Here is a 57671-nt window from a genome sequence, read left to right on the forward strand (position 1 = left end):
CTAGAGATGATTCATATTGCTCAAGACGCCGATGTAAGCCCAACTAGAGTTAGCTTTACAGCGGCAATAAACTTAATAGATACCCAGTTACGTTGGTTGGCACTTAGTCCTGATGGAACTCTACCGAGCAAACTCAAGCAAATGAGGGAAAGCATAAGTCACTTCATTTTACCGGATAAAAGAAAGGACCGAACGTATCCACGTTCAGTCCTTTTTGTCCCTACAAAATATCCATTTAGATATAAGCATTAATGCTTATCCGAACGGCATTACAGCGATTTGCTGGGCTTTTTTGAGAACTGGTCGGCGGCTGGTTAAGCTGCCTTAGCGAACTTTGCTAAAAAAGCGTCTTTGCGTTCGTGGAAGCGTTGAACTAAATCGTCTACCGCCTCTTGGTCGTATGGCTTAAGGCCACTAGCTACCATGCGCTTAATGCCTTTACCAACAACTTCACCATCTTCTTTGAAAGCGAAGTTTAGCGTCACTAAGCCTCGTTTGCCTTCAACGTCAAACGTTGCACCCGTAAAGTCCACTTCTGGATGAGTTAGGTCCAGACGGCTGAATTCCACTTCCATACTCTCGTAGATTACTAGAGGTCGTTGGCAGTTGATCATCATTTGTTTCTCTTCCATTAGAGGAACCATGATGTGAGGGAAGTTCATGCCAGAGAATTGAACGTAGTTTGTTACGACATGCTCAATGAACGCAGGGTTGTGGTTAGTTTCACCTTCACGCGACATGTGCAGGTATTCTTTGCCCGCATCATCGACTACCGCACTCTCTTTTTCACACTTATTTTCAATGTGAAGTGCAACACCATCATTTACCATTCCGGAGAAATCGAAACGCATCTTTTGGCTTACGCCTTCTTTGCTCAGCAAAACAGCAAAAAGCAGATCGCCAGGCACACAAAAGCGTTTGTTGTCTTCATCATGGATAGGGTTGTAATCACCAGCTACGCGTTTTGCGAAGTGACTTGCTTGCTCACGAGTGAACTGAAATTGGTGATTAGTATTTGAAAAATAAGGTGTTAGAAACATAATTTTTACGTAGTAACCAAAACTGTCAGGGATTATATGCGAATATCTGCGTAGCAATGGTCCATCCAGTGAAAACTTCACTGTATCTTAACAATGAAACGATAACTCAGCGGAATAAAGCACCAAAAATGGCGCTTTTGTATTGCACTATTCAGTATGGCTATAAATCAGTAATTTACCATATCATTGAAGGACGCGATGCGTATAAATACAATAAAGGCTCCACGAAGGAGCCTTTAGGTCATCAGCAATAATGATTAATGCACGCTAGGGAGCAAGCTCTCTGGCATCAATGCGTTATGAAGAGCAAGCTTGAGTAGTGCGTTGGCTTGCTCAATATCTGGTGCGAAGTAGCGGTCTTTGTCGTAGAACGACACTTTTTCACGCAGCATTTGTTTTGCAATCTCGATACGTTCAGAAGATTTGTTTGGCGCGCGGAAATCCAACCCTTGCGCTGCTGACAAGTATTCAACCGCCAAAATACCACGCGTGTTTTCACCCATCTCTTTCAGACGACGAGCTGCGAAGGTCGCCATTGATACGTGGTCTTCTTGGTTTGCGGATGTTGGCAAGCTATCGACAGAAGCTGGGTGAGCCAGTGTTTTGTTTTCACTCGCAAGCGCTGCTGACGTTACCTGCGCAATCATAAAGCCCGAGTTGACGCCGCCATTGTCGACCAAGAATGGAGGAAGTTTAGACAGAGCACTATCAATAAGCAGTGCCATGCGACGCTCTGACAAACTACCAATCTCTGCAATCGCAAGAGCAAGGTTATCCGCGGCCATAGCAACGGGCTCAGCATGGAAGTTACCACCAGAGATGACGTCGTCGTCTTCTGCGAACACAAGCGGGTTATCCGATACCGAGTTCGCCTCTACTTGCAGAGTGTCTGCCGCATTGCGAATTTGTTGTAAACAAGCACCCATAACTTGAGGCTGACAGCGCAGTGAATAAGGGTCTTGAACCTTTTCACAGTTGGTATGGGATTCACCAATCTCACTGGTTGCTTCTAACATATGTCGATACGCTAACGCCGCATCCATTTGGCTGCGATGGCCACGAACACGGTGGATACGTGGGTCGAACGGGCGACGGCTGCCCAGTGCTGCTTCTACTGACATCGCGCCACAAACGGTAGCAGATGAGAACAAATCTTCGGCAATGAACAAGCCTTCTAACGCAAACGCCGTTGATGCTTGAGTACCGTTAAGCAGTGCAAGGCCTTCTTTAGGTGCCAGTGTGATTGGTTCTAGACCAGCAATTTGCAGAGCTTCTAAGCCAGAAATGACTTTGCCATTGTGACGCGCTTGGCCTTCACCAAGAAGTACCGTACTCATGTGAGCCAGCGGCGCTAAGTCACCCGATGCGCCTACTGAGCCTTTTTGTGGCACGCATGGATAAACTTGTGCGTTCACCAAATCAATCAGCATGTTGATCACTTTCAAACGCAAGCCTGAGAAACCACGCGCAAGGCTGTTGATTTTCAGCACCATCATCAAACGAACGGTCTCGTCGGACATGAATTTACCGATACCAGCAGCGTGTGAAAGCACAATACTGCGTTGCAGCGTTTCTAGATCTTCCGGCGCAATACGAGTGTTTGCGAGTAGACCGAAACCCGTATTGATGCCATAAACGGTGCGATCTTCTGCAATCACTCGGTCGACAACTTGAGTGCTTTCCTCAATGGCCGGAATGGCTTCTTGGTCGAGAGTAAGGTTGACAGGTGAGCGGCTCACCTGACGCAATTCGTTTAAGCTAATATGGCCTGGCTTTAGCGTTAAATTGAGCATGTCTTTCATCCTTACTTCAGCTTTTTCAGTTCTTCATTAAGCATTGGCAAATCCAGTTTTTGCTCGGCTGCACATTGTTTTGCGATGTCATATCCCGCATCGGCATGACGCATAACGCCCGTCGCTGGGTCATTGTGAAGTACGCGAGCAATACGCTCAGACGCATCATCACTGCCGTCACAACAAACCACCATACCTGAGTGTTGAGAGAAGCCCATGCCAACGCCGCCACCATGGTGAAGTGATACCCAAGTTGCGCCGCCTGCGGTGTTCAATAGAGCATTAAGTAGTGGCCAATCCGATACCGCATCAGAGCCATCCATCATGCCTTCAGTTTCACGATTCGGGCTAGCTACCGAGCCAGAGTCTAAGTGGTCACGGCCAATAACAACCGGTGCTTTCAGTTCACCGTTTTTCACCATTTCATTAAAGGCTTGGCCAAGGCGCTCACGGTCTTTCAGACCTACCCAACAGATACGTGCAGGCAGACCTTGGAACTGAATGCGTTCACGTGCCATGTCTAGCCAGTTGTGTAGATGAGGGTTATCTGGGATCAGCTCTTTTACTTTTTGGTCGGTTTTGTAGATGTCCTCTGGATCGCCAGACAACGCTGCCCAACGGAATGGCCCAATACCTTCACAGAATAAAGGACGAATGTAAGCCGGTACGAAACCTGGGAAATCAAACGCATTTTCGACGCCTTCTTCCAACGCCATTTGACGGATATTGTTTCCGTAATCCAGTGTTGCAGCGCCGCGGTTTTGCAGTTCTAGCATGGCTTGAACTTGCACAGCCATTGATTGTTTTGCCGCTTTAACTACGCCAGCTTCGTCTTGTAAGCGCATTTCTGCTGCATGAGACATGCTCCAACCTTGAGGCAGGTAGCCGTTCAATGGGTCGTGCGCGGAGGTTTGGTCTGTTACTACGTCTGGCGTGATGTTACGTTCCACTAGCTCAGGGAAGATGTCTGCTGCGTTACCTAGTAGACCGACTGAAATAGGCGTGTCGGATTCTTTGATCATCGCTAGGGCTTCATCTAGCGATGTGGCTTTCTTGTCGACGTAGCCTGTGCGCAGACGGTAATCGATGCGTGACTCGTCACACTCAACAGCAATCATTGAGAAACCTGCCATTGTGCCAGCTAGAGGTTGAGCGCCCCCCCCATACCGCCAAGGCCGCCAGTTAAAATCCAACGACCTTTCGCGTCGCCGTTAAAGTGCTTTTTAGCTACTGAGACAAAGGTTTCGTAAGTGCCTTGAACAATGCCTTGTGAACCGATGTAAATCCAGCTACCTGCAGTCATCTGTCCGTACATCATCAAGCCTTGTTTATCGAGCTCATTGAAGTGCTCCCAGTTGGCCCAATGTGGTACTAGGTTTGAGTTCGCAATCAGAACGCGTGGCGCATTTTTATGAGTCGGGAAAACGCCAACTGGTTTGCCTGATTGGACGAGAAGAGTTTGGTCATCGTCGAGTCTTTCTAACACTTCAACAATCTTATCGAAGCATTCCCAATTTCGTGCTGCTCGACCAATACCACCGTATACAACAAGCGAGTGAGGGTGCTCGGCTACATCTGGATCAAGGTTGTTCATCAGCATACGAAGCGGGGCTTCCGTCAGCCAAGATTTGGCGCGCAGTTGTGTACCGTGTGGAGCACGAATTGTTCTGCTTGTATCAAGTCGTGGATCTTGTCCCTGGCGCTGTGTCATTTTAAGACTCCTTTAGTTTCACGTGTGTACCAAGTCTGTGCTTGGCTATTTCTACTCGAGTAAAGTGCTGTTCGAGTTGATTCTTATTGGGTTAGGTTATTTTGGTTTATGGTCTTTCTCTGCCATGGCATTGGCAATGTCCCAACATAGGCGGGCTGCCAATCGAGCGGTTTGGCTATCGACGTCATAAGTGGGGTTATACTCGGCAATGTCTGCCAGCATGAGCTTGTTTTTGTAATGTAGGATTCGGTCGAGAAACGGCGAAATGATGTCGTAGCTGACCCCTCTTGCCGCTGGAGCGCTTACACCCGGTGCTGTTGCCGCAGGGAACACGTCCAAATCAATCGTTAGATAGAGGTAGTCGCAGTCATCGATAAAGTGCTGTAGTTGCGTTAAATGGTAGCTGTGGTTCATGTAGCAAAGCTGTTTGTCTTCCACATACCAAACATTGAGTTCGTCCGCTTTGTGGAATAGCGCTTTGGTATTGCTGCTGCGACTGACGCCAATGCAAGCGTAATGAAACTTCCAATCATTGCGTTGGCAGAAGTGATGAATTTGATTAAATGGTGTGCCTGAGCTCGGTTTTACCTCTGCCAGAGAGCTTTCAAAAGCGCGCAGGTCGAAGTGTGCGTCGAAGTTGATAATGCCAATCTTCGGCTGCTTGTCTGGGTGATGGGTTTTGAAGTACTCGGCCAACCCGGAAAATGATGCCCAAGCGATCTCATGCCCGCCCCCTAATACTACGACAGGTGAATGGGGCAGCGCTTGAGCAACCGTAGCTGCGCATTGCGATTGGCTGCTCTCTAGTAGGTCGTCTTCGCAAACGACGGTGCCGAGATCGTAAAGTGGTGCATCTTGGTGCCAAGCGAGATTTGCTAGGGCACGACGGATTAAATCCGGTGACTTTTTCGCACCAATACGGCCTTTATTTCTGGCAACACCCGCGTCGGTCGCAAAACCAAGGATTGAGATACCTTCGCTTCTGCTCGGTAACTCTTCAACAGAAATATTTTTAATCACGTGGTGAACGCGCTTACCCAGTTCTCCATCTTCTGCATCGTGGCGACCTTGCCAGTGAAATGGAGCGGTATTTGGATCTGATTGAGCCATGTTACAGTCCTCCGTGAGAGACATATTCACCATTTACTATACGACCTACTAAACGTTTTGCGCCGACTTGGTAACTAAGGTCTGCTGGGTGTTCGATATCCCAAATTGAGAAATCCGCGTCATAACCGATTTCAATCACGCCACGAGACTTCCCATAACCCAGTGCTCTTGCTGCGTTTTGAGTGACGCCACGCAGTGCTTCTTGAGGGGTTAGGCGGAACAGAGTGCAAGCCATGTTCATCATCAGGGTTAAATCTGCGAACGGTGACGTGCCAGGGTTGATATCTGTCGCTATCGCCATTGGCACCTTGTGCGTTCTAAGTAATTCGATAGGTGGTAATTGGGTTTCACGTAAAAAGTAAAACGCACCAGGGAGCAAGGTTGCCACAGTCGGGGAATTGGCAAGCGCCCGCACACCAATTTCATCGAGATATTCAATATGATCGGCAGAAAGGCCATTGTATTTTGCTGTTAGCGTAGTGCCGCCTAAATCAGAAAGCTGTTCAGTATGGCCTTTGACATGCAAACCGTGTTTTTTTGCTGTCTCAAAGACACGCTCGGTTTGAGCTAAGTTAAAACCTATCGATTCACAAAACACATCGACGCTGGTGGCGAGCTTTTCCTCTGCCACGAGGGGAATGATGTCGTCACAAATATGCTGGATATAATCGTCAGCGCGGTCTTTAAATTCTGGTGGAAGTGCATGAGCGGCGAGTAGGGTTGTGGTGATTTTTACTTTGCGCTCTTGTTCTAAGGCTTTCGCTGCGCGCAGCATCTTGATTTCATCTCGCAGTGTCAGTCCGTAACCAGACTTAACTTCGACTGAGGTAACACCGCTTGCAAGCAATCCATCTAAACGTGGTAGAGCGAGTTCAATAAGTTGCTCTTCGCTTGCTTCGCGGGTTGCACGAACGGTAGAAAGAATACCGCCGCCTTGTTTGGCGATCTCTTCATAAGGCACACCGTTAAGGCGCATTTCAAACTCGTTGGCACGATTCCCGGCGTACACAAGATGAGTGTGGCAATCAATCAAACCTGGTAGCAACAGCTTGCTTTGAAGATCAATGGTTTGTTCGTAGTGGTCTGGATTCAGGATGGATTCGGTTTCTGCGCTGTCTTCGCCTCTTGCTGCGGTACTGAGTGCAACAATTTTTCCTGACCGAATGCCGACGCGAGCAAGGGGAGAGGGTAGGTAGCCTTGCTCTCCTTCTTGCATAGTGACGAGGCGTGCATTTTCAATCAGCAAATCCATTCTGATACTTCCCTTTGATTTGTACTTTTAAATGTATATACAAATAAATAGGAGAAAAAAGCATCACTGGCAAGGCTAATGTTGCTGAAATGTGATCAAAACGAAGAAGTAACGCCTAGTTTATAGCAGGATCTTAGAGCTTAATTTGTACTTATTGCCCGGATGGTAAAGTAGCGCAGTACTCACCAGTTTATCTTGACTCCACGTTCGGCGGTTGAGCAGTAAACAAGGCTCGTTAGCTTGCATTTTCAAGTCTTGTTTAACGCGTCCCTCTGGCACTATCGCCTCAACAGTGTGCTCTATTGCACTGAGAGGACAGTTATCAGAAAGGTACTGGTTTGGTGTCATGCAAGTAAAGTCTTGTCGTAGGTAACTAGGTGCGTACTGGCTGTTGACCCAACGCAGCTCAAGCTGGATTGGATTACCGTCTTCAAAGTGGATGATCTCGCTGTAAAACACTGTGGTACCTAGCATCACGCCAAGTTTTGTCGCAATACTGTCATCGGCTTTGATAGCGATTTGCTGTAGCACTTCACTGTGATGAGCGCGGCCCCGATTCGTTATTTCATCGGCAATGTTGCGTATGTCTAATAGGGGGGATTCAGACTTCTCAGCCGGATCACAAACAAAGGTACCGAGGCGAGGGCGGCGTTGCAGTTTGCCTTCATTGACTAAGTCTCGAATCGCTTTGTTAACGGTCATTCGGCTGACACCAAACTGTTCCGTCAATTCGATTTCAGTTGCGATACGATGTCCAACCATCCACTCACCCGAATCAATTTTATCGAGGATAAACTGTTTGATTTGCATGTAGAGGGGCGCAGACATAATGACTTCCTTTTAATTGACTATACAAATAGTGCGTAATCTATGCACAAATTGCAAACAGATAGAGTCATTTTGTGCGCTGATAAAAGGAATTACTCCGCATTCTTATCGTCTATTACTTGCAGGATTTTGATCAGTTGTGTAAACAGAGACTTATCAAAATAACGAAAACAGACAGTCACAAAGGAATCGTATGTTTAAGAAACTAAAAGCGTCACTTGGTATCGGCTCAGCAAAAGTGGATACGATTTTAGATGAAATGAGCGTATATCAAGGCGCAACTTTACGTGGTCACGTTCACATCAAAGGTGGTGATGTCGAACAACAAATTGATGCCATCACCATCAAACTGAACACGGAAATGAAAGTCGAAGCAGACGACAGCGTTAGTTACCAAACTTTCACTATTGATCAATTGAAGGCGGTTGAACCGTTTGTCATTCAGCCGAATGAAGAAAAGCAGGTGCCATTTGAGCTTAAGCTGCATGATGAAACGCCTATTACCGCGGTTAGTGCGCTAAAAAATCAGTGCCATGTGTGGGTAGAAACGACATTGGATATCGGTTTTGCGATTGACCCGCGCGACCGAGATTACATTGAAGTTAAGCCTTTACCAGTAGCCTCTCGCGTGATTCAAGCGATTGAACAAGCGGGCTTTACTATGGTGAAAGCAGATGTAGAGAAAGGTTTCTTACGTGGCAATACCTTCTCTTCTCGCTCTGGCATTTACCAAGAACTAGAGTTTCGGAATAACGGTTTTGTTTCTACTAAAGAGATTGAGCTTTCCTTTATCTTGGACGGTGGAACGATCCATTGCTTAGCGGAGATCGACCGCTCATTTAGCATGTCTGGCGACCAATACCGTTCTTTCTCGCTACCGATCGGAGCGTCTGATTCACAAGTTGCGGCAGCAGTCGCGCCAACGTTAAATCTGTAATACTCCTAACTCTCCGTTTCTGGAGAGAACAAGTACCGATATCCAAACGTAAAGGCGATATCGGTACTGTTGTCCATATTTCTCGCATTCTCAATCGCCATTATCTCAATAGCTGAGTTCTCCATTAAATAGCGATATCCAATCACAAACTCATTTGATGCATCGGCAAACTCGCTAGGTCCTTCTGTCGAACCTTGATACCAATGATATTCGAGAATGAAGTGATGGTTTTCTTTGAGTGCATACCGATAGCCGAAGGCAAATGCAGCGGTGTTGTGGCGGTAGGGGAAGTCTTTTAGAGCACGATCGCCAGAGCGGAATGTCATTCCAACCATCGAATAGAACACATTGGCTGAATTCAATTGGTAGGTGTAATTAATTTGTAGGCCTTGCTCAAAGCTTGTACCTTTGAAGGTACCGTGTGGCACATCGTTGTAATAGAGACTCCCGCCAATAGACAGACCATGATGCTCATTTTGTAATAGCTGATATTGAAGGTAGGTAGAGAGATTATTCGCTAGCGTTTCGCCTTCGAAATCTTCTATTAATATGTCGTATTCAGGCATCGACATATAGAAACGGTTCTTATCGACCTCATCACGTCCATTCTGTCCAATACCAAAAAAGTCGTGAAAGCTTTCGGTCAGTCCATCTAAATGGTTATCTGCTGCAAAAACCCAGCGATAGTTCAACTCCCATTGCCACTTTTCATTGATTTGCCACTTGCCGCCTAACTCGAGTTGGTTGTGGTAATAGTCGAGTGAATAGTCGCTGGTATGAGCCCAGACGCTAGCAATTGTGCCTGACGTATACGCTTCAACATAACCGGAGGGGAGGCTATATCCAGAGCGAAGGACATTGGTGTGGCTGACAACCTGGATAGGAGATTGAGCATATGAACGAAGCGGGCCGTAAAGGTCGCTAGTAGCATATGTAATAGAAGGATAAGCAGTGAGTAAGGAAATAAGACTTAGTCTCAATCTAAAATGCATAAGATGCTTTCTTAACTATATCTTTATCAATAAAATTAATTATAGTTTCATTGAATATCGAACGCTGTTCAATTTAATTAGTTCATCAATCCTCAGCTTCTGATGAATATGAAATAACTTAGCTCAATTTAATTCCACCTTTGCATTCTAAATGTGAGCTATGTACAATCCTCGTTCCGATGAAGGTCCGGTATTCGTGTTACTGAGCGACCGTCATCGACTCTCGAAATATCTTCTAATTTGAATAACATGTGTTGCTTGGTGTGCAACACCACTGTAAAGGACATAGCATGCCTATTATTACTCTTCCTGACGGCAGTCAGCGTCAATTTGACAACCCAGTTTCTACTATGGAAGTTGCGCAATCGATCGGTCCTGGTCTTGCAAAAGCAACTATCGCTGGTCGTGTAAACGGTAACCGCGTTGATGCGTACGATCTAATTGAAGAAGACGCAAGTCTTGAGATCATCACAGTAAAAGATGAAGTAGACGGTCTAGAAATCGTTCGCCACTCTTGTGCTCACCTTCTTGGTCACGCTCTTAAGCAGCTTTACCCTCAAGCTAAAATGGCGATCGGTCCAACCATCGACAACGGCTTCTACTACGACATCGACTTAGATGAGTCTCTAACGCAAGACGATCTTGAAAAGATTGAAAAGCGTATGAAAGAGCTAGCGAAAACCAAGTACGAAGTTGTTAAGAAAAAAGTTAGCTGGCAGGAAGCACGTGATACGTTTGAATCACGTGGCGAACCATACAAAGTGGAAATCCTAGACGAAAACGTATCTCGTGATGATCGTCCAGGTCTTTACCACCATGAAGAATACATCGACATGTGTCGTGGTCCTCACGTTCCTAACATGAGCTTCTGTCAACATTTCACTCTATTGAATGTTGCAGGTGCTTACTGGCGTGGTAACAGCGACAACAAAATGCTTCAACGTATCTACGGTACCGCTTTCCACGATAAGAAAGCATTGAAAGCGCACCTAACTCGTTTAGAAGAAGCAGCTAAGCGTGACCACCGTAAGATTGGTAAGCAACTAGACCTATTCCACATGCAGCAAGAAGCACCAGGCATGGTGTTCTGGCATCACAACGGTTGGTCTATCTTCCGTGATCTAGAAGTATTCATCCGCGCTAAGTTAGATGAGTACGGTTACCAAGAAGTAAAAGGTCCTCTAATGATGGACCGTGTTCTTTGGGAACGCTCTGGTCACTGGGACAAATACGCAGACGCGATGTTCACAACTTCTTCTGAGAACCGTGAATACGCGATCAAGCCAATGAACTGTCCAGGTCACGTACAGATCTTTAACCAAGGTCTAAAATCGTACCGCGACCTACCACTACGTATGGCTGAGTTCGGCTCATGTCACCGTAATGAACCATCTGGTGCACTACACGGTATTATGCGTGTACGTGGCTTCACTCAGGATGACGCTCACATTTTCTGTACTGAGAGCCAAATTCAAGAAGAAGTAACAAATTGTATCAAGATGGTGTACGATACGTACCAAACATTTGGTTTCGACAACATCGTAGTGAAACTGTCTACTCGTCCAGAAAAACGCGTAGGTTCAGATGAAATCTGGGATCAATCTGAAGAAGCATTGAAACAGTCTCTAGAATCAATGGAAATTCCATACGAGATTCAAGAAGGTGAGGGTGCATTCTACGGTCCTAAGATCGAATTCACACTATACGACTGTCTAGACCGTGCATGGCAGTGTGGTACTGTTCAGCTAGACTTCAACCTACCAGGTCGCCTAGGTGCAACTTATGTAGGTGAAAACAATGAACGTCTTGTTCCGGTGATGATTCACCGTGCGATTCTAGGTTCACTAGAGCGTTTCATTGGTATTCTTATCGAAGATTATGCAGGTTTCTTCCCAACTTGGTTGGCGCCGGAACAGGCAATTCTTATGAACATTACTGATAAACAGTCAGATTATGTTCAGGAAGTAGTACAAAAACTACAAAAAAGTGGAATTAGAGCTAAAGCGGACTTGAGAAATGAGAAGATTGGCTTTAAAATCCGCGAACACACTTTGAAGCGTGTACCGTATATGCTTGTTGTCGGTGACCAAGAGATGGAAGCTGGCGAAATCGCAGTACGTACTCGTAAAGGTAAAGATCTCGGCAAATTTAAAGTGGATGATTTCATTTCATACATCCAAGACGAGATTTCAAGCCGTAAGCTCAATCTGGAGGAATAAGCTATTAAAGGCGGAAGACGCGGCCAACAGCCGGTAAAACAAAACCCACACCGTATGAACGGTGAAATTCGTGGCGTTCGTGAAGTTCGACTAACAGGCGCTGACGGTGAATCAGTTGGTGTTGTATCGATTCAAGAAGCGATCGCAGCTGCTGAAGAAGCAGGCATGGATCTTGTGGAGATCAGTCCTAACGCTGAGCCGCCAGTATGTCGTGTTATGGACTACGGCAAATTCCTCTTTGAGAAGAGCAAATCTGCTAAAGAGCAGAAGAAAAAGCAAAAGCAGGTTCAGATTAAGGAAGTAAAATTCCGTCCTGGAACTGATATTGGAGACTATCAGGTAAAACTACGCAACCTGACGCGTTTCCTTGAAGAAGGCAACAAAGTGAAGGTAACAATTCGCTTCCGTGGCCGAGAAATGGCACACCAAGACATCGGTGTTGACGTTCTAAATCGCTTGAAAGAAGACACTGTAGACTTTGCTGTAGTGGAATCTTTCCCAAGTAAGATTGAAGGTCGTCAGATGATCATGGTTCTTGCCCCTAAAAAGAAGTAATTAACGGCTCATCAAGTAATTAAGACCTAGCCGCCTTTCCTTCTAATAAAAGGTATAGCGGCTGGGTTTTGTTCGCCCTAATTACGTTGTTTATTAAACCTACTCAATGCGGAGTTATTCATCATGCCTAAGATGAAAACCAACAAAGGTGCTGCTAAGCGTTTTAAGAAAACTGCTGGTGGTATTAAGTACAAGCACGCTACTAAACGTCACATCCTGACTAAGCGTACTACTAAGAACAAGCGTCAACTACGTCCAAATGCAATTCTTCCACGTTGTGAAGTTGCTGCAGTTGTTCGTATGATGCCATACGCTTAATTCTTTTTAGTTATCAATCGTTTAGTTTAGGAGAAGCATAATGCCTCGCGTAAAACGTGGTGTACAAGCTCGTGCACGTCATAAGAAAGTTCTAAAACAAGCTAAAGGTTACTACGGTGCACGTTCACGTGTTTACCGCGTAGCTTTCCAAGCAGTTACTAAAGCTGGTCAATACGCTTACCGTGACCGTCGCGCTAAGAAACGTCAATTCCGTCAACTATGGATTGCACGTATCAACGCAGCATCTCGTCAAAATGGTCTATCTTACAGCCGTTTCATCAACGGTCTTAAGAAAGCATCTATCGAGATCGACCGTAAGATCCTAGCGGACATCGCAGTATTCGACAAAGCAGCATTTGCTGTTCTAGTTGAAAAAGCGAAAGCTGCTCTTTAATTAGCAGTTTAGGATTAAGAGAAGGAGAGCATTAGCTCTCCTTTTTTATTGCCTTCAGCTTTCGCTGGCGTAAACTTTCCCGTTTCCCGTTTCCCGTTTCCCGTTTCCCGTTTCCCGTTTCCCGTTTCCCTGCTTACATCCCAACTCTGACCAAATCAGTTGCTCTGATGACTGGATTTGTTATTTTGCCCCGACTCATCACATCATGGATAAGGAGTATCTGTGTTACCGAGCTATTGGGAATCAAAGAACTTAATTTTTTCTACTTTCGACACCACGCAGGCCGAATTGGCTAAGTCTCTATTCGCCTCTAATCATCCAAAAGTGGCTCAAGACCATACCTTTCGTGACTGGCCGATTTGCGAGTATGAAGCGCTAATTTCAAAGAGTGCTTTGCTGAAAAGGCCGGAAGATCTAGAAGCCTTCTACCTCAGGAAAATCTTGACAAAAGAGGGGGATGCTATAGGTCATATCCAACTCGAACTAAATTTTCCTGAGAAAGAATGCTTATGGATACCAATGTTGTGCTTGACTCCTAAGTATCAAGGCAGAGGTTTAGGAAAGGAAATCGTTGATAGCACACTGGCAGTTGCTCTTGAGTATGCGCCTTTCGATAAAGCTATGCTGAACGTGTACGTTGAGAATATCGACGCTTTTCGTTTTTGGTTTAAGCAAGGCTTCAATCAGATAGAGCAATTTGATGATACTGAGCATGAGTTAGGGCGCGACTATCACTGCATTGTTTTAAGCAAAGGAATATCACGTTAAATCATTCTGTTATCTACTTATGGTAGGGTGGATTCGGACAACAAGCAAAAGGACTAGGAATGAAAATCCGTGAACTGCAAGCGCATATAAAAGAGTTTGATCACGACCCGGAACAGAAGCACCATTACTTTCTCAAACTGATTGAAGAAGTAGGTGAACTGTCTGAATCGATTAGGAAAGGCGCTACAGGTCAGCCGACAGAGGACACAATTAAAGGAACAATCGCGGAAGAGCTCTATGACGCACTCTATTATATTTGTGCGCTGGCCAATGTTTATGAGATAGATTTAGAAAAAACGCACCAAGTGAAAGAGATACTGAACAAACGAAAATACAACCGCTAGGGAAGGGGAAGTCAAAATGGTTCAACGAATCAGTTACGAATTTTTGCCGCAAATTTCTGGTCCTTATGTTCATGCGACAAGACATAGCGAGACCTTGTATGTGTCAGGGCTGACAGCTATGGGTTCACCAAGCCAAAGTGGAAGTCTAATCGAGCAAACAAAAACGATTCTGTCTTACTTGTCGCAAATACTCGCCGAAGAACAAAGAGAGAAACGCGATTTGGTCAAGCTGACCATATTTGTAACCGACATGAACCAATTGCCAGAGATTCGTTCGGTGTTATTCGACTTCTATGAAGGTTATTTGCCAGCTTGTTCATTAGTCGAGGTGAGCCGTTTGATTCACCCCGACTTATCTATTGAGATTGAGGCAGTCATCTCATCTGAAGCATTGTAGAGAGGCTTTAATGAAAATAAATCGCTTGGATCACCTTGTACTGACTGTTAAAGACATTCAAACCACACTGGAGTTCTATACACAAGTTCTAGGTATGGAAAGTGTTACTTTTGGGGAAGGTCGTGTTGCTTTGGTATATGGGCGGCAGAAGATAAATCTTCATCAGCTTGGCAATGAATTTGAACCTAAGGCGAGTCAGGTGGCCTCTGGGAGTGCCGACTTGTGTTTTGTATGTGATACGCCAATTGCAAACGTGCTTTCCCATTTAAACTTCCATTCTATCGAGGTTATTGATGGCCCCGTCCAACGGACAGGTGCAATTGGTAACATCCTATCGGTTTACATCAGAGACCCAGATGGTAACTTAATTGAGTTATCTAACTATCTTACTGAGGTATAACATGATTTATTCAACAACCGAGACGATTCCTGGGCGAGAGATTGCCGAGATAAAAGGTGTCGTGACGGGCAATGTGGTTCAGTCAAAGCACATTGGGCGTGACTTCATGGCCGGTTTAAAAAGCATTGTTGGCGGAGAGATTCGAGGCTATACCGAAATGATGACTGAAGCCCGTAATATTGCTATTCAAAGAATGGTTGAAGATGCAGCGAACCTAGGAGCAGATGCCGTCGTCGGCATCCGTTTTACCACCAGTTCGATAGTGGATGGCTCTTCGGAAATTCTTGCATTTGGTACCGCAGTAAAGCTCGTTTAGAAATAGATAGCACTGTACGGTGTGTTGCAAAGTCATGATTAATAAGATGGATTTGTAAACTTTCCCTCGACTAACCCTCTTAAGCAAAATGCAGATGGTCGATTGTGATTCATAATCCGCCCCCTGAAAAGGGAGGTGTATTTATGCGTGATACGGTGTTGAACAATACGATTGTGACTTTCTGCGTTTGCTTGCTCGTTGCGACGTTAGCAGCTAAAGGTAATCTACTTGCCACCATGTTGTCTTTTCCTATCGACTTCTTGGGTTTGCTTGCTTTATTACTATTGTCTTGGCTTGTTTCCATTGTGGCTATTCTTCACTTGGAGAGAGGGCAGTGGAAAGAATCTATCTTGATGTATCTAATGTTGTATTATCTTGCTTTTGGTATTTTTGCTGATGGCAATATCAAAGGAATTGAGCATTCGGTTGGAGCAATTGAAAAGCTCAAAATGACTTTGGTTCACATCGCGGTATCAGTGCCGAGCATCTACATTCCTATCATTATTTTTGGAATCTCTGTTATACACTTACTGTTTTTACGTGCTCACTTGGTTGATGTCGATCGTAGTGTTTGCAAAAAAGCAATTCACCGAAAATAAACATTACGATTTTGCATAAAGATGCAATTTTGCCAATATGCTTTTTAGGGTGAATATTCTAAATTAGGGTTGTGCTTTGAGTAGGAAACACTCAAATTTCCGCTTAAAAATAGCATTAAATGCGACGAATGGCATGTTGTTTACAGTGTTTATAATCTAAATGATTTGTAATTTATAATGAAACTGAATGCATTACGTGGGCAGGTATCGGGTTGATAAATGTGATCAATGATATATTAATTCACGTTTTTCTTATAAAAATATGAACTTATGTCTTGCTACTTGGTTCTAAATTGTTACAAATATAATATAAACGTAACAGAGAACTAGGAACTTTTAATGAGAGAACTCACTCCCGAGTACTTGTTGGCAGCGTTAAGGCAGGCGATAAAAACAAAAGGGCTAACGTATCGAGAGCTATCAGAAAAAATGGGGATGCCGCTGTCAACCTTCAAGCGCCATCTTACTAGTACGAACCTAGCTTTAGATAAACTACTAGAGTACTGCCGAGCAGTAGATTGCACATTAGATGAGTTACAAAAGCTGGCTAACCAACTTCAAGCTGAGGATCAGGACTACTTTAGCCACACGCAAGACGAAGTCTTTTTCCAATTTCCCCACCTTTACGATTTCTACCGTGAACTACGTATGCTACGAGGAAAAGACGGCTATACCATTCTCATGAAAAAGTATGATCTTTCAAAACAAAGCATGTCAGATTATCTGGGAGCGCTTGAACTGCTCGATCTGGTTTATGTCGACGAGGAAAACAACATCACGTTGCATGGTCCTCTCTATTATAGTTATGCCGACAACTCAAAGCTTAATGACAAATATACAGAGATCATAAAGGAACAAACAACGAAACAGGAAAAGTGTGTTCGTGTTGCATTATCGAGAATGAAAATAACAGAGGAGCAACTACTCGTACTTGAAGAGAAAGTTGCTAAAATCGTGTTAGATTTTCATTCAAAGAACGTGGTGGCAGAGAACTTTAATGTATCAGATTTTACCAACGTACTTTTGATTGCCGGACCTCATGAACCCGTTACCTTTTCAGACGGTATAATCGAGACTCAGCAGCATTTTATTGATGACATTCGCTATGCAATAGCATCGGCAGGTGATAAACCTAGCTTATCTATATAGGAGTTTTCCGGAGTGTTAGGGAGAGTTTGAATGCTAAGTTTTTAACTCAACCATACACAGTTGGCGTTGACACTTAGCTTTTCGTGAAGGAAATGCTTATCGGCTTCTAGCATCTTGTTCATGGAGGGGAGTTTATTTAGCTCTATTCAATACGACTTTAGATTAAATTTGAGGGTTAAGTCAAAAGTCGTACGGTATGGAGATCTACGTCATTATTTTGACTGACTATTAAAGCAATTACTGATATATATCGTTACTATTCCTTATATTAATTGTGGTATTGGTTGCTGCACATAAGCAACTGAATATGCCAGTTCGTTGGTTAGGAGTTGTAACGGTGAATTCATTTCGTTGGGATAAGTATTTTGAAACTGGAATAGAGCTAGTCGATGAGCAGCACCAGTATCTCGTGGAATTCATCAATAAATATGGTGAACTCCTAGCGAACAACAATATATCACTTCAAGACATTCAATTGGCTTTATTCGAGTTGTCTCGTTATGCAGAGTTCCACTTCAAGGAAGAAGAAAATCTAATGCGTGAAGTTGGGGTGCATTACGATCATATCCAAAAGCACATACAAGTTCATCGCTCTTTCATGACAGACATTGTTAGCATGCAAAGCTTTATTAGCGAAGAGAATAAAAAAGCAGCAGAACAGCTTCTTGATTTTCTAATTCACTGGTTGGCTTACCATATTCTAGGTATTGATCAAAATATGGCTCGTCAAGTTGAAGCTATTAAAAATGGTAGCTCGCCCTTGGACGCCTATGAAACCGAAGAGCGCAAAGCAGACAACTCCACCGAGCCTTTGCTTGAGGCATTAAGCGCACTTTTTCTTCAAGTATCAGAGCGGAATCGTGAGTTATTGAAGCTTAACTTGGTTCTAGAGGAAAAAGTCGCAGAGCGAACGAAACAGCTATCTCAAGCAAATAAGCAACTTGAAGAGCTGTCACTCACTGACTCTCTGACAGGATTACCCAACCGCCGTAGTGCAATTCGCACTTTAAAAAACTGTTGGCAAGAACAGGACATGCAGCTCGAGCCTTTAGTTTGTATCATGATTGATGCTGACTACTTTAAACAGGTTAACGACACTTGTGGTCATGACGCTGGAGATGTTGTACTCAGCGAGTTGGCCAAGGCGTTAAGACATTATTTCAGAAGTGATGATATTGTCTGCCGTCTAGGTGGGGATGAATTCTTGGTAATTTGTCCAGAGACTCAACTTAAAGGCGGTTTACATGTCGCTGAAGCGGTAAGAAAGCAAATTTCTCATATCCTCATACCAACAGGTCTAGAGCCTTGGCGAGGCAGTATAAGTGTCGGTGTCGCTGAACGTCGCAACGAGATGAAAACGTATACTGATCTCATCAAAGCTGCCGATGAATCTGTCTATTTAGCCAAACAAAACGGTAAAAACACAGTGTGTTCGGTCCAAGCGCCATCGCTGTGATTAAGTAAGTAAAAACACAATCATAGTGCATCCAAATCGCACTTGAGCTGATTGAGTGCGGTTGAACGTTTGTATGGTTAGTTGTTTTTTTTACGTTTTTGCCTTCTTTTTATTCAATAACCTCTTCTTTTCGTAATTCAATTTGGCATTGGTGGCTGGTTTGGCTACTATGTACAGCTATCAAAAAACCAATCACTCCTTTATGGACACTACCAATAGGTAGATGAGGAAACGATGCAACATCTAGAAGAGATCATTGCTAACGCGAGTGCAGCAATTGAAGCTGCAGAATCGCTAGTCGTACTTGATGAAGTGCGTGTTCAGTATCTAGGTAAAAAAGGTGAGCTAACTGCTCAACTTCAAAGCCTAGGTAAACTACCACCGGAAGAACGCCGTGAAGCTGGTCAAGAGATCAACAAAGCGAAAGGCGCAGTTCAGCAAGCTATCGCAGCTCGTAAAGACGCACTACAACGTGCAGAACTAGAAGCGAAGCTAGCAGCAGAAACGATCGACGTAACACTACCTGGTCGTCGTATTGAGAACGGTGGTCTACACCCAGTTACTCGTACTGTTGAGCGTATTGAGAAGTTCTTCGGCGAACTTGGCTTTAACACAGAGTCTGGTCCAGAAATCGAAGATGCATTCCACAACTTTGATGCACTAAACATCGCAGCTGATCACCCAGCGCGTACTGACCACGATACTTTCTTCTTCAACCCAGATTTGATGCTTCGTACTCACACGTCAGGCGTACAGATCCGTACGATGGAAAATGGTAAACCACCATTCCGTTTCATCGCACCAGGTCGTGTATACCGTAATGACTACGACCAAACGCACACGCCAATGTTCCACCAAGTGGAAGGCATGCTGGTTGATGAGAACGTAAACTTCGCACAGCTGAAAGGCATCCTGCACGACTTCCTATGTAACTTCTTCGAAGAGGAAGTAGAAGTACGTTTCCGTCCATCATACTTCCCGTTCACTGAGCCTTCAGCAGAAGTTGACGTGAAAGGCAAAAACGGTAAATGGCTAGAAGTACTAGGCTGCGGTATGGTTCACCCGAACGTACTACGTAGTGTAGGCATCGACCCTGAAAAATACTCTGGTTTCGCATTCGGTATGGGTGTTGAGCGTCTAACAATGCTTCGTTACGGCGTAAACGACCTACGTGCGTTCTTCGAGAACGATCTTCGTTTCCTAAAACAGTTCAAGTAATCCAGGGGATAAATCACTATGAAATTCAGCGAATCATGGCTTCGTGAGTGGGTTAGTCCTTCGATTACCACTGACGAACTAACTCACCAAATTACAATGGCGGGTCTAGAAGTTGATGACGTGCTACCTGTAGCAGGTACGTTCAACGGCGTTAAAGTTGGTCACGTTGTTGAATGTGGTCAACACCCAGATGCAGACAAACTGCGCGTGACAAAAGTTGACGTGGGTGAAGAAGAGCTTCTAGACATCGTTTGTGGCGCACCTAACTGTCGTCAAGGTCTGAAAGTAGCAGTAGCAACTGTTGGTGCTGTTCTTCCAGGCGATTTCAAAATCAAAAAAGCGAAACTACGTGGTCAACCATCTCACGGCATGCTTTGTTCATTCACTGAACTAGGTATAGACGTTGAGTCAGATGGCATCATGGAACTAGCAGAAGACGCAGTAATCGGTACCGATTTCCGTGAATTCCTAGGCCTAGACGACGTAACGGTAGACGTAGACCTAACAGCAAACCGCGCTGACTGTTTCAGCATTCGTGGTCTAGCTCGTGAAGTTGGCGTACTTAACCGTGCTGACGTGACTGAGCCATCAGTAGAAGCAGTAGCAGCTTCAATCGAAGACAAAGTGTCTATCGAAGTAAAAGCACCTGCTGCGTGTCCACGTTACCTAGGTCGTGTGGTTAAGAACGTAAACGTTCAAGCTGAAACACCACTATGGATGCAAGAGAAATTGCGCCGTTGTGGTATCCGCTCTATTGACCCAGTAGTAGACATCACTAACTACGTTCTTCTAGAGCAAGGCCAACCAATGCACGCGTTCGATCTAGCGAAGATCGAAGGTGGCATCGTAGTTCGTATGGCTGAGCAAGGTGAGAAGCTAACACTTCTTGACGGCAGCGAAGCAGAACTAAACGCAGATACATTAGTTGTAGCTGACCACAACAAAGCACTTGCAATCGCAGGTATCTTTGGTGGTGAAGAGTCTGGTGTAACAACTGAGACTAAAGACGTTCTACTAGAGTGTGCATTCTTTGCACCTGACCACATCCGCGGTCGCGCTCGTAGCTATGGTCTGCACACTGATTCTTCAATGCGTTTCGAGCGTGGTGTGGATTACGCACTACAAGTGAGCGCAATGGAGCGTGCAACTCAGCTTCTTGTTGAAATCTGTGGCGGTGAAGTAGCACCTGTTGTTGCAGTAGAGTCTGAAGCGGACCTACCTAAGCCAAACAAAGTTGCTCTACGTCGCACTAAACTAGACAACCTTCTAGGTCACCACATCGCTGATGCTGACGTAGTAGAAATCCTAGAGCGCCTAGGTTTGACTGTTGAAGCTTCTGAAGAAGGTTGGGTGGCAGTAGCGCCAACATGGCGTTTCGATATCGCTATCGAGCAAGACCTGATTGAAGAAGTTGGCCGTATCTACGGTTACGACAACATCCCTAACCAACATCCAGCAGCAGCACTTAAGATGCACAACCACGTTGAAGCGGATCTTCCACTGAAACGCGTTCGTGATCTTCTTGTTGACCGTGGTTACCACGAAGCAATCACATACAGCTTCGTTGAGCCTGAGCAACAAAAGCTAGTGGTACCTGGTGTTGAGCCTCTAGTGCTTCCAAACCCAATTTCTGCAGACATGTCAGCAATGCGTCTTGGTCTTATCCAAGGTCTGCTGAATACGGTTGTTCACAACCAGAAGCGTCAACAGCCACGCGTTCGTCTATTCGAATACGGCCTACGTTTCATCCCATGTGAATCTGCAGAAAACGGCATGCGCCAAGAGCCAATGCTTGCAGGTGTTATCGCTGGTACTCGCGGTGAAGAGCACTGGGATATCGAAACTAACACTGTTGATTTCTTCGACCTTAAGGGCGATCTAGAAGCAATTCTAGAGCTATCTGCGAACGAAAAAGCATACTCTTTCGCTGCAGCTAAGCACCCAGCACTTCACCCAGGTCAATCTGCGGCAATCATCGTAGATGGCAAAGAAGTGGGCGTGATCGGTACAGTTCACCCTGAGCTTGAGCGTAAGTTCGGTCTAAACGGTCGTACTATCGTATTCGAAATCGAATGGTCTGCAATCAACAGCAAAGTGATCCCAGAAGCGGTAGCACTTTCTAAGTTCCCTTCAAACCGTCGTGATATCGCGGTAGTCGTGGATGAAGCTGTCGCATCTGGTGACATCGTTAACGCTTGTCTAGAGCAAGGTGGCGAGTTCCTTAAAGATGCGAAACTGTTTGACGTTTACGTAGGTAAAGGCGTTGAAGAAGGTAAGAAGAGCCTAGCAATCGCTCTGACTCTACAGTCACTTGAGCGTACGCTTGAAGATGCAGATATCGCTGGTGCGGTTGACGCTATCGTTGCTCACGTTTCTGAGAAGTTTGGTGCGTCTCTACGTGACTAATCTCGCGTAACGTATCTTCTTAAGAAATGAAAACCCTGCCAAACTGGCAGGGTTTTTTTATATCTAGAGAATAGAGAATAGAGAATAGAGAATAGCTACAGCCAAATTGTTTCGACGGTAATTCCATCCTCCTCAAAGCAAAGCTTACTCACGCCAATCTTCTCACGTCGATTATATTCATTAATGTCGTGGTCAAACCCGTAGGCCGTCGCCGGTGCCATGTGTTGGGTGATGCCTTGCTGTGTGACCGTTAATGCATCATGACCATGCCCGCAAATTACATCTTGAACTTGATGCTTCGCCAGAAGCGCAAGTAAGCTTGCATCGTTTTCCAAACAAATGGCTTTCATCCATTCTGAACCGATGGGAATAATAGGGTGGTGGACTACAACAATCGGGTTGGTTGTATGGCGAAGCTGTTTATTCAAACGTGCTATTCCGCGGTTATCGATACGGCCAGAGCCTAAAGGATGGCGCTTATCTAAAGGTTTGGTGCTGGAATCTAAGAACAAGACTTCACGGTTGTGGATTCTCGCTCTATCTGTGACTTTGATACCACTGCCGCGCAGCTCTTGCTTCATCAACTTCGCATCATCGTGGTTGCCCGCAATCGCGAAGATCGACTTATCTTGGATGTGTTCTTCTACAACATTTAGTAGAGTACGATAGTCACCCGCTTTGGGGTTGCAACAAAGATCACCAGTAAGCAAAAGGGTATTGCAGGAAGCATCTTTTTGGGCAAGGAGCAGGGCTTTACGCAGGTTTTCAAAGCTGGGCTCATCACTTAAGTGGCAATCGCTGATCTGGATAATTGACTTCATAAGGTCTAGTCGCCCCGGGGGGGAGTGGGTATTTTTATGCCAGTCTAACATTCAACTCTCCGGTTTTAATAGTAAAGTTGATGGTAGAGAGTAATTAAGAAAGCGATAGGGTGAACATCAGCAATAGCGGTAATGTGAGTATACTGAAGAAGTTGCCAAACAAGACCATTGAAGCGACTGTCATTGGCTCAATGTTCAGCCGCTCAGCAAACAAGTAGTTCATCACGGCTGGTGGAAGCATAGTGAACAGTACCATCATTTGCAGTTGCATTGTCGGTAGTGGGATTAGCCAATAAATGAGTGCAAATGCAATTGCGCCTGTCCCAAGTGATTGTGCTGTACACACTAGGCCTACCTTTAAGCCATCCAACCTCAGATTTAACATCTGTGCGCCCAATGAAAGAAGCATAACTGGGACGGCAGCTTGACCAAGTAATGCCGTCGCCTCATACAGTGGATTCCAAATGCTAACCCCAGAAAGATTCATAGCCAATGCGAGTGAAGCGGATAAAAAAATCGGCATTTTGATGATTTGTTTAAGCGGGTTACCACTACTAAGAAGCATCACGCCTAAACTGATATGTAAACACGCGGAGACAACAAACAGCAGCACCGCAGAAGGGAGAGCGAGCTCTCCGAAAGTATAAGTGAACAGCGGGATCGCAAGGTTTCCGCTATTTCTGAACATATGCGGTGGCGCCCATGCTTTGAAGGATAGACCTGTCAACTTTGTAATTGGCACCATCACAATACCAGGTACGATTACCGCAATAATAGCGGCAAGCAAAAGAGGAGCTTGACCCATGTCGATCGGCATACTTACTAGAGACGAAAATACGAGTGCAGGCGTGAATGCATCCATATTGATGCGATTTATTGGGCGAAAGTCAGGCTTGATAAAGCGACCAACTAAATAACCAACAAAAACCAAAGCAAAGACTGGGAATAGAATGCTGACGACTTGGTGAAGCATATTGGTACTCTGATGGTGAGATGGAATATGAAAACAGTATCAACCTTTCCTTTCACCGTCATGATACAACGTGCAGAATTTTGCTTTTGTTCAAGGTTTCATTTTTCTACCAGATCAGTAGAAACTGAATAAAAACTCCAATGAATACAACTGGTCAGATCTATTTTCAGAGTGACTCAAACTACTGAAAAACTGAGAAGTTTTATGTCAATTGTTTGTAAAGTGACCAGTATCTGACATTTTTATTAAATAGTGAATAATCTTGTTTTGATGTTAAAAACCAGTAATTTGGTCTGGATAGCTTCCTAACTTTAGAAGGAATTAAAGTAAAATCTGGAAATGCTGGTGAGTAAAGTACTTCGGTGGTGAAATATTCGGTATATTAGCAAAGAAAAAAGTTGGCGAAAATCATAAGCTTGGCATACACTTCCTGATGTAACCCCGATATGTTGTTGAATTGGTAGGGTAAAACTGCTCTGGCGCTACACTAAGGTAGCATTGTTTAACATAGCTTTGAGGAAAGTTTTATGGCGCTCACAAAAGCCGAACTTGCAGAAAACCTGTTTGATAAATTGGGATTTAGTAAACGGGACGCCAAGGAAACGGTGGAAGTGTTTTTTGAAGAAATTCGTAAGGCACTCGAAAGTGGCGAACAGGTAAAACTGTCAGGTTTTGGTAATTTTGACCTTCGTGACAAAAACGAACGACCTGGTCGTAACCCGAAAACTGGTGAAGATATTCCAATTACTGCTCGACGAGTCGTTACGTTCCGCCCGGGTCAGAAGTTAAAAGCTCGCGTAGAGAACATAAAGATTGACCAGTAAGCCATGTGACATGGAATGAGACCACGCTTTGTCGTGGTCTTTTTGTTTGTGTTTTTCAGTAGTGGCTAAAGAACAAATAAAACCACCGCAATAGCGGTGGTTTTTAGTATTGGGTAGGTTAGCTTAGCTGTTTGTAAGACTTCTACTTTAAGCAGCTTCTAAGTGTGTTGTTAGGTATGGATGCCAAGCGCCCTGGTACAAGTTTTTCGATTGAGTGCGCATGCTTTTTATCGATGCCATTTCGATATCGTTTAGGTTACGGCCCTCTACTAGCGCTTGACGCTCTAGCTTCTGAATTTGTTCGTACAAATCGTGTTCAGGGCCGTTCTTTACATCAGCGATTGCTTTTAGGTGCAATTGAACTTCGGCAATAAGGTTAGTTTTAGGAAGGCGAACCAACAGGTTCAAGTCACGGTACCCAGATACAGTTGGCTTTTTGAAGCGGTTTTTGACTTTTACGATAGTTGTCTCACGCTCCAATGCTTCATACACAGATACTAGGCTCGCTACATCATCAGCGACGATGGTCGCACGTGCTAAGTCAGTAATACGCTCGACTTGGCCGTCAAGTTCGAGGGCAATCTTTTCTTCGGCACGATGTTGAGATTTAACGCCTGCGAAGTATGGCTGAGCGTCAGTTAGAAGGGCTGTACTCTTACAGATGGTTTCAAGCTCGAACTGTGCTTGGTGAGCTTTACTGTAAAGGACGTCGAAATCTGAATAAGGTTGAGTTGGTCTAGAGTCGATTGACTGAATGCCATATAGACCACTAAGGCTATGCTTGAACAATTTTGAGCAAACTTCGTTTTGGCTAGCAGAACGATCTTGCTCGTTACTCGGGACATTTGGAAGTGCGGCGAATGCCGGCGCACGGCTTAGTACTAAAAGCATCAATGCTGTAGTACGTAAAAATAAGCTCATTCACTCTCCTTAACTTGTTTGCACTTAGAAAATGGGTAACGAAAAGGTCACTAAGATTAACAAATCAGGTTCTACCTAATTAATGGGGCCTCTATGAACGATCCCAAGGTCGACTTTTATCCTTATAGTAGAATCGTGTTCTAGATCACCATTTTTCCTTCCTTTATTCTGACAACCAGAAAAAGCAAGGGTTCCTTCTTGAACGATAGTCATCCTACCATCGCAGTATTAACCAAAGATGAACGCCATAGACAAATTTGGAAAAATCATTAGTCTTAGTCCACAAAGTTGCGCTAAGCGCTCATTACAATTATCAGCCGACAAGTAGAAGTAAAATGAGAGATCAAGAATTTTGGCACACTAAGTGGGCCAGTAATCAAATTGGGTTTCACCTTGAAGATGTGAATCCACTGTTACCTGCATTTTGGCAGCACACGAACCCAAAACGTGAAGATACAGTGTTGGTTCCATTATGCGGCAAGTCAGAAGACCTAATCTGGCTTGCGACGAAACACAATGAAGTGCAGGGTGTGGAACTGAGCCAAATTGCCGTGCGTGCATTTTTTGCTGAGCATTTTTACACACCTACCGTAACACCGGTTAACGGTATGCATGAGCTGTATCAGTTCGATGAGCTATCCATTTATACTGGCGACTTTTTTACCGCCCCAGTTTCAAAAGCGGATATCATTTATGATCGTGCTGCACTCGTTGCATTGCCGCTAGAGATGCGAGAAGAATACGCCGCACGCGTTAAGCAGATACTAAACCCTGGTGGACGTATTTTATTAGTGACGCTCAACTATCCTCAGGATGAGATGTCAGGCCCTCCGTTCAGTGTGCCAGTCGAGGAGATCGAACAGTTGTTTGCGGGTTACAAAATTACTTGTTTGCACGTAGACAAGGCTGACGAGAACCATCCGAAAATCGCTAAGAAAGGGCTCAGCCGTTTCTCTGAAGAAGTGTATTTAATCGAGAGCAAGTAACGGTTTGTTCGAGTCTACACAAAGAAAAAGCGCAGCCAATTGAGCTGCGCTTTTGTTTTTCTTGTGTGGATTCGCGGAATTAGTAAACGATCTGTACTTTAGAAGCGTTGTTCACTGCATCTTCAATCGAATTTTCAATGGTCTTGCGACGGGTTAAAACGACACCCAAGCGGCGGCGGCCGTCGATTTCAGGCTTACCAAACAAACGAACTTGAGTTTGTGGCTGAGCCAGTGCTTTGGCAAGATTGTCAAAGCGGATATCAGTTGATGTACCTTGGCCTAAAACAACCGCGGATGCAGATGGCCCATACTGAACGATGCTGTTAATCGGCATGCCAGTAAACGCGCGTACGTGAAGCGCGAACTCAGACATATCTTGAGAAATCATCGTCACCATGCCGGTATCGTGCGGGCGAGGGGAGACTTCGTTGAAAATAACTTTGTCTCCTTTAACAAATAGCTCCACACCAAAGATACCGTAGCCACCTAGCGCATTAACAACTTTCTCAGCCGTGTATTCTGCTGCTTTGATTGCATTCTCTGACATGGCTTGTGGCTGCCATGACTCACGGTAGTCACCGTCTTCTTGTCGGTGTCCGATCGGTGCACAGAAATGTACACCATCGATTGCACGTACCGTTAGCAACGTGATTTCGTAATCGAAATCGATAAAGCCTTCTACAATGACACGGCCAGCACCAGTACGGCCACCTTCTTGTGCGTATTCCCAAGCGGTTTGAACGTCTTCTTCCGTTTTAATCACGCTCTGACCTTTGCCCGAAGAGCTCATCACTGGTTTAACAACACATGGGATACCTACATGTTCAACCGCCGCTTTAAAGTCTTCAAAGTTGTCTGCAAACTGGTAAGGAGAGGTGGTTAAGCCCAATTCTTCAGAAGCGAGCCTACGGATACCTTCTCGGTTCATTGTTAACTTGGTCGCTTTTGCAGTAGGAACAACGTTCAAGCCTTTTTCTTCTAACTCAACCAATTTGTCAGTCGCGATAGCTTCAATCTCAGGCACTACATACGCAGGCTGCTCTTTGCTGATGATTTCTTCTAGTGCTTGGCCGTCAAGCATATCGATGACGTAGCTGCGATGCGCCACTTGCATTGCTGGAGCATCGGCGTAACGGTCACATGCGATCACTTCCAAGCCAAGACGTTGGCATTCAATTGCCACTTCTTTACCAAGCTCGCCTGAGCCCAAAAGTAATACACGGGTAGCATGAGTGCTAGTAGCAGTACCGAACATAGTGTTCCCTTACAAAATAAAGTGATGAAACAGAAATTGCAGGGGATCATACTGAATTTTTAGTTCGAAGCAAACGTTTGCGTAGGTTTTTTGATAATAAAAAAGCCCTACACAGAGTAGAGCTTATTACTTGAGGCCTGAATGAGTTAAACGTTCACAAAACTCACTGGAATATCAGGGTTTAGTGCCTCTAGCGTCGATTGAGTATCAGCTAGGTGGCTGATCTTGCCTTGCGAGTTCTCGACTAGTGCCGCTGCTTTGATGTTTTCAAACTGCTCTCCTGCCATCAGGATTTGAATTAGTGCAACCTGAAGTGGAGGTAGGCTAGGGTTGAATGCAGCGTTTTCTGCATAAGCCCCTTGGAATACGCGACCACTGTTCATCTCAAGAGCAATACCACTGAGGTTGTTCGTGTAAGGCGCGTGGCTGATGTTCATTGCGTTAACAGCTTCTTGAATCAGAGTATCGTCTTCATCGTAAACAAACTCGTGTTTCACTTCCGCCATCAAACCTGACTCAATACCTAAGTCTGCAGGGCCAAACGCCTCAGGAAGGTAGTGATGCAGTGATTTTTCTTCGCGTTCTGGTAATTGGATCTTAAGCTCTTTCGCAGTGCTTAGCTCATTCATGAACTGTCGACAGTGTCCGCATGGGCTGTAGTTGATGGTGATGTCTTTTACACCACGTTCACCTTTCATCCATGCATGGCTAATTGCACATTGCTCTGCGTGAACGGTTTGCCCTAGCTGAACGCCAAAGAATTCCATGTTTGCACCGAAGTAAAGGCGACCAGAGAGGCCACGAACGATCGCGCCAACATAAAATTCAGAAATAGGAGCGTAAGAGAACGCTGCGGCAAAAGGAAGTAGAGCAACACGAAGCTCTTTATCAGAAAGATTGGTAGCGTTTAGCAGCTCATCAAACTGTTGCTCAGAAATAGTAGCATCAAAATCGTCTGCTTGGACGATAGGAGCAAGATGTTTTGAAAGTGCTTCAGGAGCGCTTGCTAGCGCCTGTTCAATGCGACTTTTCATGTTGAATCCTTGTTAGTGCATGGACAGTTATTCTATGTGAAGGATGAAAATGTTCCGTGCTTTAGATCACGTTAATTGATGTAATTGAACTTTACGTTACATAATTAGAGTGAGGTCACACATGTATTCGATTTCATCACGATTTAACGTTATCTCTGTCCCACTAATAACTATATCAACTGATATTCATACTGCGAGTTTTTTAGGAGAGGCTATGACCCGCTCGCTTTAGAGGAGAGTAAAGCAAGGCAGGTCATTGAGGTTCTTTATTGGTACAACCAAACAGCTAAAGCAAAGAAGCTAGGCGCAAGGATAGAAGTGATGATGCCGCAAAGCACTAATGCAAGGGACGAGAAGGCAGCATCGCCTGGTTGTTTTTCTGCACAGGTGGCAGTGCCCAAAGCATGCGATACCGTACCCATCGTTAAGCCGCGTGCAATAGGGTGTTTGATGCCAATGAGGTTAAAGATAGGGTACGCGAGAATGGCACCGAATAAGCCCACAATAAGCACTAGAATAGCGGCAACAGCAGCTTCACCACCCAGGTGGCTAGAAATCTCCATTGCGATAGGTGTCGTTACCGACTTGCCCACTAAGCTTGCAATCAAGCTGATGTCTGCTTTAAACGCTACCGCGATGAGCGTCGCTGTTAGCATTGACATTACACTACCTAACGTACAGGCCAGAGCGATAATGCGCCAGTTTGATTTGATCTGTGGCAGTTGCTCGTACAGCGGGTACGCCAGTGCAACAACGGCTGGTTGCAGCAAGAAGCTGATGTATTCGTTGTCTGCGTAGTACGTTTCAAATGGCACTTTTAAAAAGGTAAGTAACGGGATTAACACCGCGATGCTGATCAAAAGGGGGTTCGCAATAGGGTTATTTACCTTAATAGCAATTTGGCGTGCGGCAAGGAAAACCACAATAGTGACGAGTAACCACATATCAATGTTTCTCCTTTAATAAGTAGTCTAAGAACCACGCTAAGGTGACCAACACAATTAGAGAGCCACCAACTGCACTAGCAATAATAGGAAGCGCATTCGCTAGTAACATATCAAAGTGCTGCATTAGCCCAACACTGATAGGGACAAAGAGTAGAATCATGTAGCGAATGAAAAGTGTCGCGCCGGGCTTAACCCATTCGACTTTGACTAAGCCAAGAGTCATGGAGAAAAACAGCACAAGCATGCCTAGGACACTTCCAGGAACCGAAATGCCAGCGAACTTTTGAATGGTGTTGCCGATACCAAGTGCTCCCAAGATGAGTGCGAGGGAAATGAGCAAATGGATCAGCTGTAATAATCGATCTTTTATCATTTTGACAGCATATAAAACAACAAACACACCCGAAGGTGCGCTTGAACAAGGTAAGAAATTAGGAGGCTAGGCTCTCTACATAACGATAGACAGATTTTAGTATTGCTATCTTTTTTTCGTCACTTTCATGTTCGTGAACTAAGTTCTCTAAATTAAGCATATACTCTTCAATCTGGCTTTCAAAGACTTCACGACAGTGCTGTGCCCAGCGTCTTTGCTCTTGGTCATCTAGTGTGCTTGAGTAGTGACGAGCACGGTAACGAAACAGCAACGGTTTGATGCGCTTGTCATCAAATTCAATATCCAGTGCAGCTAGGTTAGTTGGGTCCGTTTCACGAATGATGTCCATCGCCGCGCGATCAGCTGGCGAGAAAAAACCATCGTAAAGTTGCGTATCTACATCATCACTCTTTTCGTACTCACGCTCAATAGAGAATAGGTTAATGAGTTTCTCACGAATTTCTGGGTGTTGACGTAACAAAGCGAGGTTAGTTAGACATTGCTGACGGTCAATACCAATAGATTCTGCATTCTCAGCAGTGAGTGTTTTCGCTGGCGCTAGAATAGGGCACTTGTTCAGGTGCACGAGCTTAACGGGTACAGGCGGCAGGTCGCCCAATTCGTCACGCTTGGTGTACAAACGTTCTTTCAACTCTTCTGCTGAAAGTTCTAAGATCGGCTGAGGATCCTTCGCCAAGTCAATCGTAATAACAGCGTTATTGTTGGTTGGGTGCCAAGCAACAGGCACAATCCAGCTGGTGTATTGGCATTCACGTCCCAACATTCCGGATACGTGCATCAATGGCGTCATGTTAACGATATCGACCAATTCGTTAAGCTTGCGCTTATTACGCATAGAGAAGAAGTAATCAAACAACTTAGGTTGAGCGGCTTTGATTTTTTTCGCCATCTCAATTGTTGCAATCACGTCTGCCATCGCATCGTGGGCGTTGCTGTGTTCGATGCCATTTGCCACAGATAAATGTTCAAGTTTGAAACTCGGGAAACCTTCATCATTTTCTGGCCATTCCACGCCTTCAGGACGGAGGGCGTGACACGCGCGCATGACGTCAAGTAAATCCCAACGTGAGTTGCCGTTTTGCCAGCTCCACGCATAAGGATCGATAAAGTTGCGGTAACAGGTGTAACGTGTGACTTCATCATCGAATCGAATACTGTTGTAGCCAAGGCTAGTAGTATTCGGTTTAGAAAGCTCTGCGTGGATCTTAGCGATAAATTCAGGTTCAGGTAGACCTTCTTGCATCGCTTTTTGTGGTGTAATGCCAGTGATCAAAGCTGCTTCGGGTGAAGGAAGATAATCAGCGGGTGGGCGACAGTACATCACCAAAGGTTCACCAATGATATTGAAGTTTTCATCAGTGCGGACGCCGGCGAATTGGCTTGGGCGATCTTTGGCTGGACTTGTTCCCCAAGTCTCGTAATCAAAAAAGAAAAAAGTGGGCTGATTATCTTGGTGCATTCTGCTTACCGTTTACGGAACCGATAGGAGTATTAGACCATTCAAAGCTTTGACTCGCAACGAAAGATGCAACGTGACGTTGTGAAAATGAAAAAGCCAAAGCTGAAGAATTCACTTGATTTGAGTTTGATTAGCCAAAGTGTTTAATTAAGTCCAACATTTCCCTTCTATGCAAATAGACAGTGGGCTCTTCTTGGTAGCTGAAAAGTTGATAAATCATCGCCTTAGCGACATCTCTAGCCTGAATCGGTACAAAGTCGGCGAGTTTTCCCCACATTAATGGTCGAGTGACCTTAGAAAGTGATTGAATGAGCCTCTCGTCGGTACGGGGTGTATCACGTTGGCCGACTAAGGGACCAGGTCTAGCAAAGACGACTTCTTCGAACCCCATTTTCTCAATGTTCTTTTCCATCTGCCCCTTACAGGCGAGATAATGAGAGAATGATGAAGCTTTCGCTCCCAAGCTTGAAACTATCGCGATTCGTTTCACTCCTATCATTTTCATTTGTTGGGCAACCTTACAGACCAGTTCTACGTCGACTTTTCGTAGCGCTTCCTTGCTGCCAGCTTGCTTAAGTGTCGTACCTAAGCAGATTACTCCGATACTAGGAGTTGGCTGTTGTTCATCCCAATTGTGAATGGAAAGCTCGGCATCAATAATAGGCACTATCTTGCTTTCAGTATCGGCAATGTCAGAAAGCGCTCTTCGAGAAAGAGAGTATACGGTTTCTATGCTGGGTTGTGACAGGAGGTTAGCGATGACTTCTTTGCCAACAAGCCCAGTTGCGCCTGCGATTATGACGCAGGTATTTGAATCATTGCTCATCATATCCTTCCTCTTAGAGAACAAGTGCTTAGGCTATTGTAGCTTATTTGTTCAACTAGGTTTTATGTGCAGTTCGAATGTTTGAAGCTTAACGAGCAAGCAAAAGTGAAGTCGATGACATAAATAAAAAGACCCGTAGGGCAAACGGGTCTTTTTCGTTAGGAGAATGATAGGGGTATTTTTCGTCGAGGTGGGCTTCCCGACTTCGCTTTTCCCCTCTGTTTAGGTCGGCGGCTCTGATTGGCAAACATGGCGCCTCGCTGCGTTTATTGGGACACGTTTACAATTGCATCAGTCATGCCAAAACCTGTCAGCGCTATAAAAAGAAAGCTTCTGGTATTGAAATCTAAAATCAAGAAAAACGGGATTTTCATTTAAAACAGTCAGTTAATTTGTTGTGGGCCTAGGTTCTATACAGCGATGATTTGATCCTCTCGCTTCTATATGAAGGGTTTATTCTGAAATTCGACCATTTCATTGATGAAATTAGGTTTCTGAAGCAATGGTTTTGTCAATATGGAAGTCAGATTGGTAAAAGTTGCTGTCAAAATGAGAAAACTAGGTGAAATTGCATGTGAGAGGGGTACACTGATTCTTTCAGAAAATTGAGCTGCTGGCTCATTTGAGATTTTCAAAGACCAAGGACGTCGTATGAACATAGATCTCAGTACACTTGCACCAACGCAGGTGTACCATTTGATGACTCAAACCGTCATTCCTCGCCCAATCGCTTGGGTGCTTACTGACTCAGGTGAGCAGAATTTCAACTTAGCGCCATTTTCCTATTTTACCGCGGTTTCCAGTCGTCCACCTTTATTGATGATTTCTGTGGGGAAAAAGCCCAATGGAGATATCAAAGACACCACGCGAAATGCATTAGAAACCGGTAAGTTGGTTATCCACATCGCACCGAGCGACCTAGCAGAGCAGGTCACCAAGTCTTCAGCAACGTTAGAGTATGGAGAATCCGAACTGGAAGTTACTCAACTCGAAACAACAGATTTTAAAGGGTTCGAATTACCACGCCTAGAGGGCGCGCCAATTGCATTCGGCTGTAAGTTACATGAAGTCATTGAGATGGGTGAGACGCCACAAAGTTTAATCTTTGCTGAAATTGAACACATTTATGTTGATGAACGGGTCATATCCATGGAAGGTGATCGTTTAAAAGTCGACGCTCTAGCAGTGGATCCATTAGCTCGCCTCGGTGGAAATGATTATTCCACGCTAGACAAAACGTTTTCTGTCGCTCGCCCAAAATAATTAATAAGGAACCATCATCATGGATCGCTCTTTTGCGCCAGAAATTCAAGCACGTATTGATAATAAAACGAAACCGCTTGGATCACTTGGCCTGCTAGAAAAAGTAGCATTAGAACTGGCGTTGATTCAAAGCCAAGATAAACCTCAAGCTGCGGAAACCATTGAAATTCGCAAACCGACCATGTTGGTATTTGCTGGTGACCATGGTATCGCTGAAGAAGGGGTTAGCATTGCACCAAGTGCAGTTACACAGCAAATGGTGGCTAATTTCCTTTCAGGAGGTGCGGCTATCAACTGTTTTTGTGAGACTAACCAAATCGATTTTAAAGTTATTGACTGCGGTATGTTGTCGCCAATCGATACATTAATCCCAAACTTCAAAGATCATCCCAACTTAATCGAAAAGCGTCTTGGTAACGGTACGGCCAATCTTTCAAAGCAATCTGCGATGTCATTAGAGCAAGTCGCATTGGGCTTGGAGTATGGTGCGAAAGTTGCCGAGCAAAGTATTTACGGCGGTTCTAACTTTCTAATGTTTGGCGAAATGGGCATTGGGAACACAAGCTCGGCGTCTGCGCTATTAACAGCACTTAGCCCGTTAGAGGTCGATCACTGTGTTGGTTTGGGGACGGGAATTACTCATGAGCAGTTTGGCCGTAAGATTAAACTCGTCGCACAAGGTGTTGGGCGTTGCTATGAACTCGATGTGAAAGGTGTTCTCGCGCAAGTCGGTGGGTTTGAAATCGTGCAAATGGTCGGTGCATTCCTAGAAGCAAAACGCCATAAAACGCCAGTTTTAGTAGATGGGTTTATCGTATCTGTTGCCGCTTACGTGGTGACTCTATTGGATGAAGAGACGCGAGATTACATGTTGTTCGCACATAACTCGGAAGAGAATGGGCACAAGTTCGTACTTGAATGCTTACAAGCTGAGCCTCTCTTGGATCTTGGGTTGCGTTTGGGTGAAGGTACTGGAGCAGCACTTGCCTTACCATTAGTGAAAGCGGCGGCTCAGTTTTACAACAACATGGCAAGTTTTGAGAGTGCAGGAGTAACGGTGTAGTGTCTGCGCTTGATAATACTATCCCTTCAGAGACTCGTTCTTTGCGCTATCAGAGCGAGCTTTTCTTGCTTGCAGTAAGCTTTTTTAGCCGTATACCTGTACCTGCTGATTTACCTTACAGTGAAACGCGCATGAACCAAGCGGGGCGGTACTTTGCTTTGGTCGGTGTGTTGCTTGGGTTGTTGTGCGCAGCTGTGTTTTCACTGGCAAGTTTGTTGTTCCCCAACTCAGTTTCCATCGTGTTAACCATGGCTTTCAGCCTACTGCTTACCGGTGCATTCCATGAAGACGGCTTGACCGATATGGCGGATGGCATTGGCGGTGGTATGACGTTAGAGCGCCGCTTAACCATCATGAAAGACAGCCGCATCGGGACGTACGGCGCGGCAACACTAATGATGGCGCTGCTGGCGAAGTTTGTATTTTGGATCGAGTTAGCTAATGGGTCTCAGTTTTGGCTGATGATCGTCGTGGCGTATACCGTGAGCCGAGCGTTGGCGGCCACTCTCATATATGACATGCCTTACGTTAGTGACGCGGATACCTCGAAAAGTAAACCGTTAGCGAATAAGCAATCGAGCTTAGAAGTCGCGATACTGCTCTTCACTGGTGGAGTCACAGCATTGTTACTAGGCGTGACTCAGGCAGTGGTTATCCTATTGGTATTGGCACTGTTTCGTGTTGGCTTCAAACGCTGGCTGACCAAACGTATCGGCGGATTTACTGGCGATTGCCTTGGTGCCGCGCAGCAGCTTTCAGAGTTGCTTGTTTATCTTACTTTTATCGCATTTAGTCATTCATCATGAAACAGCTTATTTTAGGTGGTGCGCGCTCAGGAAAATCGAGTTTAGCAGAGTGCAGGGCGCAACAGTGGGCACAAAATAAAAACGGAACGCTTCACTATGTGGCGACGGCATTGCCTTTTGATGAGGAAATGAGGCAACGTATTGCTCACCATAAACTGCAGCGAGGGGCTGGGTGGATTGAACATGAATGTCCGCTTAACTTGCCTGAGCTCATTTGTGAGTTTTCGTCTCAAGATGTCGTGTTAGTTGACTGCCTTACGCTTTGGCTCAACAACTGGATCTTTGAACTCGGTGATGACTGCTGTAATGAGCGGTTAGAGGAAAAAATTGAGCGGTTGGTAAATGCGATAGCACAATCAGAAGCGACGCTGATTTTTGTCTCTAACGAAGTCGGCATGGGCATTGTGCCGCTCGGCACTGTTAGTCGCTACTTTGTGGATAATGCGGGTCGGATGAATCAAAAACTGGCGACGGTGTGTGAACGTGTCACGTTTGTAGCCGCTGGCTTGCCGCTTGAATTGAAATCTTAGGATGTGAAGAGATGCAAACGCTGAATATTTATCTGCTTCGACATGGCAAAGTAAATGCAGCTCCAGGGTTGCATGGACAAACGGATTTAAAAGTGGATGAAGAGGCGCAACGTAAAATTGCGCTAGCATGGCGGCAAAATGGCAAGGAAGTAGGCGGTATTATTAGCTCCCCATTGTTACGCTGTCACGACGCTGCTCAAATGATAGCTGAACAGGATTTGCTGCCTTTGAGCGTGGAACCCCTGCTTCAAGAGTTGGATTTTGGTGATTTCGATGGTGTCCCATTTGACATGCTTTCTGAGCACTGGCATAAGCTTGAAGCGTTTTGGAAAGCGCCCGCCCAACACACATTGCCCAAAGCGGAAAGTTTGGATGTATTTGCAAATCGCGTAACTTGTGCTTGGTCTCAAATCATTAATGATATCAATGACAACTTGCTTATTGTCACGCATGGTGGCGTAATAAGAATGATTCTTGCCCATGTTTTGGGTGTAGATTGGCGCAATCCACGATGGTATTCGACATTAGCGATAGGAAATGCGTCAGTAACACATATAACGATTACCATCGATGATCAGATTTACGCCTCAGTTCGTTCGATAGGCGTACCACTATTTGAAAATTAGTCACGGAAGTAGCCAACGCTTGGATCTCTACCGAGTTTAAGAGAGAAAAGGGCTGGCTCGATTACATCAAAAGGAACCATAAATGACCGCTCCTAGCTGGGATTTATCCATCGTTTATAACGATCTCGCTGACCCTCGTATTCAAGATGACATTGCGCTTGTAGAGCAATGCATTGACCTACTCAATAAACAGTCTGCCGATTGTGACTCGGTTGAAGTGATGCAAAACGCAATCTTAACCAGTGAGGCGGCAAGCCGTTTGGCTGGCACTATTGCTAACTTCGCAAACTGTTACGCATCAGTGGATGCGACAAATGCAGAGGCTAAAGCGCTGCTGGGTCGTATGACGCGTATTTTCTCTGAGCTTTCTCAAGCTTATAGTGCCTTTGAGCTTCAATTGACTCACGCTGATGACGAGTTCATTAGCCACGTTTTAGATCATGAAAACCCAGATATCAATGGGCAGGCCTTTTCTATTCTCAATTCACGCAAACTGGCTGACACACGCTTAAGCACCGAAGAAGAAAAGCTATTAGCGGCAATGAGCGTGGATGGAAAATCTGCGTGGGGTAAGTTATACAACAACCTCACGGGCTCTTTGAAAGTGAAGCTTGACTACGCTGATGGTGAAAGTGAAGAGCTTGGCTTCTCGCAAGCAGCAAGCATTCTTTATGGCTCTGAATTTGATCGCCAAGAAGCCGCATGGCGTGGCGTTCAAAAGGCGATGGCAACACATCAAGAGTCTTTTGCTTCTATCCTTAACGCGCTTTCAGGTTGGCGTTTAACAGAGAACAAAAAGCGTTCTACCAAACGTGATGTCCATTTCCTTGATCCAAGCTTGCATGGCAGCCGAATCAAAGCGGAAACGCTCGACGCGATGATGACTGTAGCAAAAGAAAGTCGAGACATTGGTCAAAAAGCCGGTTTGTTGATGGCGAAGGTCCACGGTCTGGATGAGATGAAACCGTGGAATCATCTTGCTGCGATGCCTGCTTTGAGTGGCGAAGCGAAAGTTTATCCCTTCGATGAAGCAATCGACGTCATTTGTGAAGCGTTCGAAACCGTGAACCCAGATATGTCGGAGTTTGTCCGCATGATGGTACAAAACGGTTGGATTGATGCCGCGCCTAATGCCAATAAACGCCTTGGCGCATACTGTACTAAGCTGCCGGCGACGCGTACGCCGCTCGTGTTTATGACTTGGAGTGGTAGCCGCTCAGACCTGATGACGCTTGCTCATGAGCTTGGTCACGCATTCCACAACTGGGTGATTCGTGACTTACCGCTTTGCCAAACGTACTACCCAATGACGTTGGCAGAAACCGCCTCAATTTTCGCTGAAAACATCGTTCGTGATCATCTGATTTCAAAAGCAGAAAGTGTGGATGATAAGCTCGAAATGCTGTGGGAAGAGCTCTCTTCGGCGTTAGCGCTGATGATCAATATTCCAGTTCGTTACGAGTTCGAGAAAGCTTTCTACGAGCGTCGCCAAGAGGGTGAACTGACAGCAGATGATTTCTGTGGGCTAATGTCAGAAACGTGGAAGGATTGGTATGGCGATGTGATGAGCGAAGCTGACCCTTATTTCTGGGCGAGCAAACTGCACTTCTCAATTTCTGGGGTGAGCTTCTACAACTACCCATATTTGTTCGGCTTCTTGTTCAGTAAAGGTATCTACGCTCAACGTGATGCCAAAGGGGAGCGTTTCTACGACGATTACGTAGATCTGTTGCGCGATACTGGCAACATGATGGCTGAAGAGGTTGTAGACAAGCATCTTTCAATGGATCTGACGCAACCAGAATTCTGGCAACAGAGCGTGGAGCTAGTTCGTGACAAAGTAGACGAATTTGAACGTTTACTCGCACAACGTGGTGAATAAACGCTAAAAGTTGATCAAATCATAATGATCTTCTTTAGGGCTGTGGTAAAGTTCACAGCCCTAACACTTTGTAATTGTTTAAAAAATAAACGCCTCAATGCTTGATTTGAGTGCATGGCGCGAAAAGGTATGGGATTTTAAATAAATTTGGTGGCTTCTACTCATAAGTGGGATCGCAACAACAAAAATCCTTTGTACAATTTATTAACATACCCGCCGTGCTATTAAGGAGTAACGCATGACGAAGTCTCTCTTTCGCCAATCGTTTTTAACTGACACGTTAGATGTTCATATTGATGTCGCGCCGGCGGAGCAGGTGCTGTCTAATGGTGTAAAACTTAAACTCTATCAGCGTGGTGTGCTAGAAGTGATTCCTGATGAATACACTCAGGAAACGAAGAACGTCATCCTCTCTTGTGGTGTCCACGGGGATGAAACCGCACCGATGGAGCTGGTGGATTCAATTATCAAAGACATCGAATCTGGCTTCCAGAAAGTCGAGGCTCGATGCTTATTCATTATCGCTCATCCAGAAGCCACGCTGGCACATACGCGATTTTTAGAAGAAAACCTTAACCGACTGTTTGATGAGAAAGAGCACGAGCCGACCAAAGAGCTTGCGATTGCTGATACTCTCAAATTGTTAGTCAGAGATTTCTATCAAGATACGGCAGCGGAAACACGCTGGCACTTAGATTTGCACTGTGCGATCCGTGATTCAAAGCACTACACCTTTGCGGTGAGTCCGAAAACGCGTCATCCTGTTCGTAGCAAAGCTCTGATTGATTTTCTCGACAGTGCACATATTGAAGCGGTGCTGCTTTCTAACTCGCCAACCAGCACATTCAGCTGGTTCAGTGCAGAGAACTACGGCGCTCAAGCTTTGACGATGGAACTGGGTCGTGTGGCTCGCATTGGTGAAAACGACTTAGACAAACTGACTGCGTTCGATTTGTCACTGCGTAACCTAATTGCAGAGGCGAAAGCGGAGCATTTGTCTAAGCCATGTATCAAGTACCGTGTTAGTCGTACGATTGTGCGTTTGCACGAAGATTTCGATTTCATGTTTGATGACAACGTCGAGAACTTTACCTCATTCGTTCACGGCGAAGTGTTTGGTCACGATGGTGACAAACCATTGATGGCGAAGAACGATAACGAAGCCGTTGTTTTCCCAAATCGCCACGTCGCGATTGGTCAACGCGCAGCATTAATGGTGTGTGAAGTGAAAACGCGCTACGAAGATGGCGAGTTAGTCTACGATTAATGCCATATCGCTTTAATTTCGGCGAATAAAGCGTACGAACACATTTGCAATTTACCGAGGCTTAACTGTAAGGTTAAGCCTCGTTTGTATTTATCGGCTACTATGGATTTTCAACAACTTATCCTGAACAAGGAACGACGCTGGCAACGCAATCTTTTGATTATGTCAGTGATTCTCGTGCTGCTCTCTGCTATTCACTTGATGGTCGGAGAGGTATTCCTTTCTCCTTTTCAGTCTCTCTCTGCATTTGAACAAAAACTCTTGTTGGATTTGCGTCTGCCACGTTTGGTTTCTGCCGCTATTATTGGTGCTGCTCTGGCGGTCTCTGGTGCGACCTTACAAGTTCTGCTTGGCAACGTATTAGCCGAACCCGGCGTTCTAGGGATCTCCGGTGGCGCGAGCTTGGCAATGGTGCTCGTCATGTTTGCCTTGCCGGTTTTACCTTCACCGATGATCTTTATGTTGGCTGCCATTGCCGGTTCGATGCTGTTTACCGTCATATTGGTTGGTATCGCAAGGGCAATGCATCTCACTACCGCAAGGCTACTGCTCGTCGGTGTAGCTCTGGGTATTTTGTCGAGCGCAATTGTGACGTGGGCATTCTATTTTAGCGATGACTTGAGCTTACGTCAGTTAATGTACTGGTTGATGGGCAGCATTGGTGGTGCAAGTTGGTATCAGCACACCGTCACTTTGGTCATGCTACCTGTGTTGATTTGGCTCTGCTGCAAGGGCAAACCGCTTGATAAGTTGATGCTAGGGGAAATCCATGCCACTCAACTGGGTATTGATGTTCATCTGATGCGCTGGAAACTCATTTTGGCAATTTCCATTCTCGTTGGTGGTTCCGTTGCATTGGGGGGGGATCATTAGCTTTGTGGGCTTAGTCGTACCGCACCTGCTTCGATTAGCATTTGGTACAGAAAACCGTTACCTGTTGCCTCTTTCTGCAATATCTGGCGCAGCCTTATTGGTGTTTGCTGATATCGGCGCACGTTTGTTGCTCGATTCCGCTGAGCTGCCGCTGGGAGTGATGACCACTTCTATCGGCGCACCTATCTTCATTTGGATGCTGGTGAAAAGTCATGATGCACGTTAAGCACATCGCAGTGGGAAGTCGACTGCTACCGCTCTCCTTTGAATGTAAGCCGGGTGAGGTTGTCCATGTCGTGGGTCCAAACGGCTCAGGAAAGAGTACATTACTTGGCGCGATATCTGGCACTTTAACTCAGCGTGAAGGCGTGAGTGGGGAAGTACTTGTCGATAATAACGACCTGCTCACAATGCCACTTTCAGAACAAGCGCATATCCGTGGGTATTTGTGTCAGCAATCAAGACCTGCATTCAATGTTGATGTCTTTCAATACTTAGCACTTTCATTGCCAACTGGTGCCAATATCAGCGACGCGAAAGTACGAGATGCCGTTAATATTGTTATTGAGCTAGTACAACTGCAAGACAAGCTTCATCGAAGTATTCAGACATTATCCGGCGGTGAATGGCAGCGTGTCCGTTTAGCCGGAGTGTGTTTGCAAGTGTGGCGCACAATTAACCCTTACTCTCAGCTATTGATTTTGGATGAACCCGCAGCGCCGCTGGATATTGCCCAAGAAGGACTGCTATATCAGCTCATTAATGCCGTCGCTGCGCAGGGGATTGGGGTGTTGGTCGCAAACCACGACTTAAACCGAACGCTTAAACACGCTGATAAAGTCTTGCTGCTCAATAACGGCGTATTGCATTCTTTAGGTCATGCAGATGAAGTACTCACGGAAGAGGGCTTGGCAGAAGTTTTCCAAACTCAAGTTAAGAAGGTCTTGGTAGAAGAAAGGCCGTATTTGATTTTTGATTAGGATCCCAAGGAGATACAGTACATCCAGATGGCAAGCTGTTTATTCGTAGTGAGACTAAAACAGAGGCATCTGATGTGGATGGGACTTCTTGATATCTAATGGGTTATCGACACTCTGAAAATACTCCACCCAAGCTTTATTACTTCTCGGGAACTCTCGTCTGAGGGCTTTTTTAACGTGTTTACGCGTACTGATCAAATCTCCCGTCAACGTTTGGTTGTGATATCCCATTTCAACAACTTGGAACTGGCTATCTGTTAGACAGTAAATCAGAAAACCGCGATCTCTTTTGTAAGTCTTAAACTCTACCGCTTCTTTAGGCTGCAATTCTTTGAGCTGTTTTTCGACTAACGGCAACACTTGAGATATATGAATCATAGGTAATCCACGATATGGTAACTGAGATTAGGTTATCAGAGAGATAGACCTCAGAAATATCAATAAATACTGAACAGGTGTTTAGTTTTAGCATAACAATGTAGTTGGGGATGCAACATGCAGATTCAATTTGGATGAGTAGAGCTTTATCAGGGAGTGATAGCAGAAAGGATATGAAAACCAACTATCTAGTTCATGAAGAAATGTATGTTCAAGCGCGCCAAGCCGGGTGGGAAGGCTGGGGTGGTGAATGAAAGAATGTCTAAGCCGATTTTGGTGGAACGTTTTCTCGCGCCGGAAGGGTGTCCAACACGAGGAAGATTGCTTGAGTTAGGTTGCGGAGAAGGACATCACTGCAGGGCATTTTATCTACATGGTTTTGAGGTGACTGGTGTCGATATCTCAGAAACAGCAATAGCATGGGCAAGGGAAAAAGCACAATTAGCTGATATAGCTGGGGAGTATGTTGTCGCTGACTTAACTGCAGCATCATTGGAACTTACTGAACGTTATGATGTTGTCATCGATGGTAACTGCCTACACTGTATTATCGGGAATGACCGAACCACATTTCTCAATCATGTGTATCGCTTGTTGTCTGAAAATGGGGTGTTTTTCGTGAGCAGTTTGTGCTCGAAAGATGGCAACAGTCATCACACGTACAAAGATGGGTACACTTATCGCTGTATTCCATCAAAAGAAAACCTCGTTTCTGAACTTGAAGAAGCTGGCTTTGAAGTTCGTAATGTAGAGGTATATGAACGAAATGCGTCAAACCATATTACGGTGTATGCTGTGAAAGCTTGAATTCTCGAAAGTCGTCCAATAAAGCTCGGAATAAAAAAGCGCCCACAATATCGAGTATTGTGGGCGCTGAATTTTATCTGTAGTGCCTAATCGACGACTTACCGTGTAAGTGGCTTAAGGTCTGCAGGGCGGTAGTAAACTGATTTTAGGACCTTGCCTTTACGTACCGTTTTGCCTTCAGATACAAAATCTTCTGCGCATTTCGCAATGATGTATTCGCCTTTTTGAACCGCCATCAGCTTGATGCCTTGTTCAGCGTAGAACGCTTCTGTTTCTGCGTATTCTTGTTCGTTGCGACACACTTTGCTCATGTTGCTTGAGTGCACTTCGTCCCAGCAAGGGATAAAGTCGATACCACGGTTCACCGCTACGTTAAGCAGTAGATCGATCAGGTAGCTGATCGCTAGGTTATCTTCAACTTTGCTGTCACCAAGGTGTACTAGACGACCCATTAGAACGTAAACGCTGTCAATGATTGCGTCTGCTTGCTCTGTTTTGCAATCCGCTTCCGCTAGTTCAGTAAGCTCTTCGATCGCCAGAGAAGTGTGTAGCGTGTCTGCTTGTGCATCTAGGCTTGCAACATCCGCCACTGGTAGGTCGAAAGTGCTACGGAACTCGGTGATGTCACGGTATAGGTGATCAAAAATCTCTTGGGTTAGCTTTGACAGTTGCATTCTAATGTCCATTGAATCGATTGAAGTCGCAATCATATCAAACCGAACTTTAATCCCCAAGCGATCCCATTCTAACTGGTCAGAATTCTGTCTCTTGGGGAGTGAGTTTTAGCGGAATAGGTAAGGGAAGAGCTTCTTACGTTCTTCCTCTGAAAGCGCTGAGACACGTGCGATATTGGTATCTGGAATGGACTCGGGATCAGGGTAGTGCTTAAGTACCTTTTCCATGCTCTCTTCACGGATCAAATGAAACACTGGGTAAGGAGAGCGATTTGTCAGGTTTTCATCATCTTCTGGTTCCGCACCTCCAAAGCAGTAATCAGGATGGAAGGTGGCAACTTGGAAAATGCCTTCCCAATCTTGCTGTTTGATCAAGCCTTCAACCCAATCAATGAAGAAGTTGTAATCCCAGAAATCTTGCAGCATGTTTGGAACCACAACCAAGGTTGTCTCCAGTTTTTCTGGCTCGGTATTACTCAGTTCGATCAGCTGCAGCAAAATGTCTTCAAGTAGTGCTTCTTCTTGCGAGGCTTCACTCACGAAGATTTTGATTTGTTTATTGCGCTGTGGCTTAGCGGCGAACGGGCAAAGATTTAACCCGATCACGACATCATTGAGCCATTGATCGACTTGCTCTGTGATCGCATTGATATCGGTGTTTGATGATTCTTGTGTTGAGCGCGTTGGCATACGACTTTCTTGCTTTTATGAATGTGGCGCAAGCATAGCAGACCGGCGCCACAACATAAAACCAATAAGGTTTAACGCTTCATTAAGCCGTTATGTCTGCGTTATCGCCAGCGTCGATTCGCTCTGTGATGCGTTTTAAGAATGCGATAGCAGCGAACATGGCAATGTACAGTGCACTGCCGCCGATGAGTACGCTCGACCAACCGCCGTTTTGCCAGCAATAGAGCAATAGGAATCCACCTAAACTGCCGCCAATGTAGTAATGCACGAGATACAATGCGGTCGCCGTCGCTTTTGCTTGTGTCGCGTTTTGTCCAACCCAGCCGTAAGCAAGTGTGTGAGTGAAGAACGCGCCGAAGCTGATCAATAACAAACCTGTCAACATTGCAGGTATGCTTTCAATTACTGCGATCCACATGCCAGCCATACTGACGATAGAGCCTAAAAACATGCCAAGTATCGGTGAAAAGCGTTTACTCCAATGTCCGGCGCAACGGGAAGAAAACGTACCACCTAGGTAGCAAACAAATATGAGAGAAGCTAACCCGACAGGCACATTATGTGGCGCACTGACCAAGCGGAACCCCATTACTGAATAGAGGTTTACGAACAATGCAAAGTTCAAACCGCCAATCAGCATTGCGAACCACACACGTTGATTTTTGAAGTGTCCGATAATAGCTTTGTTGTGGTGCCTTAAACTGCTTGAAGAAGGGGTGAAGTTTTTCTGCTTTGGCAGCAAGTAGTGCACGCTGACCACGCCGATAAGGGTTACTAGCATCATGACTTCGATTGCAACGTCGATGCTGAAGTTGTCTGCCAACAAACCTCCGCTGATACGTCCAGCGATCCCTCCCAATGAATTGGCTGCGATATAAGTACCGATCGCCATTGAAAATGCGTGTTTATCTAGCTCTTCCGCCATATAAGCAACGGCAACAGCAGCAAACGCAGCAAGCGCAATACCGATCAAAGCGCGACAAACCACTAAGAACAAAAACGAATCGCCAAGAAGCATTAATGCGGAGATAGCAGGGATCGAAAACAGACCAAACATCATTACAGGTTTGCGCCCAATCGATTCGGAGAGCACAGCCATCGGAACCAAGCTAAAGGAGAGAGCCAGTGTGGTGGCAGCGAATAACCAGTTGACTTGAGTTTCCGAGATCTGAAAGTGCACCGCAAAGCTTGGCAGCATCGGCTGAAGGAGATAAAGGTTTGAGAAAACCAAAAACGAGCCTAGCGCCAGAGATAGCGTAATGCGTTTGTATTCCGGAGTGCCGAAACTGACCATGAGTCCTGCCTAATGTGAGCGAGCAAATATAAAGAAACTGTGATCAATCTATCAGTTAGTTCTGGATTGAAAAAATATATTAAAAATATGGTTGGTATATATTTTTGATCTAATGGAATCGAAGCAACTCAAACACTTCTTGGCGGTCGCGGAACACGGCAACATTACTCATGCAGCTAAGGCTTTGCACATTGCTCAGCCAGCGTTAAGTATTTCGATTAAGAAGTTCGAACAGTCTCTTGGCGTGACGTTGTTTCGCCGAGAAGAGAAGAAAATCAGCTTAACCAAAGAAGGGGAAACACTGTTGGTTCACGCTAAACGAGTGATCCAGCAACTACACGATGCGCAGCTAGCGATTGATGAGCTCAAAGGTTTAGCCAAAGGGGAAGTGCGCCTTGGTACGCCTTCAATGATGGGCAGCTATTTCTTCCCTCGAATTGTCATGGCGTTTAAAAGTCAGTACCCAGAGTTAAAGCTGACGCTGGTGGAGGCGGGGACACAGTCTATTCGTAGAATGTTACTTAATGGCCAGCTCGATATTGGCGTGATTAGCTGTGACGATGTACCAGACGACTTAGAAACGGATCATCTGTTTACTAGCCAAATGGTCGCCGTCGTGGCTCCGGAACATGACTTAGCTCACCATAACGCCATCACGTTTGATCAGTTTTTTGAGCATGACTTGGTGATGTTCCAACATGGCTACTTCCACCGAGAATTCTTAGACAACGTCAGCGAAGAGCATGGCTTTACAATGAAGTCTTCATTCGAAACTAACTTGTTGCCGCTTATTCTGAGTATCGTCAAACAAGAATTTGCTATTACTGCGCTTCTTGAATTGGTGACACAACATGAGCAGGGAGTGGTGGGTATCCCATTTGAACCGAGCGTTAAGCTCGACCTTGCACTCGCTTGGCGAAAGCAAGGCTATTTGTCCATCGCCGACCGAACTTTTATCGACTTTATTAAGCGGTATGTTTGATGGAAAACACTGACTTGCGTTGTTGTCACCCAGTGGGGAAAGAACGTGAACCAGAATCTACTATCGGAGTTTTTTGGTAAGCTTTTTACTGTTCTGCACTTTGACAATAGAGAAAACATCTGACAAAGATCCACTGTAATAAGACTCTTTGGCTAGTGCGCTTTTAGCTTTCCACGAGATTCGAAAAAGTACGTCATGAATACCATGTAGGCAACGACGAACAGCAGCTGCAATATCCGTACGTAGAACTTATCATCTAGAGCTCCGTTACTCATGGAAGTTCCCATCAGCACCATAAAGCCTGTAAACGCAGTAGCGTATATGGGCGCTTTAGCTGGGTCAGTATAAATTTTGGTGCCAAGTAATGCGATGACCACCATAGTGACAAGCATATAAATATACAGATTTGGTACAAGTGAAATCGTTACAAAAGCGGTAAAGGCAAGAAGACCGCCGAGCATGTTGCTAGCGACGAAAAACATTGATGTTTTACCTGCTTTGTCACTTGTCGCCATTAGAGATAGCAACATGACAAAGGCAACGGTCAGCAGTATTTGTGATAATTGAAAATAGAAGTATAAACACACCAAAGGGAATGACATCATCCACGCTCGGGTGGCAGCATTCCAGCGTGCTTCTTTACTCAATGGAGAAGGGGGGGGAAGCCCTCAAATGTATGTTCCTCCTGTTCGGGGAAATAGACGTGTGAGAGGCCGTAAAGAGCCACAGCAACAATGCCAGAAAAGGCGAAGCCGACGCCCACATCTAACGCTGCTTGTTGGTCAATGATGGTTACTGACGGGATAAGAATCAGAGCTATCATCAAGAATGTTGCGAACATTACCCATTTGGGGTCAGTGAATAGATAGTAGCCCCACAGCATGCCCAATGAGAACACGGTAAGGAAAGCGATTTTATATTCCGGTAATCCCGTTGAGACCAAAAAACCAATCACTGCGGTTGAAATCAGCGCATAGCCAAGTTGTTTTACATGCAGAACATGGAATTGCGGCTTATCGACGATGAACTTAGCCGTCAGCAGTGGAGTACAGAATGCCAATGGCCAGTTGAACCATAGGGCAATGAAAGCGGCACACCCCACAGTGACAATGTAGCGTAGGATGCGTCTCTCTTGCGTTTGAGTGATGTTAGCGTACATAAGAAAAAACACTCACTAGATTAATCCACACCTTGCCAAGGAAGTTAAACAGTGTGTTGTTTCCGGTATAAACCACGACGTCAGCTTGGCCACCGATGCGCATTAGGTCGATGGCTTGTTCATCATCAAGTTTTATGGTCACAGGCATGCGTTGTGTATCGCGTAGCCAACCATTCTGGTTCTTAACCGTTGCCAAGGTGCCTGGTTGGTTGTTCGCCTCCCATGCAACACCTAAATCCACCGAAGATACCGTACCACTGAAAGTTCGACCTGGGGCGTAATCAAGTGCGATTTCAACTTTGTCACCAGCATGGATGTTACCTAAGCTGTTTTCACGAAAGAATGCCTCAAGCCATAATCCATCGTTTTCTACAAACGTCATTAGTGGCGCACCCGCGGATGCATATGCTCCCTGTGACAAATTGAAATTGGTGACAGCGCCATCAGAGGGGGCACGCATCGTGGTACGAGATAAGTTCAGTTGCGCTTGTTGAAGTTCAAGTAAGGCGGATTGAATTTGCGCATTTTCTTCACCAGTAGCACCGACTTGAAGTTTGGCTTTCTCAAGGTTTGCTCTAGCATTTTCTACATCAGCGTTGGCTCGATCAATCGTTGCTCGAGTGGTGTCGGCATCTGACTTTGATACTACCCCTTTTTCCGCCATTGCCAGTATGCGCTGCCCCTGGCGTTTAGCATTTTCTTGCGCGACGAGAGCGGTCGTAAGTTGAGCTTGCGCTGACATGACTCCGGCCATTTGTGAGCCGACATTTTGTCCTGCTATCTTGAGCTCTGCTTCAGCCTGTTTGACCGCGATTTGGTAATCGAGGGTGTTGATCTTAAGTAGCACATCACCTTTCTTCACCTCTGAATTTGGCTTGATACTGATACTCTCGACTTGCCCTGAAACTTGGGGGATAAGTGAAACTACGTTGCCTTCCACACGCACATTGTCGGTTGTTGGAATGATCCGGTCAGAGATGATAGCCGTCCCAATCGATACAAGGGTTAATGCGAGCAGCGCATTTGTGGTGCGTTTTACCTTATTTACTTTCTTCGGTTCTTGGGCGGTTGGGTTTTCTTTTGCTGTATCTGACATATTCGAGCTCACAAATAATGGGACAGGCAATGGCTGAGTTCTTTATCGGCTTGAGATTTAGGCCGTTATCAAACTCAAAGCTGTTTAGTTGAGAGACAAAATACACCCTAGTAAATACTAGAAATTGCCATTATGCGACAACGAGAAATTTTGATGGAGAGAGCGGGGCTACAGAAAGAAAGGGGAGGTGGCAAAGAGCTTCTACTAGAAAAGCTCTTAAAAATCTGAATTAGTTGCTGTTGTACATCTTTTCAAAGTTCTTAGGATTCCAACCAATCATTACACGGTCACCAATCTTCAGAACGGGAACTGATCGCGCTCCTAGCGCGTCGAGCTCTTTACGTCCGCGTTGCATTTTGGCGTTGCACAAACGGTAATTAATGTTTTTTGAATCGAGATAACGCTGAGCATCTTTGCAGTGAGGGCATTTGTCTTTGATGTAAAGAACGACACGTTTCATTCAGTTTCTCTCCATTATCGTGGGAGCCGAAGTCTACTATAACCGTTTCTATCCCGCTAGTTGTTGTCTTAGTGAAGAAAAGAATGACGATTACCCCTAATCGCTCATTAATCTTTCATACCGTAATTCTACTGGCGGTGGGGAAAAAGTACCAAAGCAGCGCTTTGCTCACTCAAACAATAGAACTCATTTCGCGCATTATTTAGTATCCGTTTGCCATTTATTTCACTGATATGGCGAATTTCTGAACCTTTTGCGAAGGGTTCAATTAGTGCATGGATGATTATTTAAGGTTTGGGAAACATGTCAGGGAAGCGGGTCGCGAAAAATACGCTTTTTCAGATAATGAAAATGCTGATCACAACGATAGTTAACCTGTATATGGTTCGCATACTTCTGCAAGAGTTAGGTGTCGAAGGTTACGGTGTATTCAATCTAATCGCTGGTGTGTTGGCGTTAATGATGTTCCTAAATGGCGCGATGACCACTTCAAGTCAGCGCTACCTTTCCTATTATTGCACTAAGGTCTTGTCAGAGAGAAAAAGAGTATTTTCGACAACCAAGCATCTTCACTTATTTGTTGCCTTATTAATCGCTTCCGTTTTGTGGATAGCGCAAGACTTCGTATTCAATTCACTTATCAATGTACCAGCAGGGCTGCTTGTGTCTTCACACAGCTTGTACCAAGTGATGGTTATTGGCGTATTTGCCTCTGTTCTCTCCGTACCATTTAACGCGCAAATCAACGCCTATGAAGACCTGGGGGTTGATGCGTTTCTTAGCGTGGTTGAATCAGTTTTAAAACTAGCTTCCGCTTTTATTATTGGATTCGTTGACAACCCACTGACCGCGCTCGGGGTATTGTTTGTTTCTGTTTCATTTTTAATGCTTTTGGTTAAAGCCCTGTACTGTACAGCTCGTTATCGCGAGTGTGTTTTATGGAGCTCAACGCTCGACGTTGCGCTGCTGAAAGAAATGGTTGGATTTACTAGTTGGAACTCGTTTGGAGCGGTATGCGGTGTTGCCAGAGTTCAGGGGCTTGCTATTGTCCTCAATAATTTCTTTGGGGTGACTATTAATGCGGTTTATGCCATTGCGATGCAAGTTAATGGGAAGTTGAAAGAATTTAGTATCAACATAATGAAGGCGATCAACCCTAAAATCGTCAAGGCTGAAAGTAATGGCCAACGTTCAGAGATGCTCAACCTTTCAATGCAAGCAAGTCGGTTTAGTTTGTTGCTTTATTCAGTAATCGCTCTTCCTATCTACTTCGAAGCCAAGTTTATATTGTCACTATGGTTAGGAGAGTATCCGCAAGAAGCCGTGCCTTTTGTGAAGCTGTTTTTAATCTTGTCTTTGGTCAACCTGACGACAATTGGTCTTCAAACGGCGATTCAGGCTATTGGCGATGTTAAGGCGTACCAATCAACCATTGGTTCGGTATTACTGCTGACGATTCCTTTTGCTTATGCAGTATTGACGTTAGGTTATCCCGCTTACTCGGTAATCGTTGTTTCTATCGTAATGGAAGTGGTTTCTTGCTTGATGAGATTTGGCTTTTTGCGCAAGAAAGCGGGGCTGTCCATCAAACGATATGTATTTTATGTTTTGACTAAAGCACTACAAGTTCTCACACCCACTTGCTTAGTGCTATTCGCATTCACTAGTAGCTATGAGCCTAGCTATCTTCGCGTTATCTCATCCGGATTCATTTCATTTGGCATGATTGTAGGGCTGACATATTGGCTTGTGCTAAGCACAGAAGAAAAAAATTTAATTCGATTAAAGGTATAAGGATATGACTCCAAAGAAGTTGGTTATGGTTGGGTATACACATGATACCAACCTCGGTGACCAAGTAATTGCCGATAGTGCAGAGTATCTAATTAGGAAAAATGCCCTTGAAGAACAACTTGTTGTTGAACGATTTAACCTTAATTATTCCAATGAGTTTAATAGTGCAAAAAAAATTAAGAGAAAATCGATAAACAAAATCCTTAGCAAACTATCACCACGTTCTTCCTTTAATTACAAAATTGGCTGCTACAAACGTGATTATAAAAATAAGTTTGATGATGCAGCGGCCATTGTTTTCGCCGGTGGTGGCATGATCAAATATAAGTATCAAGATTGTTGGGCTCATATTTCAGCACTCGTTGATACTGTTCAAGTTAAGCCATGCCCGATATTTTTTAATGCAGTTGGTGTTGAAGGATATGATCAAGCTGATTATAAGTGCCGTTTGCTAAAAGCGAGTTTAAACAACCCATCTGTCAAAATGATCACCACCCGAGATGACTTGAACGTATTGAATGACGGATACATTGAGACAGACCATATTGAAACTGCACAAGTTGCTGATTCTGCAGTGTTTAGTTCGGAAGTTTATGGTGTAAAGAAAAACTCGACTGATCGAGTTGGCGTCGGCTTGGTTCGTTCAAAAATATTCAAAGACAATGGTCTTGACTTTAATAGGGAGCAAGTGATTGCTTTCTACGCGTCTTTGCTTTCTGAACTGGAATCGAGAGGACAAGAGTATCAACTATTTACCAATGGGCTAAAAAGCGATGTCGATATTCTCATTGACTTAGAAAATTATATGGGTAAGCCCCTTCACATTATCGAACCTCAAACTCCTCAAGAACTGGTGGAGCTGATCGCCACGTTTAAATGTACGGTTGCTGCTAGGTTACATGCATGCATTATTTCATACTCACTCAAAGTACCTGTGGCTGGGTTGGTATGGAATAACAAAGTCAAGATGTTTGGTGATTGTATTGGTTACCCAGATCGATTTTTTACCTACGAGCAATTTGATGCCAAGTCGATTGTCGACCGTTTGATGCAGTCTGTTGAGGAGGGTTATGAGCCTAAACGCTATGAACAATATAGACAGACTGTGAACGCTAGCATCAACAAAATGATATCTATGATTTAGGAGCGAATTATGAATGTTGCATTGATTTTTGCTGGTGGTGTGGGAACCCGTATGCAAAATAGTACCAAACCCAAGCAGTTTTTAGAGCTATATAATAAGCCGGTCATTGTTTATACATTGGAAAAATTTGAAGAGAACCCAAACATTGATGCCATTGTTGTTGTTTGCGTCGAACCATGGATTGACTATTTAAGGAAGTTACTTTTCAAGTTTGATATTCAAAAAGTGAAATTTATTATTCCGGGCGGTGAAAGTGGCCAAGAATCCATATTTAATGGGTTGTGTAAAATAGAAGAAGAATTTGACCATAACTCCGTTGTATTAATACATGATGGAGTGAGACCTCTGATTAATGATGACATCATCAATCGTAATATTGAGGCGGTGAAAAGCCATGGCAGTGCCATCACGACGTGTCCACCAGTAGAAACATTTGTCTTGGTTGATAATGATGATGTTGTTCAGAATGTTCATGACCGCTCTTTATCACGCTTAGCAAAAGCGCCACAAAGTTTCTATTTAAAGGACATTCTTCAAGTACATAGGCAGGCGAGGGAAGAAGGTTATATTGACGCAATCGATTCTTGCTCACTGATGACCACATACGGACACGATGTACGCTTGGTATCCGGCATATCTGAAAATATTAAAATAACGTCTCCAATCGATTTCTTTATATTTAAAGCGATCATTGATACTCAAGAAAACTTACAGGTGTTTGGTTAATGTTATGATTGAACAGAAGCAAAGTATCTTAACTGACGATAATAAAGATATTTATACTGCATTATCTGATTGGGACGTGCTTAGAGATAAAACGGTATTAATTACTGGGGCAACTGGCATGCTGGCAGCCTGTGTTGTTCGCTTTTTGGTTTACTTAAATAAAGTCGACAATTTAAATATCAATATCTTAATCTTGGCTCGAAATAAGCAGCGAGTGATGGACACCTTTGGTGAAACCGCAAATGAGTTTACTTGTTTCTATCAGGACGTTTGTGAGCCACTAGACTATCAAGGCCACATAGACTTTGTGATCCATGCGGCGAGTAGTGCAAGCCCATACCATATAAAAAACGATCCTGTGGGTATCATCAAAGCAAATGTTCAAGGCACTTCAAATCTATTGGAGCTTGTCAAAGACATGCACGTAAGCAACTTCTTGTTTCTTTCCACCCGTGAAGTCTATGGAGAGGTATTGGACGTTGAATACATAGAAGAGACGGATTTTGGTCACTTCGACCCTCTTGATGCAAGATCGTGCTACCCAGAAAGCAAGCGCCTTGCGGAGACAATGCTCCAGAGTTATGCCGTCCAGTATGGATTAACGTTTAATTCGGTTCGCATTGCTCATTCTTATGGGCCTGGCATGTTTCTCAATGATGGCAGAGTAATGTCAGATTTGCTTGGGGATGTGGTTAACGATAAGCCTATTGTATTAAAAAGTGATGGCAGTGCGATTCGTTCATTTTGCTATGTCACCGATGCCGTTTCTGCTCTGTTACTAGTGATGCTAAAGGGAGAAAAGAACACGGCTTACAACATTGCCAATGAGAACGATGAGGTATCGATTCTTCAGCTTTCAACATTGCTAACCAAGCTTAGTGGAGATAAACACTCTGTAGTCCATGAGATCGCCACTGACAGCGCGTATTGCCAATACAAGAGAACGAAGCTATCTACCAACAAGCTAGAAGCATTGCAATGGCGGCCACATGTTGCGTTAAACGATGGCTTGCAGAAGACGATTTCATACTATAGGTAAATCAATTTGAAACAACTAACTTTCGAGCAGCTCCGCAGTGTCCAGATGTCGATACTTGATAAGGTGCATGATTTTTGCAAACAGCATCAACTTGACTACTCGTTGGCGGGGGGGGCTCACTTCTTGGAGCTATTCGACATAAAGGTTACATACCTTGGGACGATGATATAGACATCATGATGCCTCGGGATGACTACGAATATTTACTCGACAATTTTACACGCGAGAATCCAGACTTTACCTTTTTTAACCTAAATTCGGAGCCAAACCCTTATCCTTTTTTGTTTAGTAAGTTATCGCTTAATGGCTCAGAGATCTCTAATGGGCGCATTAAGGGCGTAGGGATAAACATTGATATATTCCCAATAGATAGTTTAGGAAAAAACCAAGCAACGGCGAAGTTTCGCTTCTCTTTGATGAAAGTGTTGAATCTCTTTCCTAGGGTACAGCGTTCAAGAAAGAAACGATCTAACCCACTCGCTGAGAGGGTGCTTCGCTTGTCTCAGAAATTAGTTCGGGTAATTCCAACACATTGGTTTTTGCGTGCTATTGAGAGTTTGTGCTCACACCGATTGGTGAGGCAATCTGGTTTCGCAGTCAGTATCGGAAGTAGCTATTTGTCTAAGGAGTTGTGTGAAGCCTCTCTGTATCATGAATACACGACCGTTGAGTTTGAAGATCGGCATTACCAAAGCATTGTGCGCTACGAAGATTATTTATCGATGATCTATGGAGACTATATGCAAATGCCTAAAAAACAAGATCGTGAGAATCACGATAATGTCGGCTATATTCAAGAACACTTGCTACCGATGTAGTGATAAATAGCCTGGTGTTTATTTGTGTACGCATAGGTCACTGGGCTAGTCATTCTGATCTTCAAGGTGCATTACTGTTTGAGACAAGATAGAATTCTTTTCTTTTTTATAGCAGACCTAACACGCATGCATCCTTCACTTCGATACATTCAAGGTTACCCTCAGAACATCGTTGAGCAAGTTAGCTCACTGGTAGACAGTGGCAAGCTGGTACCTTGGTTCGAAAAACGCTACCCAGATAGACACCAAATCAAAAGTGAGAAGGCGCTTTATGAGTACGCAATAGCGATCAAGAACCGCTACATGAAGAAGGCGGCGCCAATCAGTAAAGTCATTTACGATAAGAAAATTCATGTGGTGAACAACGCACTTGGGTTGCACAGTGTGATTAGCCGCAACCACGGTGGTAAACTGAAATCGAAGAATGAAATTCGCATTGCAAACGTGTTTAAAGATGCACCAGAAGCACTATTACGTATGCTGGTGGTGCATGAGTTGGCTCATACTCGTGAGAAAAATCATGATAAAGCATTTTATCAACTGTGCTGCTACATGGAGCCGGAGTATCACCAGCTCGAATTTGATGCTCGTCTGTTTATGATGTACCTCGATTTAAAAGCGGATTCGAATGAAGAACAATAATCACAACGCGAAACAAGCTCAGCCGAAAACGACGCCCCAGAAAACGGGCAAAGATGCAACTAAGGTTAAGTCAAAGCGAGTGAAAAACAAACCCGCAGCGAAAGTAAATGCTTCGGCAAAAAAGAGTGATGTCGAGTTTATTAAAATCGCCAAGAGTGGTCTGCATGAGCGTAATGCTCATAACGGCCGCTACGATTTTAAAAAACTGGTGATAGCCGAACCTCAGCTCAAACCATTTGTAATCAAGAACCCGAAAGGGGAAGACTCAATTAACTTCTCCGATCCAAAAGCGGTCAAGATGCTAAACAAAGCATTGTTAGCGGCGTACTACGATATAGAGTTTTGGGACATTCCTGATACTTACTTGTGTCCGCCGATCCCAGGACGCGCTGACTATGTCCATCGTGTTGCAGAATTGCTCGATGGTGAAGCCAAAGGAAAATATCTGCACCAAAATGTGCGAGCGCTTGATGTCGGTGTTGGTGCAAACTGCATTTATCCAATTGTAGGTGTAACCCAATATGGTTGGCACTATACAGGTAGCGATGTTGATCCAAAGTCGATTGAATCAGCTCAAGCAATCGTCACTCGTAACGCATCATTAAACGGGAAGATTGGACTGGTGCAGCAAGGCGATGAGTCGAATATTTATCGTGGTATCATCCAGCCGAACGATCGTTATGATGTTACTACCTGTAACCCTCCATTTCACCGCTCAGCAGAAGAAGCTGCGATGGGTAGCCAGCGTAAGCTTGATAACTTAAAAGCTAACCAACGTAAGAAGGGTGTGAAGGTTCAAGCCAATCAAGGAAAAGCGAATAAACCAGCGCTTAACTTTGGTGGGCAAAATGCCGAGCTTTGGTGTGAAGGTGGAGAAGCTGCCTTCATTCGTAAAATGGCGAATGAAAGCCAAGCTTTCAGTGCACAGGTTCTTTGGTTTACTACCTTAATCTCAAAGAAAGACAACGTTCGACCGATGCGAAAACAATTAGAGAAGCTGGGCGTTAAAGCGATTAGAGTGGTTGAAATGAGTCAAGGCCAAAAGATCAGTCGTTTTATGGCTTGGTCTTATATGGATAAGCAGCAAAGAAAAGAGTGGATTGCATTGAAGTAGTTCAAACAATAAGAAAAGTTAAAAGCCCGCTGAGAATATCAGCGGGCTTTTCTTTATGGCGTTGTATAAGGGATACAATCAATAGATTCTAAGGGAACGAATACATCCAGCTTCGCATAGTACAAACCACAGCTGTCGCCTCGGACTTGCAATGTGTATTGATCAGGCAAATCCGTGTAGCTACCGTCAAGTAGCAAGTTGTCTTTGCCTTTCACTCTCCCTTTCTCTATCAGTAAGTGAGGTGACGTTTCAAAGACATTTCCTGCAACTCTAGGGGCCGGTGTGTTTTGAATTTCTGCGATCGCACTCTGCACTTCGATAACAGCTTGGGGTGTTGTATTTACACTTAGTGCTTCGATAGGAGAGTCAGCAACTGCTTGGCATCCGGTTACCGCGAGTGATGAACCTAGTACTAATGCAAGTGTAAGGCCTTTGCTTGGGAAGTTATTGGATATCAACATGAATCGCCTCTGTTTTCAAAGGAGAACGCAAGTCCATGATTGCTGGTGAAGACGAATCTAATGGCATTGAGTTGAAGCTTACTGGTGAAACTTGCGGGCATACACCAGTGTCCATGTAGTTTAACGCAGCCGCAAGCATGCCTTCCGACGTGTCACCAAGTGGTTTAGAGAGATCATCCCCAACCAAGCAACCTTCCACCTTGTTATCTAAACCAAGCGTACTGTTTGCCATGTTTTTAGAGGTTGGGATGAATCCATCTGCGAAATCTCCAAAGCCTTTCTCATTCGCTGATTTAAACTGGATCGTATAGTAGTTTGTGCCACAATTTTGCTCAGGTGCGAACCCATATGGCTTACCCGTCGTGGTTGAACCGATTTGAATGACGTCTACATCTATCCCACGCAGTGCGTTTATCAGTAACTCACTCGAAGAGGCCGTTCCGCCAGAGGTTAATACATAG

General features: G+C 44.8%; 57 protein-coding genes and 4 pseudogenes (1 of these 61 running past the window's edge). 36 read left to right on the top strand and 25 right to left on the bottom strand.

The features are described from left to right. Positions 1-252, top strand: a pseudogene (locus B853_RS06220) (IS4 family transposase); the annotation flags it as partial. Positions 253-314: 62 nt separating this feature from the next. Here the strand turns inward: B853_RS06220 and B853_RS06225 are convergent. The 6 genes and pseudogenes from B853_RS06225 to hutC form a co-directional block, all read right to left on the bottom strand. Beyond that, positions 315-1040, bottom strand: a complete 726-nt coding sequence (locus B853_RS06225) for a DUF3581 domain-containing protein (protein WP_038887058.1) — start codon at positions 1038-1040, stop codon at positions 315-317. Between the two features lie 257 nt (positions 1041-1297). Continuing rightward, the gene (gene hutH, locus B853_RS06230; RefSeq protein ID WP_038887067.1) at positions 1298-2833 is read right to left on the bottom strand and encodes a histidine ammonia-lyase; all 1536 of its coding nucleotides are present in this window, start codon (positions 2831-2833) and stop codon (positions 1298-1300) included. An 11-nt stretch (positions 2834-2844) separates the two neighbouring features. Further along, positions 2845-4544, bottom strand: a pseudogene (gene hutU / locus B853_RS06235) (urocanate hydratase). Positions 4545-4640: 96 nt separating this feature from the next. Continuing rightward, positions 4641-5654: a formimidoylglutamase gene (hutG, locus tag B853_RS06240; protein ID WP_038887062.1), complete on the bottom strand. Its 1014-nt coding sequence runs from the start codon at positions 5652-5654 to the stop codon at positions 4641-4643. Between the two features lies 1 nt (position 5655). Continuing rightward, a complete protein-coding gene (gene hutI, locus B853_RS06245) occupies positions 5656-6906 on the bottom strand; it encodes an imidazolonepropionase (protein WP_038887064.1) in 1251 nt (416 codons plus the stop codon). Positions 6907-7026: 120 nt separating this feature from the next. Continuing rightward, complete coding sequence (hutC, locus tag B853_RS06250) at positions 7027-7734, bottom strand: histidine utilization transcriptional repressor HutC (protein ID WP_005428069.1); 708 nt, start codon at positions 7732-7734, stop codon at positions 7027-7029. A 193-nt stretch (positions 7735-7927) separates the two neighbouring features. Between hutC and B853_RS06255 the strand changes: the two genes are divergently transcribed. Continuing rightward, a complete protein-coding gene (locus B853_RS06255; RefSeq protein WP_038885000.1) occupies positions 7928-8671 on the top strand; it encodes a sporulation protein in 744 nt (247 codons plus the stop codon). Positions 8672-8676: 5 nt separating this feature from the next. Here B853_RS06255 and B853_RS06260 read toward each other — a convergent pair whose 3' ends face one another. Next, positions 8677-9663 (bottom strand): DUF3187 family protein, encoded by a 987-nt coding sequence (locus B853_RS06260; RefSeq protein WP_038885001.1) that lies wholly within the window; start codon positions 9661-9663, stop codon positions 8677-8679. 290 nt (positions 9664-9953) lie between these two features. On the opposite strand from B853_RS06260, the gene thrS reads away from it, so the two are divergent. The 14 genes from thrS to pheT all read left to right on the top strand — a co-directional run bounded on the left by thrS (position 9954) and on the right by pheT (position 22202). Next, positions 9954-11882 carry a threonine--tRNA ligase gene (gene thrS / locus B853_RS06265; protein ID WP_038885002.1) on the top strand — a complete coding sequence of 643 codons (1929 nt, stop codon included), beginning with the start codon at positions 9954-9956 and terminating at the stop codon, positions 11880-11882. A gap of 3 nt (positions 11883-11885) precedes the next feature. Beyond that, complete coding sequence (infC, locus tag B853_RS06270) at positions 11886-12437, top strand: translation initiation factor IF-3 (RefSeq protein ID WP_081469140.1); 552 nt, start codon at positions 11886-11888, stop codon at positions 12435-12437. Positions 12438-12560: 123 nt separating this feature from the next. Further along, complete coding sequence (gene rpmI, locus B853_RS06275) at positions 12561-12755, top strand: 50S ribosomal protein L35 (protein WP_010448653.1); 195 nt, start codon at positions 12561-12563, stop codon at positions 12753-12755. Positions 12756-12795: 40 nt separating this feature from the next. Beyond that, entirely contained in the window at positions 12796-13149 is a 354-nt protein-coding gene (gene rplT / locus B853_RS06280) for a 50S ribosomal protein L20 (protein ID WP_004727974.1), read from the top strand. Between the two features lie 222 nt (positions 13150-13371). Next, complete coding sequence (locus tag B853_RS06285) at positions 13372-13917, top strand: GNAT family N-acetyltransferase (RefSeq protein WP_038885003.1); 546 nt, start codon at positions 13372-13374, stop codon at positions 13915-13917. A 59-nt stretch (positions 13918-13976) separates the two neighbouring features. Continuing rightward, the gene (locus B853_RS06290; RefSeq protein ID WP_010448672.1) at positions 13977-14261 is read left to right on the top strand and encodes a MazG nucleotide pyrophosphohydrolase domain-containing protein; all 285 of its coding nucleotides are present in this window, start codon (positions 13977-13979) and stop codon (positions 14259-14261) included. Between the two features lie 16 nt (positions 14262-14277). Next, the gene (locus B853_RS06295; RefSeq protein WP_038885004.1) at positions 14278-14658 is read left to right on the top strand and encodes a RidA family protein; all 381 of its coding nucleotides are present in this window, start codon (positions 14278-14280) and stop codon (positions 14656-14658) included. Positions 14659-14668: 10 nt separating this feature from the next. Continuing rightward, positions 14669-15058, top strand: a complete 390-nt coding sequence (locus B853_RS06300; protein ID WP_038885005.1) for a VOC family protein — start codon at positions 14669-14671, stop codon at positions 15056-15058. A 1-nt stretch (position 15059) separates the two neighbouring features. Then, positions 15060-15374: a heavy metal-binding domain-containing protein gene (locus tag B853_RS06305; protein WP_005443150.1), complete on the top strand. Its 315-nt coding sequence runs from the start codon at positions 15060-15062 to the stop codon at positions 15372-15374. A 143-nt stretch (positions 15375-15517) separates the two neighbouring features. After that, a complete protein-coding gene (locus B853_RS06310; protein WP_038885006.1) occupies positions 15518-15973 on the top strand; it encodes a hypothetical protein in 456 nt (151 codons plus the stop codon). Positions 15974-16312: 339 nt separating this feature from the next. Beyond that, positions 16313-17122 carry a helix-turn-helix domain-containing protein gene (locus B853_RS06315; RefSeq protein ID WP_010448682.1) on the top strand — a complete coding sequence of 270 codons (810 nt, stop codon included), beginning with the start codon at positions 16313-16315 and terminating at the stop codon, positions 17120-17122. Between the two features lie 337 nt (positions 17123-17459). After that, complete coding sequence (locus B853_RS06320; protein ID WP_038887003.1) at positions 17460-18578, top strand: GGDEF domain-containing protein; 1119 nt, start codon at positions 17460-17462, stop codon at positions 18576-18578. Positions 18579-18812: 234 nt separating this feature from the next. After that, positions 18813-19796 (top strand): phenylalanine--tRNA ligase subunit alpha, encoded by a 984-nt coding sequence (gene pheS, locus B853_RS06325; RefSeq protein WP_009841738.1) that lies wholly within the window; start codon positions 18813-18815, stop codon positions 19794-19796. An 18-nt stretch (positions 19797-19814) separates the two neighbouring features. Continuing rightward, the gene (gene pheT / locus B853_RS06330; protein ID WP_038886926.1) at positions 19815-22202 is read left to right on the top strand and encodes a phenylalanine--tRNA ligase subunit beta; all 2388 of its coding nucleotides are present in this window, start codon (positions 19815-19817) and stop codon (positions 22200-22202) included. 95 nt (positions 22203-22297) lie between these two features. On the opposite strand, the gene B853_RS06335 is transcribed toward pheT, so the two are convergent. Together B853_RS06335 and B853_RS06340 are read right to left on the bottom strand one after the other, a co-directional pair. Continuing rightward, positions 22298-23023 carry a metallophosphoesterase family protein gene (locus B853_RS06335; RefSeq protein WP_038886928.1) on the bottom strand — a complete coding sequence of 242 codons (726 nt, stop codon included), beginning with the start codon at positions 23021-23023 and terminating at the stop codon, positions 22298-22300. 94 nt (positions 23024-23117) lie between these two features. Then, entirely contained in the window at positions 23118-23996 is an 879-nt protein-coding gene (locus B853_RS06340) for an AEC family transporter (protein WP_038886929.1), read from the bottom strand. Positions 23997-24523: 527 nt separating this feature from the next. On the opposite strand from B853_RS06340, the gene ihfA reads away from it, so the two are divergent. Continuing rightward, positions 24524-24820, top strand: a complete 297-nt coding sequence (gene ihfA / locus B853_RS06345) for an integration host factor subunit alpha (protein ID WP_010448692.1) — start codon at positions 24524-24526, stop codon at positions 24818-24820. A gap of 147 nt (positions 24821-24967) precedes the next feature. On the opposite strand, the gene B853_RS06350 is transcribed toward ihfA, so the two are convergent. Next, a complete protein-coding gene (locus tag B853_RS06350; RefSeq protein WP_010448694.1) occupies positions 24968-25741 on the bottom strand; it encodes a RelA/SpoT domain-containing protein in 774 nt (257 codons plus the stop codon). 335 nt (positions 25742-26076) lie between these two features. On the opposite strand from B853_RS06350, the gene B853_RS06355 reads away from it, so the two are divergent. Continuing rightward, positions 26077-26727 carry a thiopurine S-methyltransferase gene (locus B853_RS06355; protein WP_038886930.1) on the top strand — a complete coding sequence of 217 codons (651 nt, stop codon included), beginning with the start codon at positions 26077-26079 and terminating at the stop codon, positions 26725-26727. A 79-nt stretch (positions 26728-26806) separates the two neighbouring features. Here B853_RS06355 and purT read toward each other — a convergent pair whose 3' ends face one another. From purT to B853_RS06385, 6 genes are all read right to left on the bottom strand, one after another. Continuing rightward, positions 26807-27982 carry a formate-dependent phosphoribosylglycinamide formyltransferase gene (purT, locus tag B853_RS06360; RefSeq protein WP_038886932.1) on the bottom strand — a complete coding sequence of 392 codons (1176 nt, stop codon included), beginning with the start codon at positions 27980-27982 and terminating at the stop codon, positions 26807-26809. Between the two features lie 146 nt (positions 27983-28128). After that, a complete protein-coding gene (gene cdd, locus B853_RS06365; RefSeq protein ID WP_038886933.1) occupies positions 28129-29016 on the bottom strand; it encodes a cytidine deaminase in 888 nt (295 codons plus the stop codon). Between the two features lie 266 nt (positions 29017-29282). Next, positions 29283-29960: an LrgB family protein gene (locus tag B853_RS06370; protein ID WP_010448701.1), complete on the bottom strand. Its 678-nt coding sequence runs from the start codon at positions 29958-29960 to the stop codon at positions 29283-29285. A 1-nt stretch (position 29961) separates the two neighbouring features. Beyond that, the gene (locus B853_RS06375) at positions 29962-30336 is read right to left on the bottom strand and encodes a CidA/LrgA family protein (RefSeq protein WP_038886935.1); all 375 of its coding nucleotides are present in this window, start codon (positions 30334-30336) and stop codon (positions 29962-29964) included. Between the two features lie 58 nt (positions 30337-30394). Next, the gene (gene sbcB / locus B853_RS06380) at positions 30395-31816 is read right to left on the bottom strand and encodes an exodeoxyribonuclease I (protein WP_038886937.1); all 1422 of its coding nucleotides are present in this window, start codon (positions 31814-31816) and stop codon (positions 30395-30397) included. 130 nt (positions 31817-31946) lie between these two features. Then, positions 31947-32642: an NAD(P)H-binding protein gene (locus B853_RS06385; RefSeq protein ID WP_010448704.1), complete on the bottom strand. Its 696-nt coding sequence runs from the start codon at positions 32640-32642 to the stop codon at positions 31947-31949. A 651-nt stretch (positions 32643-33293) separates the two neighbouring features. On the opposite strand from B853_RS06385, the gene B853_RS06390 reads away from it, so the two are divergent. From B853_RS06390 to btuD, 9 genes and pseudogenes are all read left to right on the top strand, one after another. Next, positions 33294-33905: a flavin reductase family protein gene (locus B853_RS06390; RefSeq protein WP_038886939.1), complete on the top strand. Its 612-nt coding sequence runs from the start codon at positions 33294-33296 to the stop codon at positions 33903-33905. A 19-nt stretch (positions 33906-33924) separates the two neighbouring features. Continuing rightward, positions 33925-34968, top strand: coding sequence for a nicotinate-nucleotide--dimethylbenzimidazole phosphoribosyltransferase (gene cobT, locus B853_RS06395; protein WP_081641245.1), 1044 nt, complete (start codon positions 33925-33927; stop codon positions 34966-34968). Next, positions 34968-35774, top strand: a complete 807-nt coding sequence (locus B853_RS06400) for an adenosylcobinamide-GDP ribazoletransferase (RefSeq protein WP_050569001.1) — start codon at positions 34968-34970, stop codon at positions 35772-35774. The genes cobT and B853_RS06400 overlap by 1 nt, the downstream gene beginning before the upstream one ends. Further along, positions 35771-36304, top strand: coding sequence for a bifunctional adenosylcobinamide kinase/adenosylcobinamide-phosphate guanylyltransferase (gene cobU / locus B853_RS06405; RefSeq protein ID WP_038886942.1), 534 nt, complete (start codon positions 35771-35773; stop codon positions 36302-36304). The genes B853_RS06400 and cobU overlap by 4 nt, the downstream gene beginning before the upstream one ends. Before the next feature lie 11 nt (positions 36305-36315). After that, positions 36316-36930 (top strand): alpha-ribazole phosphatase family protein, encoded by a 615-nt coding sequence (gene cobC / locus B853_RS06410; RefSeq protein WP_038886943.1) that lies wholly within the window; start codon positions 36316-36318, stop codon positions 36928-36930. Positions 36931-37012: 82 nt separating this feature from the next. After that, on the top strand, positions 37013-38812 hold the full coding sequence (locus B853_RS06415) for a M3 family oligoendopeptidase (RefSeq protein WP_038886945.1): 1800 nt from the start codon (positions 37013-37015) through the stop codon (positions 38810-38812). A gap of 238 nt (positions 38813-39050) precedes the next feature. After that, positions 39051-40079: a succinylglutamate desuccinylase gene (locus B853_RS06420; RefSeq protein WP_010448714.1), complete on the top strand. Its 1029-nt coding sequence runs from the start codon at positions 39051-39053 to the stop codon at positions 40077-40079. A 102-nt stretch (positions 40080-40181) separates the two neighbouring features. Next, a pseudogene (gene btuC / locus B853_RS06425) lies at positions 40182-41178 on the top strand (vitamin B12 ABC transporter permease BtuC). Then, positions 41165-41932 carry a vitamin B12 ABC transporter ATP-binding protein BtuD gene (gene btuD / locus B853_RS06430; RefSeq protein ID WP_081641246.1) on the top strand — a complete coding sequence of 256 codons (768 nt, stop codon included), beginning with the start codon at positions 41165-41167 and terminating at the stop codon, positions 41930-41932. Before btuC ends, btuD begins: the two are co-directional and overlap by 14 nt. Before the next feature lie 54 nt (positions 41933-41986). Here btuD and B853_RS06435 read toward each other — a convergent pair whose 3' ends face one another. After that, on the bottom strand, positions 41987-42310 hold the full coding sequence (locus B853_RS06435; protein ID WP_038886948.1) for a hypothetical protein: 324 nt from the start codon (positions 42308-42310) through the stop codon (positions 41987-41989). Between the two features lie 207 nt (positions 42311-42517). Between B853_RS06435 and B853_RS06440 the strand changes: the two genes are divergently transcribed. Then, positions 42518-43117 carry a class I SAM-dependent methyltransferase gene (locus B853_RS06440; protein WP_249027400.1) on the top strand — a complete coding sequence of 200 codons (600 nt, stop codon included), beginning with the start codon at positions 42518-42520 and terminating at the stop codon, positions 43115-43117. 98 nt (positions 43118-43215) lie between these two features. Here the strand turns inward: B853_RS06440 and B853_RS06445 are convergent, their stop codons facing one another. From B853_RS06445 to B853_RS06455, 3 genes are all read right to left on the bottom strand, one after another. Next, positions 43216-43791, bottom strand: a complete 576-nt coding sequence (locus tag B853_RS06445; RefSeq protein WP_038886952.1) for a nucleoside triphosphate pyrophosphohydrolase family protein — start codon at positions 43789-43791, stop codon at positions 43216-43218. Positions 43792-43899: 108 nt separating this feature from the next. Continuing rightward, positions 43900-44481 carry a DUF1415 domain-containing protein gene (locus B853_RS06450; protein WP_005427978.1) on the bottom strand — a complete coding sequence of 194 codons (582 nt, stop codon included), beginning with the start codon at positions 44479-44481 and terminating at the stop codon, positions 43900-43902. Positions 44482-44563: 82 nt separating this feature from the next. Then, positions 44564-45775: an MFS transporter gene (locus B853_RS06455; protein ID WP_038886953.1), complete on the bottom strand. Its 1212-nt coding sequence runs from the start codon at positions 45773-45775 to the stop codon at positions 44564-44566. 112 nt (positions 45776-45887) lie between these two features. On the opposite strand from B853_RS06455, the gene B853_RS06460 reads away from it, so the two are divergent. Continuing rightward, positions 45888-46757: a LysR family transcriptional regulator gene (locus B853_RS06460; RefSeq protein WP_038886955.1), complete on the top strand. Its 870-nt coding sequence runs from the start codon at positions 45888-45890 to the stop codon at positions 46755-46757. A 152-nt stretch (positions 46758-46909) separates the two neighbouring features. Here B853_RS06460 and B853_RS26795 read toward each other — a convergent pair. The 3 genes and pseudogenes from B853_RS26795 to B853_RS06475 all read right to left on the bottom strand — a co-directional run bounded on the left by B853_RS26795 (position 46910) and on the right by B853_RS06475 (position 49472). Further along, positions 46910-47916: pseudogene (locus tag B853_RS26795) on the bottom strand (DUF2955 domain-containing protein). Continuing rightward, positions 47906-49012 (bottom strand): HlyD family secretion protein, encoded by a 1107-nt coding sequence (locus B853_RS06470; RefSeq protein ID WP_038886958.1) that lies wholly within the window; start codon positions 49010-49012, stop codon positions 47906-47908. Before B853_RS06470 ends, B853_RS26795 begins: the two are co-directional and overlap by 11 nt. A 229-nt stretch (positions 49013-49241) precedes the next feature. After that, complete coding sequence (locus tag B853_RS06475) at positions 49242-49472, bottom strand: glutaredoxin family protein (RefSeq protein ID WP_010448734.1); 231 nt, start codon at positions 49470-49472, stop codon at positions 49242-49244. Positions 49473-49775: 303 nt separating this feature from the next. On the opposite strand from B853_RS06475, the gene B853_RS06480 reads away from it, so the two are divergent. The 7 genes from B853_RS06480 to rlmF all read left to right on the top strand — a co-directional run bounded on the left by B853_RS06480 (position 49776) and on the right by rlmF (position 56749). Next, positions 49776-51266 (top strand): MATE family efflux transporter, encoded by a 1491-nt coding sequence (locus tag B853_RS06480; protein WP_038886960.1) that lies wholly within the window; start codon positions 49776-49778, stop codon positions 51264-51266. 4 nt (positions 51267-51270) lie between these two features. Further along, the gene (locus B853_RS06485; protein ID WP_038886961.1) at positions 51271-52410 is read left to right on the top strand and encodes a polysaccharide pyruvyl transferase family protein; all 1140 of its coding nucleotides are present in this window, start codon (positions 51271-51273) and stop codon (positions 52408-52410) included. Between the two features lie 9 nt (positions 52411-52419). Continuing rightward, on the top strand, positions 52420-53136 hold the full coding sequence (locus B853_RS06490; RefSeq protein WP_010448737.1) for an IspD/TarI family cytidylyltransferase: 717 nt from the start codon (positions 52420-52422) through the stop codon (positions 53134-53136). 4 nt (positions 53137-53140) lie between these two features. Next, positions 53141-54175: an NAD-dependent epimerase/dehydratase family protein gene (locus tag B853_RS06495; protein ID WP_038886963.1), complete on the top strand. Its 1035-nt coding sequence runs from the start codon at positions 53141-53143 to the stop codon at positions 54173-54175. A gap of 167 nt (positions 54176-54342) precedes the next feature. Next, on the top strand, positions 54343-54993 hold the full coding sequence (locus tag B853_RS06500; RefSeq protein WP_249027408.1) for a LicD family protein: 651 nt from the start codon (positions 54343-54345) through the stop codon (positions 54991-54993). A 126-nt stretch (positions 54994-55119) separates the two neighbouring features. After that, the gene (locus B853_RS06505; RefSeq protein WP_010448743.1) at positions 55120-55635 is read left to right on the top strand and encodes a M48 metallopeptidase family protein; all 516 of its coding nucleotides are present in this window, start codon (positions 55120-55122) and stop codon (positions 55633-55635) included. Beyond that, positions 55622-56749, top strand: a complete 1128-nt coding sequence (gene rlmF / locus B853_RS06510; protein ID WP_038886967.1) for a 23S rRNA (adenine(1618)-N(6))-methyltransferase RlmF — start codon at positions 55622-55624, stop codon at positions 56747-56749. The genes B853_RS06505 and rlmF overlap by 14 nt, the downstream gene beginning before the upstream one ends. Before the next feature lie 53 nt (positions 56750-56802). Here rlmF and B853_RS06515 read toward each other — a convergent pair whose 3' ends face one another. Further along, positions 56803-57210 (bottom strand): hypothetical protein, encoded by a 408-nt coding sequence (locus tag B853_RS06515; RefSeq protein WP_038886968.1) that lies wholly within the window; start codon positions 57208-57210, stop codon positions 56803-56805. Continuing rightward, positions 57194-57671, bottom strand: the final stretch of a protein-coding gene (locus B853_RS06520; protein WP_038886970.1) for a S41 family peptidase. It continues 1103 nt past the right edge of the window; the window shows 478 of its 1581 coding nt (coding positions 1104-1581); its start codon lies beyond the right edge, outside the window — the gene reads right to left on this strand; it ends in the stop codon at positions 57194-57196. The genes B853_RS06515 and B853_RS06520 overlap by 17 nt, the downstream gene beginning before the upstream one ends.

Origin of the sequence: Vibrio rotiferianus CAIM 577 = LMG 21460 (genome assembly GCF_002741985.1) — a bacterium.
Classification (GTDB): Bacteria; Pseudomonadota; Gammaproteobacteria; order Enterobacterales; family Vibrionaceae; genus Vibrio; species Vibrio rotiferianus.

Coding starts and splice junctions, on each gene's coding strand:
- B853_RS06225 (WP_038887058.1), bottom strand. CDS start 1,040: ATGTTTCTAACACCTTATTTTTCAAATACTAATCACCAATTTCAGTTC.
- hutH (WP_038887067.1), bottom strand. CDS start 2,833: ATGCTCAATTTAACGCTAAAGCCAGGCCATATTAGCTTAAACGAATTG.
- hutG (WP_038887062.1), bottom strand. CDS start 5,654: ATGGCTCAATCAGATCCAAATACCGCTCCATTTCACTGGCAAGGTCGC.
- hutI (WP_038887064.1), bottom strand. CDS start 6,906: ATGGATTTGCTGATTGAAAATGCACGCCTCGTCACTATGCAAGAAGGA.
- hutC (WP_005428069.1), bottom strand. CDS start 7,734: ATGTCTGCGCCCCTCTACATGCAAATCAAACAGTTTATCCTCGATAAA.
- B853_RS06255 (WP_038885000.1), top strand. CDS start 7,928: ATGTTTAAGAAACTAAAAGCGTCACTTGGTATCGGCTCAGCAAAAGTG.
- B853_RS06260 (WP_038885001.1), bottom strand. CDS start 9,663: ATGCATTTTAGATTGAGACTAAGTCTTATTTCCTTACTCACTGCTTAT.
- thrS (WP_038885002.1), top strand. CDS start 9,954: ATGCCTATTATTACTCTTCCTGACGGCAGTCAGCGTCAATTTGACAAC.
- rpmI (WP_010448653.1), top strand. CDS start 12,561: ATGCCTAAGATGAAAACCAACAAAGGTGCTGCTAAGCGTTTTAAGAAA.
- rplT (WP_004727974.1), top strand. CDS start 12,796: ATGCCTCGCGTAAAACGTGGTGTACAAGCTCGTGCACGTCATAAGAAA.
- B853_RS06290 (WP_010448672.1), top strand. CDS start 13,977: ATGAAAATCCGTGAACTGCAAGCGCATATAAAAGAGTTTGATCACGAC.
- B853_RS06295 (WP_038885004.1), top strand. CDS start 14,278: ATGGTTCAACGAATCAGTTACGAATTTTTGCCGCAAATTTCTGGTCCT.
- B853_RS06300 (WP_038885005.1), top strand. CDS start 14,669: ATGAAAATAAATCGCTTGGATCACCTTGTACTGACTGTTAAAGACATT.
- B853_RS06305 (WP_005443150.1), top strand. CDS start 15,060: ATGATTTATTCAACAACCGAGACGATTCCTGGGCGAGAGATTGCCGAG.
- B853_RS06310 (WP_038885006.1), top strand. CDS start 15,518: ATGCGTGATACGGTGTTGAACAATACGATTGTGACTTTCTGCGTTTGC.
- B853_RS06315 (WP_010448682.1), top strand. CDS start 16,313: ATGAGAGAACTCACTCCCGAGTACTTGTTGGCAGCGTTAAGGCAGGCG.
- pheS (WP_009841738.1), top strand. CDS start 18,813: ATGCAACATCTAGAAGAGATCATTGCTAACGCGAGTGCAGCAATTGAA.
- pheT (WP_038886926.1), top strand. CDS start 19,815: ATGAAATTCAGCGAATCATGGCTTCGTGAGTGGGTTAGTCCTTCGATT.
- B853_RS06335 (WP_038886928.1), bottom strand. CDS start 23,023: ATGAAGTCAATTATCCAGATCAGCGATTGCCACTTAAGTGATGAGCCC.
- B853_RS06340 (WP_038886929.1), bottom strand. CDS start 23,996: ATGCTTCACCAAGTCGTCAGCATTCTATTCCCAGTCTTTGCTTTGGTT.
- ihfA (WP_010448692.1), top strand. CDS start 24,524: ATGGCGCTCACAAAAGCCGAACTTGCAGAAAACCTGTTTGATAAATTG.
- B853_RS06350 (WP_010448694.1), bottom strand. CDS start 25,741: ATGAGCTTATTTTTACGTACTACAGCATTGATGCTTTTAGTACTAAGC.
- B853_RS06355 (WP_038886930.1), top strand. CDS start 26,077: ATGAGAGATCAAGAATTTTGGCACACTAAGTGGGCCAGTAATCAAATT.
- purT (WP_038886932.1), bottom strand. CDS start 27,982: ATGTTCGGTACTGCTACTAGCACTCATGCTACCCGTGTATTACTTTTG.
- cdd (WP_038886933.1), bottom strand. CDS start 29,016: ATGAAAAGTCGCATTGAACAGGCGCTAGCAAGCGCTCCTGAAGCACTT.
- B853_RS06370 (WP_010448701.1), bottom strand. CDS start 29,960: ATGTGGTTACTCGTCACTATTGTGGTTTTCCTTGCCGCACGCCAAATT.
- B853_RS06375 (WP_038886935.1), bottom strand. CDS start 30,336: ATGATAAAAGATCGATTATTACAGCTGATCCATTTGCTCATTTCCCTC.
- sbcB (WP_038886937.1), bottom strand. CDS start 31,816: ATGCACCAAGATAATCAGCCCACTTTTTTCTTTTTTGATTACGAGACT.
- B853_RS06385 (WP_010448704.1), bottom strand. CDS start 32,642: ATGAGCAATGATTCAAATACCTGCGTCATAATCGCAGGCGCAACTGGG.
- B853_RS06390 (WP_038886939.1), top strand. CDS start 33,294: ATGAACATAGATCTCAGTACACTTGCACCAACGCAGGTGTACCATTTG.
- cobT (WP_081641245.1), top strand. CDS start 33,925: ATGGATCGCTCTTTTGCGCCAGAAATTCAAGCACGTATTGATAATAAA.
- cobU (WP_038886942.1), top strand. CDS start 35,771: ATGAAACAGCTTATTTTAGGTGGTGCGCGCTCAGGAAAATCGAGTTTA.
- cobC (WP_038886943.1), top strand. CDS start 36,316: ATGCAAACGCTGAATATTTATCTGCTTCGACATGGCAAAGTAAATGCA.
- B853_RS06415 (WP_038886945.1), top strand. CDS start 37,013: ATGACCGCTCCTAGCTGGGATTTATCCATCGTTTATAACGATCTCGCT.
- B853_RS06420 (WP_010448714.1), top strand. CDS start 39,051: ATGACGAAGTCTCTCTTTCGCCAATCGTTTTTAACTGACACGTTAGAT.
- btuD (WP_081641246.1), top strand. CDS start 41,165: ATGATGCACGTTAAGCACATCGCAGTGGGAAGTCGACTGCTACCGCTC.
- B853_RS06435 (WP_038886948.1), bottom strand. CDS start 42,310: ATGATTCATATATCTCAAGTGTTGCCGTTAGTCGAAAAACAGCTCAAA.
- B853_RS06440 (WP_249027400.1), top strand. CDS start 42,518: ATGTTCAAGCGCGCCAAGCCGGGTGGGAAGGCTGGGGTGGTGAATGAA.
- B853_RS06445 (WP_038886952.1), bottom strand. CDS start 43,791: ATGCAACTGTCAAAGCTAACCCAAGAGATTTTTGATCACCTATACCGT.
- B853_RS06450 (WP_005427978.1), bottom strand. CDS start 44,481: ATGCCAACGCGCTCAACACAAGAATCATCAAACACCGATATCAATGCG.
- B853_RS06455 (WP_038886953.1), bottom strand. CDS start 45,775: ATGGTCAGTTTCGGCACTCCGGAATACAAACGCATTACGCTATCTCTG.
- B853_RS06460 (WP_038886955.1), top strand. CDS start 45,888: ATGGAATCGAAGCAACTCAAACACTTCTTGGCGGTCGCGGAACACGGC.
- B853_RS06470 (WP_038886958.1), bottom strand. CDS start 49,012: ATGTCAGATACAGCAAAAGAAAACCCAACCGCCCAAGAACCGAAGAAA.
- B853_RS06475 (WP_010448734.1), bottom strand. CDS start 49,472: ATGAAACGTGTCGTTCTTTACATCAAAGACAAATGCCCTCACTGCAAA.
- B853_RS06480 (WP_038886960.1), top strand. CDS start 49,776: ATGTCAGGGAAGCGGGTCGCGAAAAATACGCTTTTTCAGATAATGAAA.
- B853_RS06485 (WP_038886961.1), top strand. CDS start 51,271: ATGACTCCAAAGAAGTTGGTTATGGTTGGGTATACACATGATACCAAC.
- B853_RS06490 (WP_010448737.1), top strand. CDS start 52,420: ATGAATGTTGCATTGATTTTTGCTGGTGGTGTGGGAACCCGTATGCAA.
- B853_RS06495 (WP_038886963.1), top strand. CDS start 53,141: ATGATTGAACAGAAGCAAAGTATCTTAACTGACGATAATAAAGATATT.
- B853_RS06505 (WP_010448743.1), top strand. CDS start 55,120: ATGCATCCTTCACTTCGATACATTCAAGGTTACCCTCAGAACATCGTT.
- rlmF (WP_038886967.1), top strand. CDS start 55,622: ATGAAGAACAATAATCACAACGCGAAACAAGCTCAGCCGAAAACGACG.
- B853_RS06515 (WP_038886968.1), bottom strand. CDS start 57,210: ATGTTGATATCCAATAACTTCCCAAGCAAAGGCCTTACACTTGCATTA.